A 43,073-nucleotide genomic window follows, 5' to 3' on the forward strand; every position below is an offset into this window, starting at 1 on the left:
CGGGCAACCACTGCCGCACAAAGCGGCCATGCGGATCGTGGTCTTGCGCTTGCTTGATGGGGTTGTACACACGCGTGGTGTTGATGCCCGTGGTGCCCGACTGCATTTGCAGCTGGCTCCAGTGGATGCCCGGCTCGTAATCTAAAAATTGCGTGGCTAGCCACTCGCCCACAGGCCGCCAGTGCAGCCAAAGCGGATAGGCGGCTACCGACACCAGCATGGCCCGCATGCGAAAGTTCAGCCAACCCGTTTCGCGCAACATGGTCACACACGCGTCCACCATCGGCCAGCCGGTGCGTGCGGCTTTGAGAGCCTCAAAGTGCGCTTCGTTGAAATCGTGTTCACGCAGCCCGTCGTAACCCCGGTGCATGTTGTGCCACTCGATGGCGGGCTCGCTTTCCAACTTTTGGATGAAGTGGCAGTGCCAATACAAACGGCTGATGAAGCCCGTCAATCCTGCGCGGTGACGGCTGGCCTGCGGCGGCAGCTGAGCGATGTATGCCCGTGTGTGCTGCACTACCTCGCGCATGCTGATGCAGCCCCAGGCCAAGTAGGCTGACAAGCGCGAACACGCATCGGGGGCTGACAGCGGCGACGAAATACCGCCGCGATAGCCCAAGCTGCGCGCATGTAAAAAACTGTGTAAGTTGGCCAGTGCCAAAGGTCTGCCACCGCGCTGGCGCAAAGGCGGGTTGTGTTGCAGATGCGCGGGGGCTTGCATCTGTGACGGAGTGCACCCAGCGCGGCCCAATGTGCTGGATTGCCAAAACCGCAATGCGCCCACAACCTGCATAGGCTCAGCCATGTGCCGTTCCCAAGCGGGCTGCCACAGGTTGCGGTTTTTTAGCCCACGCACCACACCAAACTGCGGGTGCTCGTGCCAACCCACGTTGTACATCCGGCACCAAGCGCCAACTTTTAGGTCACGCGCATAGGTAAATCCATTGCCGGTTTCTTGGTGCGCGTGCAGTTGGCGAAAAGGCGCTTCTTGCCAAATGCGGTTCAACACCTCGGGCAGTTCGCCGGTGTGCACTTCTACGCAGCCGCCTTGCAAACGCAGCGCGTCATCCAGCGCTTGCAAGGATTCACGCACAAACTCAAAGTGCTGCAAGGCTGCATCGGGTTGCAACCACAGCTCGGGCTCCACCACGTAAATGCAGCGCACCGGCCCACGCTGCGCGGCGTGGGCCAACGCCGCGTGGTCTTGCCAGCGCAGGTCACGCTTGAACCAAACCAGCTCGTAGCTCATGGCGGTGTGGCCGATTTTTTTTGGCGGCAGGCGTCTGAGCAGTACAGCACTTGCTCCCAGTTTTTGGCCCACGCTTTGCGCCACGTCATGTCACGCCCGCAGGTTTTGCAAGGCTTGCTGGGCAGGCTTTGCTTGTTACCTTTGAAGCTGTTTTTCTGTGGCACGGGACGGTTCTTTCATGGGTGTGTTTCTGCAAAAAGCACATCGATGCTGTGGGCCAGTTTGAAATCTTTCTCCGTCAGACCCGACACATCGTGGGTCCAGACGCGCACGTGCAAGTGCGTGTAGCTTGACAGTACTTCGGGATGGTGGTCTTGTTCTTTGGCCAGTTGGGCGATCTGGTTGAACCGCGCTACCGCGGTGTCAAAGCTGGGCAGCTTCCAGCTTTTGTGAAGGCAGGGTGGCTTGTGCTGCGCGTCTGTGTCTAGCGACCACCCTGTGAGGGAGGCCAGGGCATGCTGCACGTCTGCGGGGTTAAGTTTTGGCATGGTGTGGAAAATCAGCAAATGATTTAGACTGTTTATTTGTACAGTATTATAAGCAAATGTCACATTTAAAAGAACTCTCTCATCCTATTTCCCCCCTGGAGGTAGGGGGCTTATGGCTGGATGTGTGCGGCTGGTTGGTGCCTGCGGGGTTTCCGTCGCCAGCGGCCGATCACACCGAAGAGCGTATCGATTTGAACCAACATTTGATTCGCAATAAGGCGGCCACATATGTGTTTCGTGTCAAGGGCGACTCGATGACGGGGGTGGGCATTTACGAGGGCGACGCCCTGTTGGTGGACCGCAGCATTGACCCCAAGCACAACCACATCGTGGTGGCGCAGCTCAACAACGAGTTCACGGTCAAGCGCTTGCACCGACGCGCGGGCGTGGTGCAGTTGATGGCCGAAAACCCCAACTACGAACCCCGACGCATCAAAGAAGAAGACGACTTCATGGTGTGGGGTGTGGTGACTCACAACATTCACAAACTGTGCTGACCCACCAGATTGATCCCGACAGTTTGGCTGCGTTGCCACGCAGCGCAGGTGTGTACATTTTTCGAGGCGACAGTCCGCTGCCTTTGTACATCGGCAAAAGTGTGGACATTCGCAGCCGCGTCATGAGCCACCTGCGCGCCCCCGACGAGGCCCGCATGGTGGCGCAAACGCGTCGCATTGACTTCATCGAAACCGCGGGTGAAATGGGTGCTTTGCTGCTGGAGTCGCGCATGATCAAAACCGACCACCCGCTGTTTAACCAGCGGCTGCGCCGCATGCGCAGCTTGTGTTCGATACGCTTGGTGCAGTCGCCCGCGGGTCTAGTGCCTGAGGTGGTGGACAGCAAGTTGGTCAACCTAGGCAGCACGCCTGAGCTGTACGGTTTGTTTGCATCGCGGCATGCGGCGGCCACCAAACTCAGGGCCCTGGCCGAGCAACACAGCTTGTGTTTGTCGGTGTTGGGGCTTGAGCCCGCAGGCCAGCGTGGCTGCTTTGGGGTGCAAATCAAAACCTGTTTGGGCGTGTGTGTGGGGCAAGAAGATCGCGGCATCCATGACGCGCGATTGTTTTCAGCCCTGTGTGATTCGCAGGTCGAGGTGTGGCCCTTTCCCGGTGCAGTGGATGTGGTGGAAACCGCGGGCACTTGGGTGCAGCGCCACCGTGTGAACAACTGGTGTTATTTGGGCACGCAGTGTTCGCGGGCGTTGTTGTCGTCGTCTCCGCACATGGGTCAAGCCTTGGCGCTGAGCGATGCTGTACCACGCGAGTTTGATTTGGACAGTTACAAAATTTTGGTGCGCCCCATCATGCTAAAAACAGCAGTGGTTGAGCCGGTCGCAACATCCTGAACCCCATGCCTTCGCAAATTGCCTTGGTCGATTGCAACAACTTTTACGTCAGTTGCGAGCGCTTGTTTCGCCCCGACTTGAAGGGTGTGCCGGTGGTGGTGTTGTCCAACAACGACGGTTGTGCGGTGTCGCGCTCCAACGAGGCCAAGGCATTGGGCGTACGCATGGGCCAGCCTTGGTTTGAATATGCGGCACAGGCCAAAGCACAGGGCGTGGTGGCCCTGAGCTCTAACTATGCGTTGTATGCAGACATGTCCAACCGCGTCATGTCTATCCTGAGTGACTACGCGCCGCAGCACGAGGTGTATTCGATCGACGAGTGTTTTGTTGACCTCACGGGCATGCCCCAACTCAAAGCCCTGAGCTACCAAATGCGTGACCGTGTGATCGCTTGGACCGGCATTCCAGTGTGCGTGGGCATCGGCCCGACCAAGACCTTGGCCAAGCTGTCTAACCACATTGCCAAGAAGCACCCGAGGTCCAAAGGTGTCTTTAACTACAACGATTTAAGCGACGCCCAGCAAGCGCGCATCTTAGGCCAAATTGAGGTGGGCGAGGTGTGGGGCGTGGGCCCGCGCCTCAGTGCGCGGCTGGCTGAACACCGCATTCACACCGCCGCTGATTTGCGCGGCGCACACACGCCCACCTTGCGTGCCGAATTTGGCGTGGTGCTAGAAAAAACGCAGCGCGAGCTGCAAGGGGTAGCCTGTCTCGCGCTGCAAGACATGGCGCCCGACAAGCAGCAAATTGTGTGCAGCCGCTCGTTTGGCCAAACCGTGTATGCGCTGGCGGTGCTGCAAGACGCCATGAGCACCTTTGTGGCCAATGCCTGCGTCAAGCTGCGCGCGCAAGGCTCGCACGCCGGGGCCATTCATGTGTTCTTGCGCACCAACCGGTTTCGCCCAGACCAGCCGCAATACAACCCGTCGTTCACCTTGCCCCTGCCGCAACCCACGCAAGACAGTTTGGTGGTCAACCGCTGGGCCGATTACTTGGTGAGCCGCTTGTTCAAAGAGGGCTATGGCTACAAAAAAGCTGGCATCATGCTGAGCGATATTTCGTCCGTCACCACGCACCAAACGGATTGGCTAGAGCCTGCGCAAGCCCCACCCAGCCACTTGATGGCGGTGATTGATGGTTTGAACAAACGCTACGGGCGCGGCACGGTCAAGGTGTCCACACAAGGTGCGTTCAAGACTTGGCAAATGAACCAAAACCATAAATCCCCTAGCTACACGACGGACTGGCAGCAAGTGCCTGTGGTCTGACATCAAGTTCAGGTAAAGTAAATTTGACAACATCTTTTGTCGAATAAAAGGAAATTTATGTCACGACTTTTACGTCTTTTGATCGCTTCTGTGTCGATCTTGGCTGTCTCCGCTTGCGCCACTTTGATGGGCGGCACGTCTTACACCCAAGTCGCCGACGGGGTGCTGGTGGGTACCAACAACATGACGCTGTACACCTTCGCCAAAGACGGCGTGGGCTCTGGAAAATCTGTGTGCAACGCCCAGTGCGCTGTCAATTGGCCACCGCTCTTGGTGGAAGCCAATGCACAAGCCTCGGGTGACTACAGCGTGATTGCACGCGATGATGGAAAAAAACAATTGGCCTATAAGGGCTTGCCGCTTTACTTTTGGACAAAAGATGTCAAGCCAGGCGACAAGACAGGTGACGGCCGCTCAGAGGGCGCTTGGAAAGTTGCGAAGCTTTAAGTTTTGCGGCAATGCGTTAGTCACACACCGCCTTCGGGCGGTTTTCTTTTTTGGCTCAGCGCAGGGTGTTCAGCGTGTGGGCATCTACCGACACACGCACACCTAGCGATCCCGAGCCTTGGCGCACGGGCGATTTGCGCAGGCCAATGTCCAGCGCCTCGATCTCTGGGTAGGCCGCACACGCGCGCACGATGCGTGTGACGAGGCGCTCTTGGGTTTCGTAATGGCCATCGGCGGCGAGGCGGTCGATCTCGATCACCAAAGGGTCATAGTCAAATACATGAGCCATACCGTCTTGGGCGATGAGCACCAACGTTGGCGCCAACCAAAGTGTGAGGTCGAGCAAGTGCGCATCAGGCACGACTTCGTGCGGGCCATAAGTGCCAATGTCTGTGTTTAGCCGCAGGTCGCGCAGTTCGATACAGGCGCTAAATATTGGGCTGAATGACTGCGTTGGCGGAGTGGCGCATTGGGCATTGACCGTCATGGCGCAGCAACTTCCACCATGATTTCGTTACGCCTGAACATGGGCAGTGTCCACGGTGGGTCGTAGCGCGACAGCTGTGGTGTGCCCACGACCTTGAGAGATTGCTGCTGGGCCCAAGCCAATGCGTGGTTGGTTTTTTCTTGCACCTGCGCCATGGTGTTGAAGCCCGAGTAGCGATACACCACAAAGTATTTACGCGGTAGTTCGCGCAAGGTCACCGCGCTGTTGTTGGGCTTGGGGATGGTGGCCATGGTGTATTGACTGGGCATCACAAAGTGAATGCGCCATTGGGTGGCATCAGCCATGACGGTGTTGCCCGATTGCGGCTCGACGGTGACCGGCGCTGTCATGGCAATTTTTGAAGATTGGGGTGCCATCGTCACGGGGACAGTCATGGCGATTTTGTCAGCTTGTTGCGAGCCCACAGCGCGGTTGTTGCCAAAGATGTAATCGGCAATCAAGCGAAAGCCTTTGCCGGATGCAGCGTCCATGTCGCCATCCACCAAAGTTTCGGCGATCAAGGTAGGCGCGTAGTGCCGCAGCTCGAAAGGGGGTTGCGAGATGCGCACGTCGTAGCTAGGTTCTTCGGTGGCCATGGCCGACTTCATCCATAAAAACCCAACCAACAAGGCGAGTCGGGTGTGTGTGTTTAAGCGCATAACTGCAGTTGCTCCAGCGTGACAAACTCAAGGGCTTTGGCGTGCGTGCACTCGAGCACCACGGGTGGTGCAACACCGGCATCCCATGCTTCTTTCCAGCGCATGGCGCACAAGCACCAACGGTCGCCAGCCTTGAGGCCTGCAAAGCGGTAGTCGGGTCTGGGGGTGATGAGGTCATTGCCTTTTTGCAATGAAAAATCTAGAAAGGCTTGCGTGAGTTTGGCGCACACCACATGGCTGCCGTGGTCGTGGGCGTCGGTGTGGCAACAACCATCGCGGAAGTAGCCGGTGAGCGGGTCGTAAGAGCAGGGCACGAGTGCTGTGCCCAGTACGTTGCGTGCGAGTGTGGTGGGAGGCATAGTTTGATTCTATGAACGCCTACCAACCTTGGGTGCGCAATGGCTATCGACGGGCCCGATCTGCTTGGGCCACGGAGGTCATATTTGTCTGGCAAGATAACCGATTTCAAAAGTATGAAGGCTTTCCATGGAAGGGAAATCATCGTGACAAATGGTTTGAAAATTGTGTTGATCCTCGGCAGTGCGCCAGACGCTGTGCTGGCTAAAAACTGGGACTTGTCTGTTTTTACATCACGCGTGGCCATCAACAACGCTTGGCAAATCACGCCCGACTGGGACTACTTGGTTTACCCAGAAGACTTCGCCGCCAATCGCTTGCCACCTGAGCCTTTGTTGCCCCATCAGCGCTTGATTGCCGCCTCTGATTTTGTACCGCAGCAAAATAGTTTTGGTGGCTTTGTGTACGCGGGTGGCACCATGGCTTTTACAACGGGCTACTGGGCTTTGGGTGCATTAAAGCCGGACATCTTGGCGTTTTTGGGTTGCGACATGGTCTACGCCACCGGCACTGGTGAGTCCAGTCATTTTTATGGACAAGGCACGCCAGATCCTTTGCGTGCGGATGTGACCTTGCAGTCTTTAGAAGCCAAGTCGGTTCGTTTCTTGTCGTTTGCACATTCACAAAACTGCGCGGTGGTGAATTTATCGCAGCTTCCCGCGTCGCGCTTGTTGTTTCCTCGCGTGTCCATGACCGAGTTTGCCACTCAGCCACTTTGCCAAGACATGTTGAACCGCCAAAGCCAGTTGTTTGATGCCGCGGTTGTGACGCGCGTGTTGCAGGCAGAACAAGATTTGGGCTACATGGTGCCTTCAGGTCGCTATTGGGAGCGCGAGGCAGAGTTTGACAAAGCAAAGCTCAGCGACATCGACCGTTTGTGGTTGCAGACACTACAAGTGGCTTAGCCCGCACCCTCGCGCAAATCGATGCCTTCGTGCTGCGCAATTTTTTCTAAAGCATTTTCAAACAACGAGCGTGCAGAGCCAGAAATGGACGTCAGGTAAGCGTGCAGGTGCGCGTCTTCGGTATTTCTATTGAGGCACTCTTGGCTGTATTGTTCAAAGCTGGCCAACTGCGCAATCAGCTCGGCCACATGGCGCGGACACTCGCACAGCACATTGGTGGAAATGCCAGCCACGCGACTCAGGGTGGCGTCTGAATATTTACGGCCAGCGATGACGCCGCCCGATGTCCCAAACTCTTGCGCACGTGCGGGATCAACAAACAACACCGATTGCAGCAACTCCGCCAATTCGATGTCCGAGATGGGCTCGCGCCGCACGATGAAACCCGAAAATTTCATGGCTTGCACCACGATATCCGTTGCAAAGTTGTAAATGACGATGGTTTGTGCAAATTTGTGTTTGGCCACCAGCGCCTGAAGGTCGGTGTGCACCGTCGTTTGCAGTGTGTTGACCTTGACCAGCAGCACCTGTGGAAGTTGCTCTAATTTCGCGTGTGCGGCTGCAGCCAAGTCAGCCAGCACATCAGTGACTTTGATTTGGTTTTGCTTCATGCCCACAGCAAACTTTTGAGATTCAATGCGGTTGGCCATGCTCAGTCCCACCACTGCCATGGATACGGGCTGGCCCGGAACGGCCAGACTCTGCGGCGTGTTGTGCGGCAGATTGCTCATATGGCGCAGCTGTTCGAGAGCGAGGTTGGCAATGGTGCTGATGGCGTGGCCGTTTTGTGAAAGCTGTTTGAGTAACAGTGCTTTAGACACATCCTGCTCGGCAAACAACCGTTGCTTGCCTTCGGTCTTGGTGGGATTGAATGCGCCGTAGCGCGTTTCCCAAATGCGCAAGGTGGAGACAGGGATGCCGGTGGTGTGAGACACCGCTCCAATGCGGAACAGCGGGCCTGCGGGTAATGTAGTAAGCGTCAAGGTGGTTGCCTTTGAGTAGGAGTTGTGTAGATAATACGCTGAAATATTGATTTCAACCAAAGAAAGTCTTTGTTTGCGTAGATTTATGCCTCAAAATCCACTCAACAGGAGTTTTGCCATGATTTCAAAGAAAACCATCAATGCCATCGAAGTTTGCGTGTTTCTTGCCAGCCAAAGAAGCCTCGGTTACGTGACCACCACAGAGTTGTCGCCTCGATTGGGCTTGTCCATTTCATATTTGGAAAACATCCTCAAGCCCCTCAAAGAAAACAACATCGTGACGGCCATGAAGGGGCCGGGCGGTGGCTACATGATTCGCGGTGATGTCTCTTTGCTTTCCGTGTGGGATATTGCCGCTGTGTTTGAGAGCACGTTCATTGAATCGCCCGTTTCTAATGAGGCTGATGTTGGAGTTGAGGCTGAACCTGTGACGCTGGCCAGTTACGAGCTGGGGCTTGAACAAATTGTGAAAGACACGTTGAGCAATTTCACTTTGGCAGACTTTGTTGATTACGCCTTGGTAGAGGTCAAGTCATACGCGAAAGAATTGGGGCGTTTCAAGTTCAAACCTTTACCCGCGCCGTTCATTCCCAAAGCGCCTAACTCTGTGTTTCAGCTGCACATGTCATTTTGAGAGGTCATTGACCCATGTTTGATACCGACTACAAGGCATTGGTCATCGGTGCCACTGGCGCGATTGGTGGCGCTTTTGTGGCGGCCTTTCAATCCGACTCGCACTGCACCCATGTGGAGCTTGTGTCGCGCTCTTTGTCGCCAGGTTTCGATTTGTTAAATGCAGCTTCGATCGAAGCGCAAGCCGAGGTGTGTCGTGCGTCAGGCCCTTACCGCATCATCATTGATGCCACGGGTGCGTTGACCATCGGTGGTGTGGGCCCAGAAAAATCACTCGCCAGTTTGCGTGAAGAAGTGTTGATGGAAAATTTTCACATCAACGCAGTCGCCCCCGTTTTGGTGCTTCGACACTTTGCGCCTTTGTTGGCTCCAGGTCCAGCGGTTTACGCCAAGCTTTCGGCACGTGTGGGCAGTATTTCAGACAACACCAAGGGTGGCTGGTATGGCTACCGCGCTGCCAAGGCGGCATTGAACATGTTGCTGCAAACCGCAGCCATTGAGCTGCAGAGAAAAAATGCTGAGCTGCGGGTGGTGGCCTTGCAGCCGGGCACGGTCAGGTCCAATTTGTCCAAAGCTTTCGCCAGTTCGGCGCCTCATTTGTTGGAGCCTGCCGAGTCTGTGGCAGGCATGCTGACAGCTTTGACAATGCTGACGCCCAAATCAGGGGCGCATTACGTGGATTACCAGGGTGAGTCAATTGCTTGGTGACCTAACACCCGCCACTTACTAACGCTGCTGGGATCTGGGAATTAAGGTGTGCGAAATCATCTTGCCATTGGCGTTAACTTTTGCTAACACCATGTCACCAGAGCCGATGTTTTCACCAGTGAATTCATAAATGTTCACATGGTGAGTTACCAAAATAAGCGCCTTGTTGGCCTTGGTTTTAAGTCGGTTAGCGACAAACTTTTCAAGTTTTTGGTTTTGCGCTTTGGCTGTGTGCATCTCATCAAAAAACGAGCCCAAAGCAGGCTCGACGGTAATCCCGCCAAATCCCAACAGAGCAGCTGTGTCTTTGCAACGACACCACGCGCTGGACAGAACATCGGCGCTTGTGATGCCTTGTTGTTTGAGCCATTGGCCGGCGGCCTGTGCCTGTTTTCTGCCCTCGTCGCTAAGGTTGCGCTGTGTTTTGCAATCTTCTAAGGTGTAGTTGGCGGGGTCACCTACGCCAGGGGCTAGCGCGTGGCGCATCAACAGCACGTGATCAGCAGATTGCAATTTTTCCGACAAGTCGCTGGCGGAGGCAAACACCGAAGCCATCAAACACGCAACGCCAATAATTAAAGGATGCCAACGCATGCGGTTTATGTCCTGCGTGTGAACGAGAGTGTGACATCGCCCAAGTGAATACCCAGCTTGGTCATGCGCGCTTTGTTGAGCATCACGCGGTCATTCATCAAATACATCCAGTCGTCCATTTGCACATTCAGCACGGTGCCTTCCACGGGCAGTGCCAACGTGTAGCGCCAGTTGAACGCATTGCCTTTGGTCTGGCCTTCGGCCAAGCCCACCACATCACCCGCAGTGCCCACGTAGACGCCGTTGCCTTTGTCGGTGAGTTTCCATACGCGTTTTTCTTTGGTGCCATCTGAGTAGACAAAGTCTTCATCCAAAATGCCTTGGTCGTTTTGCCACTCGCATTTCATTTCGACCGTGAAGCGCTTCACCACTTTGCCGTTGCGGTCGGTGAAGATGCCCCATGCGTCCACCATGCCGTTGAAGTAAGTGCGCAAATCAAGTACGGGTTTTTGGCCTGCAAACTCATCAATCGATGGGCTTGCGCAGCCACTTAGGTTTGCGACCACTGCGGTGCTGGCCATGCCACTGAGTAAAAGCTTTCGACGATTCATCATGCGAGACCTTTGGGGTGTGTGAAGAGTTGTTTGGCCATGTAGACCAAGAAGGGCAGCGCGATCATCCAAGTCAATGCAAGAGCACCTACGTTGATCAAAGATCCGTCAAATGATGCCGCGCCTAGTTGTGCCCCAGCATAGTAAGTCAGAGGGCCAAACGCCAGCCCTGCCAATGCAGACAGCCAAAGAGGCAGCTTTTGCAGAAATGACAAGGAGGCATTCAAGGTCATCGCAAACAAGACCCAAAGCATCCATAGCCAAAACGGGCTCACGGGGCCGAGGGCCCAGCCATAAAAACTGATGACATTCACCATTTGTAAAAGTGTATCTGCCAGCACGCCCGTCACCAGCGCAATGGCTGCAAGCTTTGCTTCGGACCAAGGCTGCATAGCGAAGGAGAGGTGCAGGACAGCTAGCACCACACAATAGACTAGGGCAGGGATCTCTAGCCCAAGCCCAATGCCGGCAATGCAAGCCCACCAAGCGGTTTGAAAACCAAGGGCATTAATAAAAAGACGCATGCTTAATTCTAAAAACCGCCTGCAACCTTTGGGGGGCTGAGGTCATTCAGCCGCGCCGCGCTCGTACCAACCCTTGCTGCGATTGACCACATTCACCACAAGCAACATGACCGGCACTTCAATCAACACGCCCACCACCGTGGCGAGTGCTGCACCTGACTCGAACCCAAACAGACTAATGGCTGCGGCCACTGCCAGCTCAAAGAAGTTGGATGCGCCAATCAACGCCGAAGGGCAGGCCACGTTGTGTGCTTCGCCCACGGCACGGTTGAGGTAATAAGCCAAGGCAGAGTTGAACAACACCTGAATCAAGATAGGCACAGCCAACAGGGCAATGACCAAGGGCTGCTTCAAAATGGCTTCGCCTTGAAACGCGAAAAGCAACACCAGTGTGGCCAGCAAGGCACCGATAGACCAAGGGCCAATGAGGGCCATGACGGCTTCAAACTTCGCCTCGCCTCGAGCAAGCAACGCTTTGCGAATCAGCTGCGCCAAGATTACGGGCACGATGATGTACAGCACCACCGAGGTGATAAGCGTGTCCCAAGGCACGATGATGGCCGAGAGACCGAGCAAAAAAGCCACCAGCGGCGCAAATGCCACCACCATGATGGCGTCGTTCAAGGCCACTTGCGACAGGGTGAACAAAGGATGACCGTTGGTGAGGCGGCTCCACACAAACACCATGGCGGTGCAGGGCGCAGCGGCCAACAAAATGAGGCCAGCAATGTAGCTGTCAATCTGGTCGGCAGGCAATAGCGGCGCAAACAAGTAGCGAATAAAAAACCAGCCCAGCAGCGCCATCGAAAACGGCTTGACGAACCAGTTGACAAACAGCGTCACGCCAATGCCTTTGATGTGCTGACGCACTTCGTGCAAAGCGCCAAAGTCGACCTTGACCAACATCGGAATGATCATCACCCAAATCAGCAAGCCCACGGGCAAGTTGACTTGCGCGTATTCGAGTTGACCGATGGCTTGGAACAGTTCAGGCTGCCACTGGCCCAGCGCAATGCCCACCACGATGCACAGCGCCACCCAAGCCGTCAGATAGCGTTCAAAGAAGTTCATGCGTGGTCCTTGGCGAGTTCACGGGCAGTGTTTTGCAGCATGGTTTTTTGCAGCTTGTCGGCAGGCAGGCTGACCAGTAGTTGCAAGCGTTTTTGAATCATGTGCATGGTGTTACGGAAGGCGGCCACACGTTCTTCATCTGTGCCTTGCACATCCGATGGATCTGGGTAACCCCAGTGCGCCGTGGCGGGTTGACCGGGCCAATAGGGGCACACCTCGCCTGCGGCGTTGTCGCACACGGTGATAACCAAGTCCATGTGCGGGGCATCGGGCAAGGCAAACTCGTCCCAGGTTTTGCTGCGCAAATAGTCGGTGGCGATGCCGGCCGATTTCAGCACTTGCATGGCCAGTGGGTTGGGTTGCTGGTTTTCGCGAGGGCTGCTGCCAGCTGAGAAAGCTTTGAAGTGCGTGCCACTGGTGCCTTGGACGATGTGGTTGAGCATCGCCTCAGCCAAGATGCTGCGTGCAGAGTTGTGGGTGCACAAAAAGAGGACGTTCAAGGTGTTCATGGCTGTTGTGGCTTAGTAAAAGAGTGAAGGATAAAGAAGAAATTTTTCAAGCGTGTGTCAGGCTTAGCAGCAGCCGCTGGTGGGCGAGCAACCGACACCGGCCTTAGCGCCTTGTTTGTCTGCTGTGGCCGTAGTCGTGGCCGTGGGTGCGCAGCACAATTCCATGGCCAAGCAAGCGGTGTGCTTGAGATCGGTGGTCAAGGTCAGGGTTTGACCATCGCTGCTGCCAGCGACCACAGGGTATTGCGACACCACGCCCGCTTCGTGTTCGATCTCTACAGGCAAGTCAAGCGCGGGTAACACGTCGCCTGCAATGCGCAAGATGTTGGCGAGTTTGTTGGTTTCTAAGCGGTGGTCCACGTCGCTGTACACCCAGGTTTGCAGCAGACAGCTTTCGGTCTTGCGGCGTGTGCCGCCGCAGTCCATAAAGTTCTTGGTCACATGCCCCACTTCGGTGATGTGAAAGTGGGGCGCCACCACCTTGCCATCGGGCAAGACGATGCGCAAATTTTGCTGAGGGTTGGTTTCTAGCAGACTCAAAAATTGTTCGACGTTCATGGCGATTCCTTTAAAAATTCAACAGCAAGCTTTGACCGTATCAGTCACAGCCACGCATGATTGGCCTTGGCAGCAGTCTTGCGTGAGATAGGTCAGCAAGTTGTTCATGCGGGCAAATTCGGCGCGGTAAATCAAGTTGCGGCCACTGGCCTCGGCGCTCACCAAACCAGCATGGCTCAAGGCTTTGAGGTGAAACGACAAAGCGCTGGGTGCAATTTGCAGCAAGGCAGCCAGCGTGCTGGGAGTCAATCCCTCAGCACCCGCCACGACCAAGGCTCTAAAGGCTCGCAAGCGTTGGGCTTGTGCCAAGGCTGCCAACGCTTCCACCACTTCAAGTTCAGATGTTTTCAACATGATCATAATTCAATAATACTTGAATTATTGAAATTTAAACCGTCATATTTGTCACATATTCGTCATAAAGCATCGTTAAAGTTTGGTCTCCTTTTAACCCCTTTAGGAATCTCATGAACACCAAACGCACATTCATCAAATCCGTAGCCGCTGCCGCAATGGCAACCATGGCTATGGGTTCAGCCTTTGCAGCCGACATCACTGGTGCTGGCGCTACATTCCCTTTCCCAATTTACGCCAAGTGGGCTGAAGCCTACAAGGCCGTATCAGGTAACAGCTTGAACTACCAATCCATCGGTTCTTCTGGCGGTATCCGTCAAATCAAAGCCAAGACAGTGACTTTCGGTGCCACTGACGCGCCTATGTCTGGCGATGACTTGGAAAAAGAAGGCATGGTTCAGTTCCCAGCCATCATCGGCGGCACTGTGCCTGTGTTGAACTTGGACGGTTTCAAGCCAGGCGAATTGCGCATCACAGGACCTGTGTTGGCTGAGATGTTCATGGGCAAGATCAGCAACTTCAACGATCCAAAAATCGCTGCCTTGAACCCAGGCAAAAAATTGCCAGACCAAGCTATCACTGTGGTTCACCGCGCTGACGGCTCTGGCACCACTTTCAACTTTACCGATTACCTGACTGTTGTGAGCAAAGACTGGGCTGACACCGCAGGCAAGGGCGCTGCTGTGAAGTGGCCAGCTCCTTCATCCGTGGGCGGCAAAGGTAACGAAGGCGTTGCAGCCAACGTGAACCGCGTCAAAGGCTCCATTGGCTACGTTGAGTACGCCTATGTCAAGAAAAACAACATGAACTTCATGCAAATTCAAAATGCTGAGGGCAAGTATGTTTCTCCAGATGACTTGACATTTGCTTCTGCTGCTGCTGGCGCTGACTGGTTCAGCGTGCCTGGCATGGGTGTGTCCATGGTCAACGCCAAGGGCGCAAACAGCTGGCCTATCAGCACGGCTTCGTTCATCTTGATGTACAAGCAACCTGCTGACAAAGCTGCTGCTGCTGAAGCCCTCAAGTTTTTTGATTGGTCATTCATGAACGGCAAAAAAATGGCTGCTGATCTCGACTACGTGTCATTGCCTGATGCTTTGACAACGGCTATCCGCGCCAAAGTGTGGACACAAATTCAAAAGTAATTTGAATTGAGCTACCCAATTCCGTCGGCCTTTTTTTCAAAGTCGACGGAATTTTAGTTTTTAAGAAGTAGGGTGTTTCAATGAGTCTAGGGTCTGTCATGAACTCACAAAATTTAATGAGAGAAGAATCAGGTCAAGCCGTCAGCGCTGACATGGTGGCGATTGCTAAGACGCAGCGCACACAAGATTCTATTTTTCATCGCGTCACGCAATCTTTTTCATTGATCGTGTTGGCGGCCTTGTTAGGCATCATCATTTCCTTGTTTGTGAATGCATGGCCTACGTTTCAAAAGTTTGGTTTTCACTTTTTATGGCGTGTCGAATGGGACATCATTAATTCTGAATTTGGTGCAGCTATTGCCATCGTGGGTACGCTTGCCAGTGCTGGGATTGCACTTTTGATTGCCGTGCCCTTGGCTTTTGGTGTTGCTGTATTCTTGACCGAGACCTGCCCTGTGTGGCTGCGTCGCCCGCTGGGAACATCGATTGAGTTGTTGGCGGCTGTGCCCTCCATCATTTACGGCATGTTTGGTTTGTTTGTGTTCGCGCCTTTGTTTGCCGACTACGTGCAAGTACCACTGAAGCAAGTGTTGGGTGGCATGCCTTTGGTGGGTTGGCTGTTTGGTGGTGCCACCAACGGCATGGGAATCTTGGCAGCAGGCGTCGTGTTGGCCTTCATGGTCTTGCCGTTTGTTGCCGCGGTGATGCGTGATGTGTTTGAAATCACGCCGCCCATCTTGCGCGAGTCTGCCTACGCATTGGGCTGCACCACATGGGAAGTGGTGCGTAAAGTGGTGTTGCCCTACACACAAAAAGGTGTGATCGGCGGCATCATGCTGGGGCTAGGTCGTGCATTGGGTGAAACCATGGCGGTCACGTTTGTGATTGGTAACGCCAACCGCATGCCCACCTCCTTGTTCTCGCCTGGCACATCCATCGCGTCAGTCTTGGCCAATGAGTTTGGCGAGGCCGAAGCCTTGCATTTCTCCACTTTATTTGCACTTGGCTTCTTGCTGTTTGTCATCACCTTTGTGGTGTTGGCTGCTGCCAAGGTGCTGATCATGCGTGCAGAAAAAGCCAAAGGTAATTAAGAGGTTTTTATGGAAATTAACAATCAACTTTACGCAAAGCGTCGCATCGTCAGCACATTGGGTTTGGTGTTTTCAATGTCGGCCATGGCTCTCGGTTTAGCCGTCTTGCTTTGGATTCTTTTCGTGTTGTTTTCCAACGGTTTGGCTGGTATGGATGCCAACTTGTTGTTCAGCGATACACCCGCACCTGGTACCGAAGGGGGTGGCTTGCGCAACGCCATCTTGGGCAGTTTGATGATTGTGGGCTTGACGGTGGTGGTGTCCACGCCTGTGGGTATTTTGGCGGGTGTCTATCTCACCGAGTACGGTGACGAAAGCAAAACTGCCGAGCTCACCCGCTTTGTGACCGACATCATGTTGTCAGCACCTTCCATTGTGTTGGGCTTGTTTGTGTACGCCATTGCGGTGGCCACGGTGGGCAACTTCTCAGGGTATGCAGGTAGCTTGGCTTTGTCGCTTATTGCAGTGCCCGTCATCATGCGCACCACTGAAAACATGTTGCGCTTGGTGCCTGGCAGCTTGCGTGAAGCAGCATTTGCCTTGGGTGCGCCACGCTGGAAAGTGTCTACTTTCATTACCCTGCGTGCCGCCAAAAGCGGCGTGATGACCGGTGTCTTGTTGGCAATAGCCCGTATCAGCGGCGAGACAGCACCCTTGCTGTTCACGGCCTTGAATAACCAGTTCTTCAGCACCAACATGGGTGCCCCTATGGCTAACTTGCCTGTGGTGATCTTCCAGTTCGCCATGAGCCCTTATGACAACTGGGTGCGCTTGGCTTGGGCCGGTGCCTTGTTGATTACCTTGACTGTGCTCGTGCTTAACATCTTGGCACGCGTGTTCTTCCGCGAAAAAGTCAGCGCCTAATTTCAATCAGGAATCTAAAAATGTCTGAAACTCAAACAGCACAAAAAAACGCTCTCGAAGTTCGTAACCTGAACTTTTTCTACGGCAAATTCCAAGGCCTGAAAAACGTCACCATGGACATTGCTGAGCGCAAAGTTACCGCGTTCATCGGCCCATCGGGTTGCGGCAAGTCCACCTTGTTGCGCACCTTGAACCGCATGTATAGCTTGTACCCAGGTCAACATGCCGAAGGCGAGATCAATTTCTATGGCCAAAATATTTTGGGTTCCAATCAAGACTTGAATTTGTTGCGTGCCCGCATCGGCATGGTGTTCCAAAAACCCACACCGTTCCCGATGACCATTTATGACAACATCGCCTTTGGTGTGCGCTTGTACGAAGACCTAGGCAAAACAGAGATGGACGAACGCGTTGAATGGGCGTTAAGCAAGGCCGCTTTGTGGAACGAAGTCAAAGACAAGTTGGGTCAAAACGGTTTGTCACTCTCAGGCGGTCAGCAGCAGCGCTTGTGCATTGCACGCAGCGTGGCTGTTAAGCCTTCAGTCTTGTTGCTGGACGAGCCCACCTCTGCGCTTGACCCTATTTCTACAGGCAAGGTGGAAGAACTCGTGCATGAATTAAAAGCCGACTACACCATTGCCATCGTGACCCACAACATGCAGCAAGCTGCACGTTGCAGTGACTACACAGCCTATATGTATTTGGGCGAATTGGTTGAGTTTGGCGAGACAGAACAAATCTTCTTCAAGCCCAACAAAACCGCCACAGAAGACTACATCACCGGCCGCTTCGGCTAATTGGAGACCCCATGCCTGATAAACACTTGTCCTCGCAGTTCGACGCCGACCTCAACAACATCTCTTCACATGTGATGGAGTTGGGTGGTTTGGTGGAGTCTCAAATTCGCCAAGCGGTTTACGCTTTGTCTCAGTTCAGCCCAGAAGCGGCTGATGATGTGTTGGTGACCGAAGTCAAAGTCAACAGCCTTGAAGTTGAAATCGATCGAGAAATCGCATCCATTATTGGTCGTCGTCAACCGACAGCCGGTGATTTGCGTTTGCTCATGGCGATGTCTAAAACCACGGCCAACCTCGAGCGCGTGGGTGACGAAGCCGCCAAGATTGCCCGTATGGTCAAGTCCATCATCAGCGGAACTGCTCCACGTACTTTGCCTTCGTCTGATTTGCGTGCTTCAGCCGAAATGGCCTCTGGCTTGTTGCGTAAAGCCTTGGATGCCTTTGCGCGTTTGGACGTGCCCATGGCAGTCTCCATCTTGCGTGAGGACCACGAGATTGACAAAGAGTTTGACGGCTTTGTGCGCAAGCTCATCACCTACATGATGGAAGACCCGCGCACCATCTCTGCCAGCTTGGATTTGTTGTTCATTGCCAAAGCCATTGAGCGCATTGGTGACCACTCCAAAAACATTGCTGAATTCATCATCTACATCGTCAAGGGCGAAGACGTACGTCACATCCCATTGGCTGATGTGGAATCGTCCATGAGCAAGTAAAAGGTTTTGGGAAGATGAAAATAGCTCGCGTGTTGGTGGTGGAAGATGAGTCGGCTATTGCCGAACTTATTTCGGTGAATTTGCGTCACCACGGCATGTTGGCCGTGTTGGCTGCAGATGGCAACGCTGCTCAGGTACACATTGACGAGGTACTGCCCGATGTGATTTTGTTGGATTGGATGTTGCCTGGTCAAAGTGGTTTGGAGTTGGCGCGTCGTTGGCGTGCTGACCCTCGCACCAAGACCATACCTATTCTCATGCTCACTGCGCGTGGCGATGAGCCCGACAAAATTGCAGGCCTCGATGCTGGTGCTGACGACTACATCACCAAACCTTTCTCGACCCAAGAACTGTTGGCTCGCATCCGTGCAGTCCTGCGTCGCCGTGCGCCAGAGCAAGCCAGTGATGTGGTGCGTATTGGCGCTTTGCAGTTGGATGGTTCAACGCATCGCGTGAGCTTTAACGATCATGGCATCAAGCTCGGCCCCACAGAGTTCAAACTACTCAATTATTTGATGCACCACGCCGAGCGCGTGCACAGCCGCAGCCAGTTGCTGGACCGTGTTTGGGGTGACCATGTGTTCATCGAAGAGCGCACGGTTGACGTGCATGTCAAACGTTTGCGCGAAGCCTTGGGTGAAGCAGGCAGCATGGTTGAAACCGTGCGTGGCGTAGGATATAGGATCACGCACCAGCCCTAAAACCTACACAAGGTTCCTGTGATCAGTCGATTTTTCTCGTTTCTTTCTCTGTTAGCTTTTGGCGCCGCAATCGGTTTTGCATGGGCAGTAATTGGAGACAAGCAACCGTCTATTTATTCGCTGATCGGTGCCTTGTTGGCTAGCATCTTGTGGGTCTTGGTCGATGCCTGGCGGGGTTACCGCATGCGCTCTTGGCTGCGCAGAGGTGATTTGGCCATGGCGCCCCAGATGTCGGGGTGGTGGGGTGTGCTTTCAGACCGAGCGCGCAAGCTTTTACGCGACCGTGAACGCAGCATCGCAGCTGGTGAGCAGCGACTCAAAGACTTCCTTTCCGCCATTCAAGCTTCCCCTAATGGCGTGGTGATGCTCGATGCCAATGCGCAAATTGAGTGGTCTAACCAAACTGCAGCCAACCATTTGGGCATTCATCCTGAGCGTGACGTGATGCAACGTGTCGGCAACTTGTTGCGCGACCCTGTCTTTACGGCTTACATGGCGGTAGAGCATCCTGTGGATCCCGTGGTGATGGCGGGTCACAGACACCGAATGTCTAGTCCTGTGCGCATCTCTGTGCAGCGCCATCGTTATGGTGAAGGAAAGCAACTGTTGCTGACCCGAGATGTCACCCTGCTAGAGCAGGCTGAGGCCATGCGACGCGACTTTGTGGCCAACGTCTCGCACGAAATTCGCACACCTCTTACCGTCTTGTCTGGTTTTGTAGAAACACTGCAAACCCTAGATTTAGATACCCATGAGCAACATCGCTATTTGGCTTTGATGGCGTTGCAAGCCGTGCGCATGCAGGGCTTGGTGGAAGACTTGTTGACGCTTTCTCGCTTAGAAGGCAGCCCCGTGCCAAATTTTATAAACACGGTTCCTTTGTCAAGCTTGCTGGTTGCGTGCGAGTCAGAAGCCCGTGGCTTATCGGACATCATTGCCAAAGGTGCACCGCTTCATCACATTGCGTTTGAATCCTCCTCTTTGCTAGACCAAGCGTTGCTCATGGGCGAGCAGCGTGAGTTGCAAAGTGCGTTGTCTAATTTGGTGACCAATGCTGTGCGTTACACGCCGGCCGGCGGGCACATTAATGTGTCGGTGGAACAAGCCGCCGACGCCAGTTTGTCGATTGCGGTGCGTGACACAGGCGCTGGCATTGCCGCCGAGCATTTGCCTCGCTTGACCGAGCGTTTTTACCGCGTGGACCGCAGCCGTTCCCGCGAGTCGGGTGGCACGGGTTTGGGGTTGGCCATCGTCAAGCATGTCATGCAGCGTCATGGTGGCAGCCTGTCCATTACCAGCGAGCTCGCCAAGGGCTCATGCTTTAAGTTGACGTTTCCCGCCAACCGTTGGCGCATCGCCCCTTAAGCGCTGACCGCAGGTACCACGCGGCAGTCGCCGCAAAAAAAGTGGCTGGCATTTAAGAAGCGACGAAACGAGCCCGTGGATCTCGGTTTGTGTGTGCCGCATTTGATGCAGCTCATCATTTCTCCCGTTCTGCCCGTACCTTCAAAGGGTGAGCCATTTTTCTTGCTGCTGTAGCGCAGACCGTCGCCGCTGATTTGGGTTGTTTCGTGTTTGTGGTGTGACATCGTGTTCAATCAGATAGTTCTTTTCAGACGTTTTTTTTCAAAATGTTTCAGCAAAACATAAGTGACAAAGCCGATGCATGCAGAGCCAAGAATGAAGCCACCAAATGACAGAGGCCAAGGTGTGCCCTCGGTCATCATCGAAAACTCAGACATGCCGCCTATGCCGGCCAAGATATTGATGGGCATGAACACCACACTAAACACCGTCAGTTGGTTCACGCGTTTGTTTTGGTTGATGTTGATGAAACCAATGGTCGCATCCATCAAGAAGTTGATCTTGTCAAACAAGAAGGCGGTGTGGCTGTTGAGCGAATCGATGTTGCGCAGAATTTGTTTGGAATCCGATATTTGATCTGTCGTGAGCAAACGGCCCCGCATCAAAAAGCTCAGTGCACGTTGGGTGTCCAAAATATTGCTGCGAATGCGACCGTTTTGATCTTCCTCTTCGGCAATGTCGGCCAAGATACCCGCGGCTTGCTGATCGGTGATAGCTTCACTCAGCACATGGCGGCCGACCACGCCGAGCTTGGCATAAATGTTTTCTAGCGAATCAGCCGACACCTCCACATCTGCACCGTAGAGGTCGAGCAGCAAGTCCACGCTATCAGTCACGTAGCCCGGCTGCGTGAGGGCTCGACGGCGCTGCAAGCGAAAGACAGAAAGCTCTTCGTTGCGCAACGAAAACAAAATGCCACCATGCAAGATAAAGGCCACAGGCACGCTTTTGGAGCTGCCCTCGCGGTCTAGCAAAAAGTTGGAATGCAGGTGAATATCGTCGTTTTCTTCCACATGAAAACGGGCACTCACCTCAAGGTCGGTGGCTTCAATCGGGTCGGGCAAGGTGACGCCAAAGTGTGAGCCCACAAACATGCGCTCAGCTTTGGTGGAGTTGATCAAATCCACCCAAATGGGTTTGGCGCCTTCTAGGTCTTGGCGACCTGAAATAGGCATATTTTTAAGGCGCCCCTCGATCAGTTCGTACACATTGATTTGGCTGTCTTCAAATCCGGGCTGGCGGTCGCCAGCCAATTCGGTGCGGCGAACGTCTGAGAGTTCCCACAAAACATTGTTTTCAAGTTCGCTGGGTAACTTGTGCCATAACTTTTGCGCATCTTGGAGTGGCAGCGCATCTAGGTAGCCACCCAACTCGGTCGCGCTTTGTTTGGCGATGAAGTTAAGCAACTCGGCATCATGCTGCTTTTGCAGCAGAGACGCCACAAAGTCGTGCTTGTGCATTTGCTGACTATGAACCATGCCATCCACCAGTTTTTGTTTGTTCAGCATCTCGATGAGATTTTTCAGTGACATGGAATGATCCAGTAGGCGATGAAGATCGCCCTAGTCTTATTCAAGCTGGCTTCAGAGGTAATGAGAGAACTTGACAAACAACGCTGACAGCCAAATGCCTATGCACAACACAATGCTCAACAGCACGGCGGCGCTGCCCAAGTCTTTGCAGCGTTTTGAGAGGTCGTGCCACTGCGGGCCGACGCGATCAATGGCGGACTCGAGGCCCGTATTTAAGAGTTCGACTGTCAAAACAAAAATAACCGATCCTGAAAGAAGTGAAATTTCAACCCAGTTGTTGCCCAAGAAAAAAGACAACGGGATCAATGCGTAGGCCAAGTAGGCTTCTTGTTTAAAAGCGGTTTCATGCATGGCCGCTTGCAACCCTTGCAATGAATACCCCAGGGCATGAATGACTCGGTTTAACCCACGTCTTTGTTTTTGTAGATTTTCATGAATGTCGTTCATTGCGTGCAAATTTATCCGTGGTTTGTGACGCAGATATGAAGCGATTGCCTCAGTACTTGTCTGGCACGATCATGCTCTCTGGCACAGGGTGACGAATGTAGTCAGGGTTGCGCACGCGGGCGGGGAGTTGTATTTCAGGGTGTGCGATTTCGTGGTAATCGAAATGGTCCAACAGATGGCGTATGCAATTGAGGCGTGCGCTTTTTTTGTCAACCGCTTGCACCATCCACCAAGGCGATTCTGGTGTGTGTGTGCGCTCAATCATGGTTTCTTTGGCTTCTGTGTAGTCTTCCCAACGACGACGGCTTTCTAAGTCCATGGGGCTGAGCTTCCACTGCTTGAGTGGATCGTGGATGCGACCTAAGAAGCGTGTATGTTGCTCGTCGTCGGTGATGGAGAACCAATACTTGATGAGGGTGATGCCGCTGCGTGCCAACATTTTTTCAAACTCGGGCACAGTGCGAAAAAACTCTTCGTACTCGTCGTCATTGCAAAAGCCCATGACTCGCTCTACGCCAGCGCGGTTGTACCAGCTGCGGTCAAACAACACAATTTCGCCAGCGGCTGGTAGATGCGCCACATAGCGCTGAAAGTACCACTGTGTGCGTTCGCGGTCGTTGGGGGCGGGCAGGGCAGCCACGCGACATACGCGGGGGTTCAAGCGTTGGGTGATGCGCTTGATCACACCGCCTTTGCCCGCTGCATCGCGGCCTTCAAAAAGAATCACCACTTTTTGTTTGGTGGCCACGACCCAGTCTTGCAGCTTGACCAATTCGCCTTGTAAGCGCAGTAATTCGCGGAAGTATTTGACACGGCTGGCGTTGTCGCCATCTTCGTCAATGGACATCTCCAGCTCTTCATCCAACGAGTCCAAGAGATCGTCGCGCAGGCGTTGAATTTGTGCTTCGTCGAGTTTGTGTTGGTCGGTCATATCAATTTCCTTTTGGTAAATTGTGGCCAGTGACTGTTTCAACTTCATGACGGTTTGTCACTAAATATTCACATGACTGACTTACATTGCTTTTTTACCGTCGTATTGCAATCCATTGAGGTGACCTTATTACTTATCGTTTCATTGCTTGTTTGGTTCTGGTTTCTACTTTGTCTGGATGTGCTGTTCGCCCCTTTGTGGTGGATCAGACTGCGCAAGCGCTTTCTGGTCAGGGGATGTCGAATGAAGATGATCTTCAATTGGCGCGTGAGGCCAGTGCTTTTTATTTGAAGTTCTCTGAGTCGGTGCTCAAAGAAACGCCGGGCCATTTGAAATTAGCCGAGTCAGTATCGGCCGGTTTCACGCAATATGCTTACGCTTTTGTGGCCTTTGATGCTGAAAAGATAGATGCCAAAAGTCCCCAACTCGCAGCCGATATGCGTCTACGTGCAGGGCGGATGTATGCCCGCGCTCACCGCCATGCCATGACCGCACTTGAGCGCACGCAGCCAGGCTTTGCCCTTGCGTTGCGACAGGCGGATCCTCAAAAGCAACCCCGCTTGACACGAGCCCAAGTGCCCTTGGCGTATTGGGCTGCTGCATCATTGGGGGGCTGGGTTTCGATGTCCAAAGACGACCCCGAAGTGGTGGCTGATTTGCCGCTGTCCATGCGCTTGGCCGAGTTGGCTTGGCAAATCGACCCGGCTTATGGGCAAGGCGCCTTGGCCAGTTTGATGGGCACCTTGGAGGGTGCCAAGGTGGGTGGCTCGCGCCAAAAAGCGCAGTCCTATTACGACCAAGCGATTGCTTTGGGCAAGGGCCAAGAAGCGGGGCCATTTGTGGCCAAAGCTGAAGGCGTGGCCTTGCCCGCAGAAGATCGCAAACTGTTTGAGCTGTTGTTGAAGCAAGCCATCGACATCAGCCAACAACATCGCAGCCTGCAAAATGAAGTGATGCGTGAGCGTGCCCAGTGGTTGCTCTCAAATGTGGATGATCTTTTTTGAAAGCCGTGAATGACTAAGTTATTGAAATCATGTTTGCAAGTGTGTGTGGCTGTGGGTTTGCTGTGCGCGCAAACCGCGTCTTGGTCTGCTCCAGCTAATCAGTTGCGCTTGGGTACCTTGGCCCCCAAAAATTCGCTTTATCACCGCCAGTTGATGGAAGTGGGCGAGGTGTGGCGCAACTCGCAAGGTGGCAATGCCAAGTTTGTGGTGTATCCCGATGGCAGCCAAGGCGGCGAGACCGAACTGGCCCGCCGCATGCGCATTGGCCAGTTGCAAGGAGCTTTGTTGTCGGTGGTGGGCTTGCGTGAAATCGAGCCTTCTATTGCGGCTTTGCAATCCATGCCCTTGTTGTTTAAAACATGGGATGAGGTGGATTACGTGCGCGAAAAAATGCGCCCGGCTATGGAAAAAAAGTTTCTCGACAAAGGCTTTGTGGTGTTGGCTTGGGGTGATGCAGGTTGGGTACGCTTCTTTTCGAAAGAGCCCGCCTTCAAGCCTGAGGATTACCAAAAGATGAAGTTTTTTGCATGGGGCGGCGAAGCTGACCAGCAAGAAATTATGAAAAGCATGGGCTACACGCCTGTGCCGCTAGAAACCAGCGATATTTTGCCGTCGGTGCAAACGGGCATGATCAATGTGGTGCCTTCTACGCCTTACTTTGCCTTGGCCAGCCAGGTCTACACCATGGCGCCCAATATGTTGGAAATTAACTGGGCACCCATCGTGGGCGCCTTGGTGGTGACCAAAAAAGCATGGGACGACATGAGCCCCGACACCCAAGCGGCGGTTCGTGCGGCGGGTGACAAAGCCGGTGCGCAGTTGCGTGCCAAAGCCCGCCTTGAAGTGGAAGAGGCCGTGGACGCCATGAAAAAGCGTGGCTTGATTGTCAACAAGCCCAATGCCGAACAGATGCGCGCTTGGAACGACTTGGCCGAAAAGCTCTATCCCCGCATACGTGGCACTTTGGTGCCTGCTGAAACCTTTGACGAGGTGTTTCGCCACTTGAAGGTTTACCGCGCAGGTAAAGGCAAATGATGGGTAGGCTTATCAAAGGCCTGACGCAGGCCGACGCTTGGCTGGCCGCCTTGGCATTGGCGTTGATGGCCTTGATTCCCTTGGTTGAAATTTTGGCGCGTCCCATGATGGGCAAGGGCGTCGATAACGCGCCTGTGGTGGTGCAGCACTTAGGGCTGCTCATGGCCATGGCCGGAGCCATTGCGGCCGAGCGCTTTGGCCACCTCAGCAGCTTAGGCGTGTTGGTGCCGCGCTTTTATGCGGTGGGGCAGTTAGGTGCGGCAGCGGTGTGCGGCGTGTTGGTATGGGCCAGCGGCCAACTGGTGCTGAGCGAAATGTCAGCCGAGCAAATGCTGGCTTATGGCGTGCCTGTGTGGTGGTTTCAAGCGGCCATGCCGGTAGGCTTTGCGTTGCTGGGGTTCAAGTTGGGTGCGCGTTGTGCGCAGCAGTTGGGCCTCAAGTGGCTGGGTGCGTTGGTTGCTCCGTTGATGGGCGCATGGCTGGCCTACAGCTTTGATGGGCAAGCGTTGCCGCTGTGGCCTTGGTTGATAGGTCTCGTGCTCATGTTGGCTTTTGGCGCGCCTATTTTTGCGGTGTTGGGCGGATTGGCGCTGGCTTTATTTTGGCAAGATGGTTTACCTCTGGCGTCGATTGCCTTGTCGCATTACCAAATCACGGTCAACCCCTCGTTGCCTGCCTTGCCCTTGTTTACCTTGGCTGGTTTGATCTTGGCGAGCACCGGTGCGGCGCAGCGTTTGGGTGCCGTGTTCGTGGCCTTGTTTGGTGGCGGAAAAATCGGCACTGTGATTGCCGCAACGGTTTTGTGCTCTTGCTTCACCGCCTTCACGGGCGGCAGCGGCGTGACGATTTTGGCGTTGGGTGGTTTGTTGTTGCCCCTGCTGCAAGGTGTGGGCTACCCCGAGCGCAAGGGCATCAGCTTGGTGACCAGTGCCAGCGCTTTGGGTGTGTTGTTGGCGCCATCGGTACCGCTCATCATGTACGCCATCATTGCGCGTGTGCCTATCAACACCATGTTCTTGGCGGGCCTCGTGCCAGCTGTGGTGATGGTGGTGTGCTTGCTTATTTTTGGTGGCTACTTGCGGCAAGACGTGGTGCGTTCAGCATCAAGTGCCCCATCCAAATTCAGCATGTCTGCCTTGCGTCAGGCTTCATGGTGCGCTAAGTGGGAGCTTTTGGCGCCTGTGGTTGCCATTGGTTCTCTGGCCAGTGGCCTGGCCACACCGACGGAAAGCGCGGCGCTAACTGCTATGTATGCAGTGCTCACCCAAGCGTTTGCGCATCGTGAACTGGATGCTAAGAAACTGGGCGACTGTTTGTCACAGTGCACCCAAATCATTGGCGGTGTGATGCTGATCTTGGGTATGGCCTTGGGGTTGACCAATTACTTGGTCGATGCCGGCATTCCAGACTTGGCGACCGATTGGGTGCAAGGCGTCACGCAAAACAAATGGGTGTTTTTGCTGGCACTCAATGTGTTCTTGTTTGCCGCCGGTGCGCTGATGGAAATCTATGCCGCCATTGTGGTGTTGGTGCCTTTGCTGTTGCCCTTGGCGATCAGCTATGGCATTGATCCCGTGCACTTTGGCATCATCTTTTTGGCCAACATGGAAATGGGCTTTTTGTGCCCGCCCGCTGGCATGAACATTTACTTTGCATCTGCGGTGTTCAAGCAACCTATTCGCACCGTTGCTGCGTCGGTGGCGCCCGCTTTGCTAGCCATCTTTGTGGGCACTTTGTTTATTTCTTGGTTGCCGCTGCTGGCCACTGGCTTGCCAGACTTGGTCATGTCGATCGCTAAGTAAAGCCCAAGCCCTTGTGGGGCAATTAAGTGTTGAGCAGCGCAAGTTGGCTGCTGACACTGCGTTGCGTCAACTGCGCCAAGGTTCTGCGCGAATGGCCTTCAGGCGAGAGCATGTCGCCCACATTTACTTTGGCATGAATGCCCGTTGAGCTCATCACTTGGTGCAGAGATTGCACAAAGCCAAGATCATCAATAAAGGCGGCTTTCAAGCAATGCGCACCCGTGTGTGGGTTGGTGTATCGAATGGCCAAAGGCTGCACAGGAATGTTGTGACTGACGGCCGCTTCAAACAAATTGCCATGGAACAGCTTGACCGAACTACCTTCACTGCTGGTGCCTTCGGGGAAACCAGCCACGCAATAGCCGTGGTGCAGCGCGCTGGACAATTCATCCACCATGTTGCGCGCAGAGGATGGCGAGCCACGGTTGACAAACACCACGCCGCATCCAGTGGCGATGCTGCCCACGATGGGCCAGCGTTTGACCTCTGCTTTAGCCACAAACACGCTGGGTTGTATGGTTTGAATGATCAGTGCATCAACCCACGACACATGGTTGGCCACCATTAAGCGGGGGGCTGCATCTGCAGGGGCAACTGAATAGTGAGCCTCGTGCACGACTTGGACGCCTAACACGTCCAAGGTTCTTTGAGACCAGTTTCGAATCTCTTCGAGTTTTCTCTCTCGGCTCAAGCGAGGAAATTTGATCCACAAAATCCAAAAGGCATCGCCAAAGGTATGAAGGAGGCGTAAATATTTAATGATCATGATTGGATGATCAGCATAGTTTTGGTATGTGACAGTTTGGTGAAGATTTACATCCTGTTTGTCACGAATATTTCATACAACCTTCGCGGTGAATTCACATGGGTTGTCAAGAATCCTTGGTATTGATTCACTAAGGACAGACCATGAAAGAACTGCCAAATCCAACAATGCCTTTGTCGTTCATCGATGTACCCCGGGGGTCACTTCATCGAAACGATCATGACACTCAAGAAGTTTCTGTCTCTGCCCAAAAAACGCAAGCTCGCCCAGCCCTGATTGTTGAATGGGCCAAGCACCAAGACGAAGTGCGCGAGGCGCAACGTCTGCGCTACGACGTGTTCGCCACCGAGATGGGTGCACGTTTGAAAGACAGCATTCCTGGTCACGACATTGATTTATTTGATGACTTTTGCGAACACCTAATCATTCGTGATGACGTGTCTGAGCAAGTCATCGGCACCTACCGTGTGTTGACACCAGCCCAAGCCAAGCGCATTGGTAGCACCTATTCGGACCTAGAGTTTGATCTGACACGTTTGCGCCAATACCGCGAACGCATGGTCGAGCTGGGTCGCAGCTGCGTGCACCCAGACCATCGCCACGGCGGCGTGATCATGGCCTTGTGGGGCGCCTTGGCTGAGTTTATGGTGCGCAACAAACTGGACGTGATGATTGGCTGTGCCAGCATCCCCATGTTGCACCAAGGCGTGGTGAGTGGTGAAGTGGCAGCCAGCATTTGGCACCAGCTCAAGAAAACACATTTGACTGACATTGAAAACCAAGTCACACCCCGTTTGGCATTGCCTGTGGAACAGTGGGAAGTGAATCCCGCGTTTGAGCCCCCTGCGCTGATCAAAGGCTACTTGCGCCTAGGTGCCAAAGTATTGGGCGCACCCGCGTGGGACCCAGACTTCAACACTGCCGACTTGCCCATGTTGATGAAGATCAATGACATGCCCCCGCGTTACCGCAAACACTTCTTGGGCGCGTGATGCATTACCGAGCGATTTTCATTTCCGATTTGCACCTGGGCACGCCCGGTTGCCAAGCCGAAGCTTTGCTGGATTTCTTGAAAGAGCACACCAGCGATTATCTATACCTCGTGGGCGACATCATCGATGGTTGGCAACTGCGCCGCCGTTGGTATTGGCCGCAAGCTCACAACGACGTCATTCAAAAGCTCTTGCGCAAAGCACGCAAAGGCACCCGAGTGATTTATGTGCCGGGCAACCATGATGAGTTTGCGCGCCATTTCTTGGATCACAATTTCGGTGGCATCGAAGTGTTGGAAGAGACGGTGCATCAAACCGCCGACGGTCGCAAATTGTGGGTCATACACGGAGACTACTTTGACGCCGTGGTGCAGCAAGCCAAATGGTTGGCCTATGTGGGCGACTATTTGTACGAGTTCACCCTCAAGCTCAACCGCTACTTGAACAACATGCGCGGTCGTTTGGGTTTGCCGTATTGGTCACTTTCTGCCTACCTCAAGCACAAGGTGAAAAAAGCCTTGAACTACGTCACTGATTTCGAAAACGCTGTGGCCCAAGAGGCGGCCAAACACGGTTATCAAGGCGTGGTGTGCGGACATATTCACCGTGCAGAAATTCGTGATGTGAATGGTATTTTGTACTGCAACGATGGCGATTGGGTGGAAAGCCGCAGCGCCTTGGTGGAAAGCGAAACTGGCGAGTTGTCGTTGCTGTTTTGGGAAACTGAGCCAGTCATGGTCACTAATCCTGAATTGGTCAACGTGGTTGGAACCTAGTTCTATGCGTTGAATGCCTAAAGGTTTTTATTTTCTGATTGGTGCACAGTTTGCATCCGGTCTTGCTGACAACGCGCTCCTTATCCTAGGCATCTACTTTCTTAACGAGCAGGGCTATCCGGGCTGGTGGGCGCCTTTGTTGAAGTTTTCTTTGACCTTGGCCTATGTGCTCTTGGCCTCGTTTGTGGGGCCGTTTTCGGATGCCTTTCCAAAGAACCGTTTAATGGCCTACATGAACGCACTCAAGATGGTGGGTGTGTTGCTGTTGCTGTTAGGCGTTCAGCCCATGTTTGCTTTTGCATTGATCGGACTGGCGGCTTCGGTGTATGCACCTTCCAAATACGGACTCGCCACCGAGTCCGTAGAGCCCCGCTTGTTGGTGCGCGCCAATGGGTGGCTTGAGGCATCTGTAGTGCTATCGGCGGTGTTTGGCATTGCCTTGGGTGGTGCTTTGACGGGTTTGACAGAGTCTGGTGTTGCCAGTGAGTTTGCCGAATTGTTTTCGTTTGCCTCAGGTGTTTTGGTCGAGACCCAAACCTTGCCTGCGATGGCCTTGGTGTTGTGCGTCTACATCACCGCTGCGGCCTTGAACTTTGGCCTCAGACCCATGCAACGTCGTGCGGTCATGGTTCCCTTAACGTGGCATTCCATCCGCTGGAGCGCTTTTTGGAAAACCAACCTGAGGCTTTGGCGTGATCCTCTAGGCGGTGTCTCGTTGTATGTCACCACCTTGTATTGGGGTGTGGGCGCAGTGATGCAATTTGCGGTGTTGTTGTGGGCAGAGCAGACCTTGAAATTGACATTGAAGTCAGGCGCTTATTTGCAAGCATTGGTCGCCTTGGGTGTGATCTTGGGCGCGTTTTTGGCGGGCCGAAGCTTCAAGTTGCACTCTGCACGTCAATCCCTGCCTTGGGGTTTGCTGTTGGCCGTGCTGCTGCCCGTGATGGTGTGGGTCACAGAGGTTTGGTTGGCCATTCCGTTGCTGTTGTGCGCGGGCCTGGCCGGTGGCATGTTGTTGGTGCCAATGAATTCTTTGTTGCAGCACCGTGGCATGCAGGTACTGAGCTCGGGCCGCTCCATTGCCGTGCAGGGCTTTAATGAAAACATGAGCGTGCTGGTGATGTTGGGTGTTTACAGCGGCTTGCTGGCCTTTGGCGTGTCACTGTCGTGGATCATGCTGATGTTTGCAGCCGTGTTGATCGCCGGCATCGCGCCGCTGTGCTTGCTGCTCTGGCGTCAAGTGCGTTAAAGGTGATCGGCGTCTGGTTTTTGCCAAGGGTCGACGTGGGCCATCAAGTTCAGCACACGGTGACGTTGCATGACCCTTCGTCTTGCTTCAACCGCAATGTCATGACCAGCTTCCACGGTGATGGCGGCATCCACTTCGATGTGGGCATCTACCACAATCATGTCGCCCATTTTGCGGGTTTTGATGTCGTGGGCATTGTTGACGCCAGGCGTTCCTAGCAAGGTGTGTCGAATGGCAACCACTTCGGCTTCGTCGGCCGAGCGGTCCATCAAATCGTGCAAGGCGTCCCACCCAAACTCCCAGCCCATTTTGGTCACCATCAGGCCCACCACTAAGGCGGCAATGGGGTCAAGAATGGGGTAGCCCAGCAAGTTGCCCGCAATACCAACTCCCACCACCAAGGACGATGCAGCATCAGACCTTGCATGCCAAGCATTGGCCACCAACATGCTGGATTTAACTTCTTTGGCCACCCTCAACATGTAGCGAAACAGCAGTTCCTTGGCCACCAATGCACCCGCCGCGACATAGATCGCCAGCACATGAACTTGTTGCAAAGACTCGGGGTGTTGCACTTTGTCAACGGCCGAAAACAGCATACCAACCCCGACCGCCAACAGCAGCAACCCCAATGCCAAAGAGGCGGCGGTTTCAAACCGTTGATGGCCGTAAGGGTGCTCTTCATCAGCATCTTTTTGGCTGTGATGGTTAGCGATCAGCACCACGAAATCGGCCACCAAATCTGACAAAGAGTGAATGCCGTCTGCGATCAAGCCTTGTGACTTGGAAAAAATACCCGCAGCAATTTGCACGATCGTCAGTACCAAGTTGACACCAACGCTCACCCAGGTGCAGCGTGAACCTGCTTGCATGCGTGCCTTGGCATCTGATTCCGACGTTTCCGAGTCGAGCTCGAGCTTAGAAAAATTCATAAAAATAATTTAGAAAATAGATTCTGGAATGTAGCGCAGGCCAAACGATATCCAACGCGTGTTGCTAGAACCGTTGTATTGTTGACCGATCGTGGTGTCGATTTGTAACAGGTTGGGAATCAACGAATACCGCGCACCCGTTTGCCAATAGGGCTTGGCCTTGTGATCGCCAAAGGTTTCGGCGATCAACATCATTCGTTCGCTGGTTTGAATTTCTGCACCAAAGCCATAGGTCATGCGATGTTCATTTGTTGATTTGTCCCGCATCCACCCCACATTGGTGTGATAGATCACTTTGTCGTTGAGCGTGGAAATAGACAGCGGTATGTAGGCATAGGTATTACCCAAGCTGTTGGGACCAAGAATGACGCTGGGGTGATTGACTTGACCCACAGCCAAGCCCCATCCGTAACCATTGGTGTTGAGCTCGCGAAACAGCGTTTTGCCTTGCAATACATAGTCATTGATGCCGGGTTCGCCTGTTTTTTTGGAGCGGCCGCCGCCTGCCGTGATTTCAAAATTGCCAGTTGGGTTGCAAGCGGGCAGGGCCCATTGCTCTTGGCTGTTTTTGTAGACCCGTGTCCAGCTCTCTAGCTGGCAGCTTCCGGCGGTGGTCAGTCGCGCATCATCTGTCATAAAAGGGCGGGCTGCAAATGCAGAAATGCTAGTGAGCAGTGACAGAAAAATTAAAAGGTGTCGCATGATGACCGAAGAAAAAAGGTAGGCCTGAATCAGCTTAACCCAGTTCGATGGCACGTTGAAAAATGGTTTCAACTTGGCCCGCGATTTCATCCCAGCCTAGGTGCTCCACACTAGGGCGGGTAAATTCTCTTGCCCGCGCAAGTGTTGCGCTGTCTTGAGTGATGTCGAGTGCACGCTGTATGTAGGTCTGAGGTTCGTCACTGGGTATCAACCAACCATTTTTTTGGTCTTGAATAAATTCACCCGCTGCTGCGCAGTCAAAGGCCAGCACCGGTGTACCACATGACAGAGACTCCAGTGTAACGTTACCAAAAGTTTCTGTCAGGCTAGGAAAGAGCAACAAATCGGCGCTGGCATAAAGCGTGGCCAACTGTTCGTGTGTGCACATGCCCACAAAAATAGCATCGGGGCATTTGGCCTCGGTGATGCCGCGCATCGGGCCATCGCCCGCAAACACCATCTTCACTTTTCTGCCTTGGGCCTGAAGCGTTTGGTAGGCTTGAATAGTGAGGTTGAGGTTTTTTTCTGCAGCTAAGCGGCTGGTCGACAGCAGCACCAGTGTGTCTGGGGTCACTCCCCAACTTGCACGCATATCTTCGCTGCGCTTGTTGGCATGAAAGAGCTGCGTGTCCACGCCCCGCGCCACCACTTTGAGGTTTTTAAAACCCATGGTCTCGAGTTGGTGCTTCATGGCCAAGGTGGGCACCATGGTGAATGCCGTTCTGTTATGAAATTTACGCAAATAAGCCACGATGGGTTTACTGAGCCAGCCGACGCCGTAGTGTTGGCAATAACTGTGAAAGTTGGTGCGGAAATCAGAGGTGACGGGCAGGCGAAGTATCTGAGCTGCTTGCAGGGCAGACCAGCTTAGCGGACCTTCGGTGGCAATGTGCACCAGGTCAGGGCGGCGCGTGCTCCATGCTTTGATCAGCGCCTTTTTGCTGGGTAAGCCCAGCTTGAGTTGGGGGTATCTTGGAATGGGTAAGCCACGCAACAAAAGCTCAGACCAACCCGCGTTTTCAACGCCCTCGTCATGTTTGTCTTGCCGCGGACGAATCACCTGAATGGTGTGTTGGCGTTGGCCTAGGTGATGGATAAGCTTGGAGAGGGTCATTGCCACGCCATTGACTTCTGGTGGCCATGTTTCTGTCACAACTGCGATGCGTAAAAAACGTTGCGCAGGTTCGAAGTTTTCAACCAAAATAGGGGGCGTGCTTGTTAAGTCCATACACGCATGATGGCTAATGAATTTAACAACTTGATGACAAATTAGTGATGGCCGGAAAGAATTTCATCTATATTTCTTTTTACTGTCACCAAATTTTCACATGACAGAGAGATCATCACTCTGTCTTGCAACATATGAGGAACAGACGTGAAAAACTTTCTAGAAGAATTGCGCATTCAACGCTGGGATGACCACCGTTATTACCACCACTGCCGCATCAACCAGTCATTGCATTTGCTCAGCGCACTTTGCTTTTTAGTTTCCTATGCCTTGTTGTTTGTAAACCCTGCTTGGGCCGCTTTGTTGGCTTGGTTGGTTTCGATGACAGCGCGTCAATCAGGTCACTTCTTTTTTGAGCCACTGGGCTACGACCATGTGAACGAAGCCACCCAAGATTTCAAAGAAGAAATCAAAGTGGGCTACAACCTGCGTCGCAAAGTTATTTTGCTGAGCATTTGGGTGTTGTTGCCTTTGGTGATTTATTACTTCCCAGGCTCGCTCGATGTGGTACCAACTCATGAAACATGGGTGGAGTTTTCAGAAGCCGTTGGTTACTCTTGGTTAGCTTTGGGTGTGGGTGGCTTGTTGTTCCGCACCATTCACTTGTGCTTCATCAAGGATGTGCAAACTGGTTTGGTATGGATGAGCAAAATCGTCACAGACCCCTTCCACGATGTGTACCTGTATCACAAGGCGCCGTTCCAGTTGCTCCGTGGTCAGCGCTTTGATCAAGATTTCTTAAACGCTAGCAATTAATCTCAGCGTTATCTAGTTAAGGCGTTCAGGTTTTATGACCTGAACGCCTTTTGCATTATCGGAACAAAGTTTCTTTCAAGATGCTGCGGCGAATGCTCTTGTTGGTCATCTCGGGCGAGTGCCACCACCAGCCATCGTTCTTCATCTGTGTGGTGGCTGTCACAAAGCGCTGTAACACGGCTTCAAAGTCAGCATCGCTGTAGTTGAGGCTGAAGATCATTCGACCTGTGCCCACCCAGCTCAAAGCCAAGCCTTGGACGCGCAGGTAGTACTGCAGCATCCAGTTGTAGCGGCTGGGTTGTGTGTAGAACAGGGTCCACACGCTGGACATGTTGGCGGCTTGCAGAGGGATGTCGTTGGCCTTCATGGCGTCGTTGAACATCTTGCAGCGCGCATTCCAGCGCTCGTCTAGCCCGTCGTAAATGGCCTGAATTGCTGGGGTTTCGATCTCGTCCAAGAAGGCCGACATCGCGCCCATCACCACGGGGTGTTCTTTGAAGGTGCCGCGTGCAAAGCAAATATTTGCTGGGCGGTCGGGGTGAAAGCGGTGCATCCATTCCTTCTTGCCACACACCACACCCACTGGGAAGCCGCCGCCCAGTGTTTTGCCATAAGTGACCAAGTCGGCTTGCACGCCGAAATATTCTTGTGCGCCACCGGGGGCCAAACGGAAGCCCAAAAACACCTCGTCAAAAATCAGCACTACACCGTTGTCGGTGCAGGCTTGGCGAAGCTTGTGCAGCCAGGCGGTGTAGGCCTCGCGGTCATAGGCGGCCTTGCGGCTGCTATCGACCAAGGTGGAATCGCCCGGAGCGTTGACGTTGGGGTGAATGGCTTGCAGCGGGTTGACCAACACGCAGGCAATGTCTTTGCGTGTGCGAATGACCTCTAGGCTGCGCTCGCTCATGTCGCTCAGGGTGTACGTTTCGCGTGGGGGCATGGGGTTGCCCGGACCCGGCTGCACGTCTTCCCACCAGCCGTGGTACGCACCGCAAAAGCGCACCAAGTTTTTGCGTTTGGTGTGGTAGCGGGCCAAGCGCACGGCTTGCATCACGGCTTCTGTGCCCGACATGTGGAAGGACACCTCGTCCATGCCCGAGATCTTCTTTAAGCGTGCAGCGTTGCTGGCTACGCAGGGGTGGTACACACCCAGCGTTGGCCCTAAGGCTTGCGTTTTGGCGAGGCCTTCGGCCATGGTTTTTTTGTAAAAGTCAGCGCCAAACACGTTGACGCCATAGGAGCCGGTCAGGTCATAAAACGATTGGCCATCCAAGTCGGTCACATGCACGCCAGATGCCGATTGCAAGAAAGAGCCCACTTTCAAGTGCTCTTGCACCATGGGGCTGAACTGAAAGGGCACACGGTAGGCCGCGATGAATTGCATGTCGGTGATGTCTTCACGGGCCGCTGCGCTGGCTTGAATGCTAAGCGGATGGCGTGCCTTGAGCACCTCTGCAATTTTGAAAAATGCTTGGCGGCGAAGATTTTGTACTTCAAAGGGCGCGTTGTCACATTTAAAGAACACTTCTTCGTCAAAATGGTAGCCGGGTAACAAGCGCGCCAGTCGTTTTGCCATGCGCGAGTGTCCGGCCAGAGAAGGGTGCTTGGCCCGGGAGAGTTGAAGTCGTCGGTAGATGGACGGCGTGAATGCTGCCAGAGCGCCCAAGCTCATCAAAGTGGTGTTCACAGTCAATTTCCTTGTGTTAAAGATGTTTATGTTTTATTCAATTTAAGTGACAAGATGATGAAAATTCGCGATAAATTTCAAAATTTAATGCTGCAAGAAGACCTGAACTTTTTACTCACCAACCGCATCCCCCGAATCTCCCTGACGCGATTTATGGGATGGTGGAGCCAGTTGCGCAACCCATTGATCGTGAAAGCGTCGATTGCGGTCTGGCGTTGGTTCACCGATTTGGATTTGACGGAGTCAAAGCAACATAAATTTGACACGCTGCACGCCTGCTTCACGCGTGAGTTGAAGCCAGGCCTCCGCCCCATTGACCCCAGCCCCGCCGTGATGAGCTCGCCTTGCGACTGCATTGTGGGTGCGTGTGGCGAGATTCGCGATGGCATGGTGTTTCAGGCCAAAGGCTTTCCCTACACCTTAGACAGTTTGCTCAGCTCGACCGACTTGGTTCAGCATTGGCCCAGCGCGCTAGAGGGCGGCACTTTTGTCACCATGCGTTTGACCAGCAGCATGTATCACCGCTTCCATGCGCCGTGCGATGCGCACCTGAGCCATGTGACTTATATCTCTGGCGATACGTGGAATGTCAACCCCATCGCTTTGGTTCGTGTGAAAGAGTTGTTTTGCAAAAACGAGCGTGCCGTATTGCAAATGAAAACTGCACATGGCACGCCATTTTTGATCGTGCCCGTGGCCGCCGTGTTGGTGGCCAGCATGCGTTTTCATGCCGTCGATGTGCTGCTGAACCTGCGCTACAAAGGCCCCAACGACATCCCTTGCGATGCCAACTACAGCAAGGGCCAAGAGATGGGCTGGTTTGAGCACGGCTCCACCATTTTGGTGTTTGTGCCGCCTGGCTTCGCCTTGGCCGAGGGTATAGAAAACGGCAAGCGCATCCGCATGGGCGAGGCGCTACTTACAAAGGTTTGATTTTTAAAGCCATGCTCTATCAAGATTAAATGGATCAGTCTGCGTAACGCGTCATGACGTATTCACCGGGTGCATCACACAAGGCATGCTTTGTTGACGGTGTTCGTGCCTTCACTTGATGGCTGCTGTTTTGTGTCAGCCATTCAGCCCACGCTAGCCACCACGACCCCTCAACCGATGGAGCTGAATCGGCCCATTCATCGGCATGTGTCCATCCATAGTCTTTAGATGTGTGGCCAATTTGGTAATGTCGGTGCGGGTGACCAGGCTCAGAAATGATGCCTGCGTTGTGGCCGCCTGAGGCAAGAACAAAGGTAATGTCGGTGTCGGTGAGTAAATGAATCTTGTAGACGGAGCGCCACGGTGAAACGTGATCGCGTACCGTGCTGACAACCATCATTGGAGCCTCGATATCAAGTAATGCGACAGCGGTATGTTGCAAACGATATTGCCCCTCTGCCAAAGCGTTGTGCAAAAACAAGTGTGTAAGGTACTCGTTGTGCATTCGTTCTGGAAGCCTTGTGTGGTCGGCATTCCAACTCATCATGTCGTTCCCGTTCTCATCTTTGCCGAGTAAATAGCGTTGAACGTTATGTGTCCAAATCAAATCTCGGGCATTTAAAAATCGGAAAGAATCTGCCATTTGACGGCCTGACAAATAACCAGTCTTGTTCATTTCTTCTCGCAAACTTTTCAATTGATCTTCGTCAATGAAGACGCCTAATTCACCAGGTTCAGTAAAGTCGGTTTGTGCCGCGAGTAGCGTGATACTTGCCAGTGTTGGATAGGTCGATGTTGAGGACTTAGCCAACCAAGCTGCTGCAATCGACAAAAAGGTTCCACCTAGGCAATAACCCATGCTGTGAACATGCGTGGTGTGTGTCTGAGTTTTGATTTGCGCCAGTGCTTCAAGTACACCTTGCGTTAGGTAATCCTCTAAACCTACATCTCGCATATGTTCATCAGGATTGCGCCAAGAAATCATGAACACGGTGAACCCTTGGTCAACCAAATACCGCACCATCGAGTTATGCGGTGATAAATCAAGAATGTAGTACTTCATGATGCATGATGGCACGATGATTAACGGCTCTGCTAGCACCTGACCTGTGCTTGGTGCGTACTGAATGAGCTCAATCAGTTCATTTTTAAAAATGACTTTGCCGGGTGTGATGGCCACATCAACCCCGACTTGATAGGGCAGTGGAATTAATGGCGTCGAGTCTTTCGATAACGTTTTTTGTCTTAGGCTTTGGTAATGGTCTTGCAAATAGTTTTGCATGCCTTTTGCAAAGCTCATGCCTAAGCTTTCGATGCCAACGCGTAAGACCTCGGGGTTGGTCTGTGCTGTGTTTGACGGCGACATAGCATCAACGATTTGTCGCGTAAAGAAATTCACTACATGTTGGTGATGCGGATGCATGCCGTCAATCTGTGCACATTGACGCCACCATTGCTCTGTTGTTTTGAAATTATTTTTTACAAGGCTATACGGCCATTGCGCCCAAGTTTGATCTTTGAAGCGCATGTCACTGTCTGACTCATCGGACTGCCAAGGTCGTTTGCTTAGTTCAAGATTTTTTTCGTTTGCACGATGGAGGGCCTGCCATGCATCGTATTGGCGCAGTAAGCGATAGCCAGGGGATGTGATCAGATGAGCCAACCAATCTTGATAGGCAAGGGCGAGCGAGATAGGAGAGAGCCCTGGGGTCAAAGACGCCCATTGTTTGTGAGTCGCTATGTCAACTAACTGAGAAAACTTCTTAAGTTCGGTTCGGATTTTTGTGTTTGGTGTGAGTTCAGTCATGTTTGACTCCGTTGCGAATTATTTCTAGACGTTCAAACAGAGCAGTATCTGGTTGATTGACGACAGAGAGGCGGCCTGCGTAAATGTGACCTTCATTGCCATCAAGTGTGAGCATGTCTCCTTCGCATAGGCTGGTTTCGCCAATCGTCAGTGAACGCTGTGCTTGATTGATCGTTAAATACTGACAACCAACCAAGCAAACCTTACCGAGCTGACGAGCCACAACAGCCGCATGAGATGTGCGTGCCCCTCGTGCTGTGAGTAAGCCGACCGAGAATTCCAACGCGGCAATGTCATTGGTTTCTGCATCTTGACGGATCAGAATCACTTCAACACCTGCGGTGTTGCGCTCTTTAGCCCGTGCTTCGTCAAATGCAATCTCTCCCGACACAATTCCACTACACGCAGACATGGCACTTGCTATGGGGGTTGCATGCGCAGATGCATCGTCCTCGCTTGCCAGTACCTGATGGATTAAGTGATCTTGCGTTAAGTGACTGGTGCGTTCTTTGGCAGTACGTTTGTCGATAACGCCTTCATCCAATAAATCCAGTGCAATTTGTGCTGCGGCAATCGGTGTTCGTTTGCCTGAGCGTGTTTGCAACATGAAGAGTTGGCCATCCTCGACAGTGAATTCGAAATCCTGCATATCTGAAAATTCAATCTCCAGAGCATGGGTATATTTTTGAAGTTGCAACCAAGCATCTGGTATCAGGCTTGCCATCGCATCGGCGCCATGCGCATTTCGGCGCCCCGAGACCACGTCTTCTCCCTGTGCATTGAGTAAGAAGTCAATCCACAAGTGCTTGTCACCGTTGGAAGGGTTGCGCGTAAAACCTACACCCGACCCAGCGTGTGTGCCACTATTGCCAAACACCATGCGTTGCAGTGTGACTGCTGTGCCCATCGTCTCCGAAATTGCGTTGATGTTTCGATATTCGCAGGCCTTGTCTGACTGCCAAGAGTTAAATACCGCCTGAATTGCTCCTGCCACTTGCGTGCGTGCATCCTGCGGAAAAGGTGTTTGCGCATGTGTTTCATACAAGCTGAGATATGTTTTCGCTAAGGTGCGCAACTCATCAAAATCAAGGCTGCGTTCATCACGACCTTGGGTGATGGCAACGAGTGCATCTTCAAACACTTGGCCAGAAATGCCCGCTACAACTTCACCGTAGGTGGCAATCAGGCGGCGGTATGAATCCCATACCAAGCGCGGGTTGCCTGTTTGTCGCAGGAAGCCGCCCAAAGTGCTGTCAGTCAATCCGATGTTCAGCAAGGTTTCCATCATTCCGGGCATCGACACGGGTGCGCCTGAGCGAACTGACAAGATCAAAGGGTTTTTCGAATCGCCCAGCCTCATACCAGCGGTACGTTCTAACGCAGGCAAGCCTTGCGAAAAAAGTGGTTCAAGGCATTCTTCGGGTGATTTGGTGTAGTGCGTCCCGATCACCAATGCGGCTGGGACTTTGAGCTCTAGGTCAGCCATACGCAACAGATTAAATGCTTTAGACCCCATGCTGTGGGGCCCCGGCTTGTGGTGTTCAATAGGTTGATCTGAGCCAATCAGATAAAAATGTTTTGGCCATTTCAAGTTTTTTTTCATAACGTCAGCGCATTCTTCTCAAAAACCATTTTTCGTAATTGATGTCCCACAGACAGCAAGGCATCTGAGGCGCTTTCAATGGCAGCAGCAAGGTCGCTTGTTAAACCAAATGCCACAGGTTGATCGTGCAAGTGAGTCACGATGAGGAGACGTGCTTCTCTGTAAAGTTCATCGCAATGCCGCTCCGCACGTAACATTTGCCACAGCACTTTCAAGAATGCATCTGTGTCTTGTGATGTGCCATCAGATGTAATGTCGCGCGCAATTTGAATGGCCTTGATGTAATCTTGAATTGCGGCTTGCGTGGCTTGCACGAGGCGTGCAAGCACAGCGCCTACTTCTTGAGTAATGCTGTGCATGGGCGTGCGAGTCAACATAGAGATTATGAAGATCGACTCCTCCAGCGTGTCTGCTACATCGTCAGATTGACTTAGCAAATGAACCACGGACTGCCATCGCGGTTGGCGTTCTGCGCGTTGACGTGCTTCTGTGAGTAGGCGATCAGCGGCATGCTCCCATTCTTTGGCTTGGTCTGCGAACACTTTGAACGAAATGACTGTTTGTTCCGTACTTGTTTCTAGGCATTGCGATAGCAGTTGCGAAAGCGCATGGCAGTAGGCTGCGTGATCGGCCAATAAATCAAATTCAAAGCTACGCTTGCGCAACACATGCACAAGCAACATACGTGCTTCGTCTGCGATAAGGCTGGTGGGTTGTTGATCGAGCAGCATGGCACTGCACATACGCATCAAATCTTCGAGAAAAAGTTCTGCAGCATGCTCGCCACACACCTCATCCAAACGATCGCCAATACGAAAAGCGTCGGAGGCAACACTTTGCATGGTTTGATAAACCAATTTTTCGCCACCTGCCAATAGCCAAGCCATGTGGCCGTATTCACTTTCTGCACTCTGGGTTAACAACTTGATCGCAACTTTCTTGCAGACGAAATGTTGCAAGCGCTTTCGTGCACGGTTCCAATCAATCACAAACACAATGCGCGAGCCAACCATGTATAAGGCCTGCAAGAGGTCTGTTTCTTTTTTCGCAAGAAATGTCGCTTTGCCAACGTAGTAAGGCTTTCCCGCATTTAATTCGGCGGTGATGACAGGTTCAAAAACTTGCCACTCAAAGCCAATGTTCTCGAGCATGGTTCTGAAAAAATCAAAGCGTCCTTTGTGCAATTCGGAGTAGGTGAGTTCAATCTTTTTATCTCTGACCTCAATTACCAACACATGTGCGTCATTGGTTCCTATGTCGTTTTGAATCAGCAGGCGTTTGTCATCTCTTGTGGCAGCAGTATCTAGCCCTGGGTGTGAGAACTTCAAAGGGGCCGTGCGTTGTAAACCATGCATGAATGCCTCGATGCGTGCATGATCTTCAGGCAATACATGCCACGCATGTGCACCTGCTATGTTTTCTGTGGAAATGGTGGACGCGATGGCATTGATGCATTTATGTAAGTCCATTACCAGCAAATGAAAACTGTCGTTTTGTTTTCTATCGCCGTGGGTTAGTGCTGTGATGGTTGCGTTGGAAATACCTTCTGCAGTTGAAAATTTCTTTAAATGTGAACGCCACACCTCGCAGCGGGCACATAAATTTTCGTTCGTTGCGTCGCGTAACTCAATGACTGGACGTGCCATCAAGCTAAGGTTTTCTTGTAAGTTATCAAAAAATATTTCTTGACTCGAAACAATTAAAAACTCATCTTCCAAGTAAGCACTGGTGGCGAAGTCCTTTACCCAGTCGAGTTCGACAAAACCTGCGCTTCGAAAGTCCTTGCCCCAGTCCAACACCTTGGCTTCAGGCATGAGCGCGTGTTGATTGGCTGATTGCAACAGTGTGATCAAGAGTTTGAGTCGATCATTGGCATTCAGTGCCAGAGTGATCCATGCCGGTAAAAGTAACGACTGCTGCCCGAGAGATTCCACTGCTTTGTTTTTCAACACATCATGCCCTTTTTGCGTCTATCAGGACATGGTTGTAAGGCTGCATGTCAAAGCAGTGACATTCAAAGTGGATGTGATGAACGTTTGATGTGAATCAAATAAATAAGATCAAAACCACAAAAAGCTGAAGGTATTAACCGCTAATTTTTGTCAATGTCACCAAAGCTTCACTGAAGACGTTCATCCTATGGTTGCAGCAATCCGTTGCAATCTACATGGAGCTTTTTCAATGACCAATGAGCACAACCTTGATCCTGAAATCCACGAAGATGAAGATGATGAGGAATACGAGTCCTTGGCTGACTACCACCGCATTGCAGCCTTGCACTATTCACAAGCCGCTAAGCACCATTCATTGGCTGCTGATGCTGATGACCAAGGCCATGAAGAGGCTCGCAACTCACACGTGTTTTTGGCCTATCGCCACAAGCTCGTGGCCAATCAGTACGCAGAGATGGCTGTGATTGAAAGCGACGAGTTGACTGACGACGATTCAGACGAAATTCACGCCGCTTGATATTGGGTGGCTAACAACGACACACGTATCAGAGCGTGAGTGCAAGGGAAGAC

At 53.0% G+C, this 43,073-nt stretch carries 49 protein-coding genes; 23 read left to right on the forward strand and 26 right to left on the reverse strand.

The features are described 5' to 3' along the window. From ABWP81_RS06845 to ABWP81_RS06855, 3 genes are all read right to left on the reverse strand, one after another. A partial coding sequence (locus ABWP81_RS06845; protein ID WP_353140528.1) for a cryptochrome/deoxyribodipyrimidine photo-lyase family protein occupies positions 1-1,249 on the reverse strand: 1,249 nt, incomplete at its 3' end. Further along, entirely contained in the window at positions 1,246-1,413 is a 168-nt protein-coding gene (locus ABWP81_RS06850) for a DUF2256 domain-containing protein (protein ID WP_353135566.1), read from the reverse strand. The genes ABWP81_RS06845 and ABWP81_RS06850, both read right to left, overlap by 4 nt. 12 nt (positions 1,414-1,425) lie before the next feature. Continuing rightward, positions 1,426-1,737 (reverse strand): 4a-hydroxytetrahydrobiopterin dehydratase, encoded by a 312-nt coding sequence (locus ABWP81_RS06855; protein WP_353135569.1) that lies wholly within the window; start codon positions 1,735-1,737, stop codon positions 1,426-1,428. Between the two features lie 56 nt (positions 1,738-1,793). On the opposite strand from ABWP81_RS06855, the gene ABWP81_RS06860 reads away from it, so the two are divergent. Genes ABWP81_RS06860 through ABWP81_RS06875 form a run of 4 tightly spaced genes read left to right on the forward strand, consistent with a single transcriptional unit; the run spans position 1,794 to position 4,797 of the window. Further along, positions 1,794-2,234, forward strand: a complete 441-nt coding sequence (locus ABWP81_RS06860) for a LexA family protein (RefSeq protein WP_353135572.1) — start codon at positions 1,794-1,796, stop codon at positions 2,232-2,234. Continuing rightward, positions 2,228-3,082 carry an endonuclease gene (locus ABWP81_RS06865; protein WP_353140531.1) on the forward strand — a complete coding sequence of 285 codons (855 nt, stop codon included), beginning with the start codon at positions 2,228-2,230 and terminating at the stop codon, positions 3,080-3,082. Before ABWP81_RS06860 ends, ABWP81_RS06865 begins: the two co-directional genes overlap by 7 nt. 5 nt (positions 3,083-3,087) lie before the next feature. After that, complete coding sequence (locus ABWP81_RS06870) at positions 3,088-4,350, forward strand: Y-family DNA polymerase (protein WP_353140534.1); 1,263 nt, start codon at positions 3,088-3,090, stop codon at positions 4,348-4,350. Positions 4,351-4,407: 57 nt separating this feature from the next. Continuing rightward, entirely contained in the window at positions 4,408-4,797 is a 390-nt protein-coding gene (locus tag ABWP81_RS06875; RefSeq protein ID WP_353135581.1) for a COG4315 family predicted lipoprotein, read from the forward strand. A 55-nt stretch (positions 4,798-4,852) separates the two neighbouring features. On the opposite strand, the gene ABWP81_RS06880 is transcribed toward ABWP81_RS06875, so the two are convergent. Genes ABWP81_RS06880 through ABWP81_RS06890 form a run of 3 tightly spaced genes read right to left on the reverse strand, consistent with a single transcriptional unit; the run spans position 4,853 to position 6,302 of the window. Next, on the reverse strand, positions 4,853-5,284 hold the full coding sequence (locus tag ABWP81_RS06880) for a dihydroneopterin aldolase (protein ID WP_353140537.1): 432 nt from the start codon (positions 5,282-5,284) through the stop codon (positions 4,853-4,855). Continuing rightward, complete coding sequence (locus ABWP81_RS06885) at positions 5,281-5,943, reverse strand: SOUL family heme-binding protein (protein WP_353135586.1); 663 nt, start codon at positions 5,941-5,943, stop codon at positions 5,281-5,283. Before ABWP81_RS06885 ends, ABWP81_RS06880 begins: the two co-directional genes overlap by 4 nt. Continuing rightward, on the reverse strand, positions 5,934-6,302 hold the full coding sequence (locus tag ABWP81_RS06890) for a DUF2237 family protein (RefSeq protein WP_353140540.1): 369 nt from the start codon (positions 6,300-6,302) through the stop codon (positions 5,934-5,936). Before ABWP81_RS06890 ends, ABWP81_RS06885 begins: the two co-directional genes overlap by 10 nt. A 144-nt stretch (positions 6,303-6,446) precedes the next feature. Here ABWP81_RS06890 and ABWP81_RS06895 point away from each other — a divergent pair, with 144 nt between their 5' ends. Next, on the forward strand, positions 6,447-7,205 hold the full coding sequence (locus tag ABWP81_RS06895) for a hypothetical protein (protein WP_353140542.1): 759 nt from the start codon (positions 6,447-6,449) through the stop codon (positions 7,203-7,205). On the opposite strand, the gene ABWP81_RS06900 is transcribed toward ABWP81_RS06895, so the two are convergent. Beyond that, positions 7,202-8,188 (reverse strand): MerR family transcriptional regulator, encoded by a 987-nt coding sequence (locus ABWP81_RS06900; protein ID WP_353135595.1) that lies wholly within the window; start codon positions 8,186-8,188, stop codon positions 7,202-7,204. The genes ABWP81_RS06895 and ABWP81_RS06900 overlap by 4 nt on opposite strands. 118 nt (positions 8,189-8,306) lie before the next feature. Between ABWP81_RS06900 and ABWP81_RS06905 the strand changes: the two genes are divergently transcribed. Further along, positions 8,307-8,822, forward strand: a complete 516-nt coding sequence (locus ABWP81_RS06905) for an RrF2 family transcriptional regulator (protein WP_353140545.1) — start codon at positions 8,307-8,309, stop codon at positions 8,820-8,822. A gap of 14 nt (positions 8,823-8,836) precedes the next feature. Further along, positions 8,837-9,529 carry an SDR family NAD(P)-dependent oxidoreductase gene (locus ABWP81_RS06910; protein ID WP_353135601.1) on the forward strand — a complete coding sequence of 231 codons (693 nt, stop codon included), beginning with the start codon at positions 8,837-8,839 and terminating at the stop codon, positions 9,527-9,529. An 18-nt stretch (positions 9,530-9,547) separates the two neighbouring features. Here the strand turns inward: ABWP81_RS06910 and ABWP81_RS06915 are convergent, their stop codons facing one another. From ABWP81_RS06915 to ABWP81_RS06945, 7 genes are all read right to left on the reverse strand, one after another. Next, on the reverse strand, positions 9,548-10,123 hold the full coding sequence (locus ABWP81_RS06915; protein WP_353140548.1) for a histidine phosphatase family protein: 576 nt from the start codon (positions 10,121-10,123) through the stop codon (positions 9,548-9,550). Positions 10,124-10,128: 5 nt separating this feature from the next. Then, positions 10,129-10,674 (reverse strand): DUF3833 domain-containing protein, encoded by a 546-nt coding sequence (locus tag ABWP81_RS06920; RefSeq protein WP_502905519.1) that lies wholly within the window; start codon positions 10,672-10,674, stop codon positions 10,129-10,131. Next, a complete protein-coding gene (locus ABWP81_RS06925; protein ID WP_353140551.1) occupies positions 10,674-11,198 on the reverse strand; it encodes a DUF2878 domain-containing protein in 525 nt (174 codons plus the stop codon). Before ABWP81_RS06925 ends, ABWP81_RS06920 begins: the two co-directional genes overlap by 1 nt. 42 nt (positions 11,199-11,240) lie before the next feature. After that, entirely contained in the window at positions 11,241-12,269 is a 1,029-nt protein-coding gene (arsB, locus tag ABWP81_RS06930) for an ACR3 family arsenite efflux transporter (protein ID WP_353140554.1), read from the reverse strand. After that, positions 12,266-12,778: an arsenate reductase ArsC gene (locus ABWP81_RS06935; RefSeq protein WP_353140558.1), complete on the reverse strand. Its 513-nt coding sequence runs from the start codon at positions 12,776-12,778 to the stop codon at positions 12,266-12,268. The genes arsB and ABWP81_RS06935 overlap by 4 nt, the downstream gene beginning before the upstream one ends. 63 nt (positions 12,779-12,841) lie before the next feature. Continuing rightward, on the reverse strand, positions 12,842-13,336 hold the full coding sequence (locus ABWP81_RS06940) for a DUF6428 family protein (protein ID WP_353140561.1): 495 nt from the start codon (positions 13,334-13,336) through the stop codon (positions 12,842-12,844). An 18-nt stretch (positions 13,337-13,354) separates the two neighbouring features. Beyond that, positions 13,355-13,690 (reverse strand): ArsR/SmtB family transcription factor, encoded by a 336-nt coding sequence (locus ABWP81_RS06945; protein WP_353140564.1) that lies wholly within the window; start codon positions 13,688-13,690, stop codon positions 13,355-13,357. A gap of 113 nt (positions 13,691-13,803) precedes the next feature. Between ABWP81_RS06945 and pstS the strand changes: the two genes are divergently transcribed. From pstS to phoR, 7 genes are all read left to right on the forward strand, one after another. Next, the gene (pstS, locus tag ABWP81_RS06950; protein WP_353140567.1) at positions 13,804-14,835 is read left to right on the forward strand and encodes a phosphate ABC transporter substrate-binding protein PstS; all 1,032 of its coding nucleotides are present in this window, start codon (positions 13,804-13,806) and stop codon (positions 14,833-14,835) included. A gap of 116 nt (positions 14,836-14,951) precedes the next feature. Continuing rightward, entirely contained in the window at positions 14,952-15,926 is a 975-nt protein-coding gene (gene pstC / locus ABWP81_RS06955) for a phosphate ABC transporter permease subunit PstC (protein ID WP_353140570.1), read from the forward strand. Positions 15,927-15,935: 9 nt separating this feature from the next. After that, positions 15,936-16,790, forward strand: a complete 855-nt coding sequence (gene pstA / locus ABWP81_RS06960; RefSeq protein WP_353140573.1) for a phosphate ABC transporter permease PstA — start codon at positions 15,936-15,938, stop codon at positions 16,788-16,790. Between the two features lie 20 nt (positions 16,791-16,810). Next, complete coding sequence (gene pstB, locus ABWP81_RS06965; protein WP_353140576.1) at positions 16,811-17,587, forward strand: phosphate ABC transporter ATP-binding protein PstB; 777 nt, start codon at positions 16,811-16,813, stop codon at positions 17,585-17,587. Between the two features lie 11 nt (positions 17,588-17,598). Then, entirely contained in the window at positions 17,599-18,303 is a 705-nt protein-coding gene (gene phoU / locus ABWP81_RS06970) for a phosphate signaling complex protein PhoU (RefSeq protein WP_353140579.1), read from the forward strand. 14 nt (positions 18,304-18,317) lie between these two features. Further along, on the forward strand, positions 18,318-19,004 hold the full coding sequence (gene phoB / locus ABWP81_RS06975) for a phosphate regulon transcriptional regulator PhoB (RefSeq protein WP_353134679.1): 687 nt from the start codon (positions 18,318-18,320) through the stop codon (positions 19,002-19,004). Positions 19,005-19,139: 135 nt separating this feature from the next. After that, positions 19,140-20,369, forward strand: coding sequence for a phosphate regulon sensor histidine kinase PhoR (gene phoR, locus ABWP81_RS06980; protein WP_353140582.1), 1,230 nt, complete (start codon positions 19,140-19,142; stop codon positions 20,367-20,369). Here phoR and ABWP81_RS06985 read toward each other — a convergent pair. The 4 genes from ABWP81_RS06985 to ppk2 are packed head-to-tail and all read right to left on the reverse strand — an operon-like array spanning position 20,366 to position 23,279. After that, entirely contained in the window at positions 20,366-20,593 is a 228-nt protein-coding gene (locus ABWP81_RS06985; RefSeq protein ID WP_353134685.1) for a hypothetical protein, read from the reverse strand. The genes phoR and ABWP81_RS06985 overlap by 4 nt on opposite strands. A gap of 9 nt (positions 20,594-20,602) precedes the next feature. Further along, the gene (locus ABWP81_RS06990) at positions 20,603-21,901 is read right to left on the reverse strand and encodes a CorA family divalent cation transporter (protein ID WP_353140585.1); all 1,299 of its coding nucleotides are present in this window, start codon (positions 21,899-21,901) and stop codon (positions 20,603-20,605) included. Positions 21,902-21,952: 51 nt separating this feature from the next. After that, positions 21,953-22,348, reverse strand: a complete 396-nt coding sequence (locus ABWP81_RS06995; RefSeq protein ID WP_353140587.1) for a diacylglycerol kinase — start codon at positions 22,346-22,348, stop codon at positions 21,953-21,955. Between the two features lie 49 nt (positions 22,349-22,397). After that, positions 22,398-23,279 (reverse strand): polyphosphate kinase 2, encoded by an 882-nt coding sequence (gene ppk2 / locus ABWP81_RS07000; RefSeq protein ID WP_353140590.1) that lies wholly within the window; start codon positions 23,277-23,279, stop codon positions 22,398-22,400. 236 nt (positions 23,280-23,515) lie between these two features. Between ppk2 and ABWP81_RS07005 the strand changes: the two genes are divergently transcribed. The 3 genes from ABWP81_RS07005 to ABWP81_RS07015 are packed head-to-tail and all read left to right on the forward strand — an operon-like array spanning position 23,516 to position 27,120. Further along, a complete protein-coding gene (locus tag ABWP81_RS07005; RefSeq protein ID WP_353140593.1) occupies positions 23,516-24,283 on the forward strand; it encodes a TRAP transporter TatT component family protein in 768 nt (255 codons plus the stop codon). A gap of 9 nt (positions 24,284-24,292) precedes the next feature. Further along, on the forward strand, positions 24,293-25,318 hold the full coding sequence (locus ABWP81_RS07010) for a TRAP transporter substrate-binding protein (RefSeq protein WP_353134700.1): 1,026 nt from the start codon (positions 24,293-24,295) through the stop codon (positions 25,316-25,318). Beyond that, positions 25,315-27,120 carry a TRAP transporter large permease gene (locus tag ABWP81_RS07015; protein WP_353140596.1) on the forward strand — a complete coding sequence of 602 codons (1,806 nt, stop codon included), beginning with the start codon at positions 25,315-25,317 and terminating at the stop codon, positions 27,118-27,120. The genes ABWP81_RS07010 and ABWP81_RS07015 overlap by 4 nt, the downstream gene beginning before the upstream one ends. 22 nt (positions 27,121-27,142) lie before the next feature. Here the strand turns inward: ABWP81_RS07015 and ABWP81_RS07020 are convergent, their stop codons facing one another. Further along, entirely contained in the window at positions 27,143-27,886 is a 744-nt protein-coding gene (locus tag ABWP81_RS07020) for a lysophospholipid acyltransferase family protein (protein ID WP_353140599.1), read from the reverse strand. Between the two features lie 143 nt (positions 27,887-28,029). Between ABWP81_RS07020 and ABWP81_RS07025 the strand changes: the two genes are divergently transcribed. The 3 genes from ABWP81_RS07025 to lplT are packed head-to-tail and all read left to right on the forward strand — an operon-like array spanning position 28,030 to position 30,903. Next, entirely contained in the window at positions 28,030-28,878 is an 849-nt protein-coding gene (locus ABWP81_RS07025) for a GNAT family N-acetyltransferase (RefSeq protein ID WP_353140602.1), read from the forward strand. Further along, entirely contained in the window at positions 28,878-29,654 is a 777-nt protein-coding gene (locus tag ABWP81_RS07030; protein WP_353140605.1) for a UDP-2,3-diacylglucosamine diphosphatase, read from the forward strand. Before ABWP81_RS07025 ends, ABWP81_RS07030 begins: the two co-directional genes overlap by 1 nt. Positions 29,655-29,667: 13 nt before the next feature. Continuing rightward, positions 29,668-30,903, forward strand: a complete 1,236-nt coding sequence (gene lplT, locus ABWP81_RS07035; RefSeq protein ID WP_353134715.1) for a lysophospholipid transporter LplT — start codon at positions 29,668-29,670, stop codon at positions 30,901-30,903. On the opposite strand, the gene ABWP81_RS07040 is transcribed toward lplT, so the two are convergent. From ABWP81_RS07040 to ABWP81_RS07050, 3 genes are all read right to left on the reverse strand, one after another. Then, positions 30,900-31,775, reverse strand: a complete 876-nt coding sequence (locus tag ABWP81_RS07040; protein ID WP_502905520.1) for a cation diffusion facilitator family transporter — start codon at positions 31,773-31,775, stop codon at positions 30,900-30,902. The two genes, lplT and ABWP81_RS07040, sit on opposite strands and share 4 nt — an antisense overlap. 69 nt (positions 31,776-31,844) lie before the next feature. Then, positions 31,845-32,627 (reverse strand): PA4824 family protein, encoded by a 783-nt coding sequence (locus ABWP81_RS07045; protein WP_502905518.1) that lies wholly within the window; start codon positions 32,625-32,627, stop codon positions 31,845-31,847. Next, positions 32,572-33,765: a glycosyltransferase family 4 protein gene (locus ABWP81_RS07050; RefSeq protein ID WP_353140613.1), complete on the reverse strand. Its 1,194-nt coding sequence runs from the start codon at positions 33,763-33,765 to the stop codon at positions 32,572-32,574. The genes ABWP81_RS07045 and ABWP81_RS07050 overlap by 56 nt, the downstream gene beginning before the upstream one ends. 147 nt (positions 33,766-33,912) lie before the next feature. Here ABWP81_RS07050 and ABWP81_RS07055 point away from each other — a divergent pair, with 147 nt between their 5' ends. Beyond that, positions 33,913-34,521 carry a hypothetical protein gene (locus ABWP81_RS07055; protein ID WP_353134727.1) on the forward strand — a complete coding sequence of 203 codons (609 nt, stop codon included), beginning with the start codon at positions 33,913-33,915 and terminating at the stop codon, positions 34,519-34,521. Positions 34,522-34,576: 55 nt separating this feature from the next. Here the strand turns inward: ABWP81_RS07055 and ABWP81_RS07060 are convergent, their stop codons facing one another. Further along, the gene (locus ABWP81_RS07060; protein ID WP_353140616.1) at positions 34,577-36,208 is read right to left on the reverse strand and encodes an aminotransferase class III-fold pyridoxal phosphate-dependent enzyme; all 1,632 of its coding nucleotides are present in this window, start codon (positions 36,206-36,208) and stop codon (positions 34,577-34,579) included. 54 nt (positions 36,209-36,262) lie between these two features. On the opposite strand from ABWP81_RS07060, the gene asd reads away from it, so the two are divergent. Next, positions 36,263-37,141, forward strand: a complete 879-nt coding sequence (gene asd / locus ABWP81_RS07065; RefSeq protein ID WP_353140619.1) for an archaetidylserine decarboxylase — start codon at positions 36,263-36,265, stop codon at positions 37,139-37,141. Between the two features lie 34 nt (positions 37,142-37,175). On the opposite strand, the gene ABWP81_RS07070 is transcribed toward asd, so the two are convergent. The 3 genes from ABWP81_RS07070 to ABWP81_RS07080 are packed head-to-tail and all read right to left on the reverse strand — an operon-like array spanning position 37,176 to position 42,269. Continuing rightward, positions 37,176-38,948 (reverse strand): PHA/PHB synthase family protein, encoded by a 1,773-nt coding sequence (locus ABWP81_RS07070; RefSeq protein WP_353140622.1) that lies wholly within the window; start codon positions 38,946-38,948, stop codon positions 37,176-37,178. Beyond that, on the reverse strand, positions 38,941-40,551 hold the full coding sequence (locus ABWP81_RS07075) for a PEP/pyruvate-binding domain-containing protein (RefSeq protein ID WP_353140625.1): 1,611 nt from the start codon (positions 40,549-40,551) through the stop codon (positions 38,941-38,943). Before ABWP81_RS07075 ends, ABWP81_RS07070 begins: the two co-directional genes overlap by 8 nt. After that, on the reverse strand, positions 40,548-42,269 hold the full coding sequence (locus ABWP81_RS07080) for a DUF47 family protein (RefSeq protein ID WP_353140628.1): 1,722 nt from the start codon (positions 42,267-42,269) through the stop codon (positions 40,548-40,550). Before ABWP81_RS07080 ends, ABWP81_RS07075 begins: the two co-directional genes overlap by 4 nt. A 463-nt stretch (positions 42,270-42,732) precedes the next feature. On the opposite strand from ABWP81_RS07080, the gene ABWP81_RS07085 reads away from it, so the two are divergent. Then, positions 42,733-43,020, forward strand: a complete 288-nt coding sequence (locus ABWP81_RS07085; protein ID WP_353140631.1) for a hypothetical protein — start codon at positions 42,733-42,735, stop codon at positions 43,018-43,020. Positions 43,021-43,073: the final 53 nt, after the last annotated feature.

Source organism: Limnohabitans sp., from assembly GCF_040401135.1.
In the GTDB taxonomy this organism is placed as follows: domain Bacteria; phylum Pseudomonadota; class Gammaproteobacteria; order Burkholderiales; family Burkholderiaceae_C; genus Limnohabitans.

What these genes read in the sequence shown, in the direction of transcription:
- ABWP81_RS06855 (WP_353135569.1), bottom strand. Translation starts at nt 1,737, where the DNA reads ATGCCAAAACTTAACCCCGCAGACGTGCAGCATGCCCTGGCCTCCCTC.
- ABWP81_RS06860 (WP_353135572.1), top strand. Translation starts at nt 1,794, where the DNA reads ATGTCACATTTAAAAGAACTCTCTCATCCTATTTCCCCCCTGGAGGTA.
- ABWP81_RS06870 (WP_353140534.1), top strand. Translation starts at nt 3,088, where the DNA reads ATGCCTTCGCAAATTGCCTTGGTCGATTGCAACAACTTTTACGTCAGT.
- ABWP81_RS06875 (WP_353135581.1), top strand. Translation starts at nt 4,408, where the DNA reads ATGTCACGACTTTTACGTCTTTTGATCGCTTCTGTGTCGATCTTGGCT.
- ABWP81_RS06880 (WP_353140537.1), bottom strand. Translation starts at nt 5,284, where the DNA reads ATGACGGTCAATGCCCAATGCGCCACTCCGCCAACGCAGTCATTCAGC.
- ABWP81_RS06885 (WP_353135586.1), bottom strand. Translation starts at nt 5,943, where the DNA reads ATGCGCTTAAACACACACACCCGACTCGCCTTGTTGGTTGGGTTTTTA.
- ABWP81_RS06890 (WP_353140540.1), bottom strand. Translation starts at nt 6,302, where the DNA reads ATGCCTCCCACCACACTCGCACGCAACGTACTGGGCACAGCACTCGTG.
- ABWP81_RS06905 (WP_353140545.1), top strand. Translation starts at nt 8,307, where the DNA reads ATGATTTCAAAGAAAACCATCAATGCCATCGAAGTTTGCGTGTTTCTT.
- ABWP81_RS06910 (WP_353135601.1), top strand. Translation starts at nt 8,837, where the DNA reads ATGTTTGATACCGACTACAAGGCATTGGTCATCGGTGCCACTGGCGCG.
- ABWP81_RS06915 (WP_353140548.1), bottom strand. Translation starts at nt 10,123, where the DNA reads ATGCGTTGGCATCCTTTAATTATTGGCGTTGCGTGTTTGATGGCTTCG.
- ABWP81_RS06920 (WP_502905519.1), bottom strand. Translation starts at nt 10,674, where the DNA reads ATGAATCGTCGAAAGCTTTTACTCAGTGGCATGGCCAGCACCGCAGTG.
- ABWP81_RS06925 (WP_353140551.1), bottom strand. Translation starts at nt 11,198, where the DNA reads ATGCGTCTTTTTATTAATGCCCTTGGTTTTCAAACCGCTTGGTGGGCT.
- arsB (WP_353140554.1), bottom strand. Translation starts at nt 12,269, where the DNA reads ATGAACTTCTTTGAACGCTATCTGACGGCTTGGGTGGCGCTGTGCATC.
- ABWP81_RS06935 (WP_353140558.1), bottom strand. Translation starts at nt 12,778, where the DNA reads ATGAACACCTTGAACGTCCTCTTTTTGTGCACCCACAACTCTGCACGC.
- ABWP81_RS06940 (WP_353140561.1), bottom strand. Translation starts at nt 13,336, where the DNA reads ATGAACGTCGAACAATTTTTGAGTCTGCTAGAAACCAACCCTCAGCAA.
- ABWP81_RS06945 (WP_353140564.1), bottom strand. Translation starts at nt 13,690, where the DNA reads ATGTTGAAAACATCTGAACTTGAAGTGGTGGAAGCGTTGGCAGCCTTG.
- pstS (WP_353140567.1), top strand. Translation starts at nt 13,804, where the DNA reads ATGAACACCAAACGCACATTCATCAAATCCGTAGCCGCTGCCGCAATG.
- pstC (WP_353140570.1), top strand. Translation starts at nt 14,952, where the DNA reads ATGAGAGAAGAATCAGGTCAAGCCGTCAGCGCTGACATGGTGGCGATT.
- pstA (WP_353140573.1), top strand. Translation starts at nt 15,936, where the DNA reads ATGGAAATTAACAATCAACTTTACGCAAAGCGTCGCATCGTCAGCACA.
- pstB (WP_353140576.1), top strand. Translation starts at nt 16,811, where the DNA reads ATGTCTGAAACTCAAACAGCACAAAAAAACGCTCTCGAAGTTCGTAAC.
- phoU (WP_353140579.1), top strand. Translation starts at nt 17,599, where the DNA reads ATGCCTGATAAACACTTGTCCTCGCAGTTCGACGCCGACCTCAACAAC.
- phoB (WP_353134679.1), top strand. Translation starts at nt 18,318, where the DNA reads ATGAAAATAGCTCGCGTGTTGGTGGTGGAAGATGAGTCGGCTATTGCC.
- ABWP81_RS06985 (WP_353134685.1), bottom strand. Translation starts at nt 20,593, where the DNA reads ATGTCACACCACAAACACGAAACAACCCAAATCAGCGGCGACGGTCTG.
- ABWP81_RS06990 (WP_353140585.1), bottom strand. Translation starts at nt 21,901, where the DNA reads ATGTCACTGAAAAATCTCATCGAGATGCTGAACAAACAAAAACTGGTG.
- ABWP81_RS06995 (WP_353140587.1), bottom strand. Translation starts at nt 22,348, where the DNA reads ATGAACGACATTCATGAAAATCTACAAAAACAAAGACGTGGGTTAAAC.
- ppk2 (WP_353140590.1), bottom strand. Translation starts at nt 23,279, where the DNA reads ATGACCGACCAACACAAACTCGACGAAGCACAAATTCAACGCCTGCGC.
- ABWP81_RS07005 (WP_353140593.1), top strand. Translation starts at nt 23,516, where the DNA reads ATGTCGAATGAAGATGATCTTCAATTGGCGCGTGAGGCCAGTGCTTTT.
- ABWP81_RS07010 (WP_353134700.1), top strand. Translation starts at nt 24,293, where the DNA reads ATGACTAAGTTATTGAAATCATGTTTGCAAGTGTGTGTGGCTGTGGGT.
- ABWP81_RS07015 (WP_353140596.1), top strand. Translation starts at nt 25,315, where the DNA reads ATGATGGGTAGGCTTATCAAAGGCCTGACGCAGGCCGACGCTTGGCTG.
- ABWP81_RS07020 (WP_353140599.1), bottom strand. Translation starts at nt 27,886, where the DNA reads ATGATCATTAAATATTTACGCCTCCTTCATACCTTTGGCGATGCCTTT.
- ABWP81_RS07025 (WP_353140602.1), top strand. Translation starts at nt 28,030, where the DNA reads ATGAAAGAACTGCCAAATCCAACAATGCCTTTGTCGTTCATCGATGTA.
- ABWP81_RS07030 (WP_353140605.1), top strand. Translation starts at nt 28,878, where the DNA reads ATGCATTACCGAGCGATTTTCATTTCCGATTTGCACCTGGGCACGCCC.
- lplT (WP_353134715.1), top strand. Translation starts at nt 29,668, where the DNA reads ATGCCTAAAGGTTTTTATTTTCTGATTGGTGCACAGTTTGCATCCGGT.
- ABWP81_RS07040 (WP_502905520.1), bottom strand. Translation starts at nt 31,775, where the DNA reads ATGCAAGCAGGTTCACGCTGCACCTGGGTGAGCGTTGGTGTCAACTTG.
- ABWP81_RS07045 (WP_502905518.1), bottom strand. Translation starts at nt 32,627, where the DNA reads ATGAAATCGCGGGCCAAGTTGAAACCATTTTTCAACGTGCCATCGAAC.
- ABWP81_RS07050 (WP_353140613.1), bottom strand. Translation starts at nt 33,765, where the DNA reads ATGGACTTAACAAGCACGCCCCCTATTTTGGTTGAAAACTTCGAACCT.
- asd (WP_353140619.1), top strand. Translation starts at nt 36,263, where the DNA reads ATGATGAAAATTCGCGATAAATTTCAAAATTTAATGCTGCAAGAAGAC.
- ABWP81_RS07070 (WP_353140622.1), bottom strand. Translation starts at nt 38,948, where the DNA reads ATGACTGAACTCACACCAAACACAAAAATCCGAACCGAACTTAAGAAG.
- ABWP81_RS07075 (WP_353140625.1), bottom strand. Translation starts at nt 40,551, where the DNA reads ATGAAAAAAAACTTGAAATGGCCAAAACATTTTTATCTGATTGGCTCA.
- ABWP81_RS07085 (WP_353140631.1), top strand. Translation starts at nt 42,733, where the DNA reads ATGACCAATGAGCACAACCTTGATCCTGAAATCCACGAAGATGAAGAT.